Origin of the sequence: Nocardiopsis sp. FR4 (genome assembly GCF_009830945.1) — a bacterium.
Classification (GTDB): domain Bacteria; phylum Actinomycetota; class Actinomycetes; order Streptosporangiales; family Streptosporangiaceae; genus Nocardiopsis.
Map to the genome: position 1 here is coordinate 1 of NZ_VWVV01000029.1, position 55697 is coordinate 55697.

61 protein-coding genes and 2 pseudogenes (1 of these 63 running past the window's edge) are annotated in these 55697 nt (G+C 70.8%); 33 read left to right on the forward strand and 30 right to left on the reverse strand.

Going from position 1 to position 55697, the window contains the following annotated elements:
• Positions 1-271: 271 nt before the first annotated feature.
• Positions 272-748: a nucleoside deaminase gene (locus tag FYW95_RS22275; protein ID WP_159942475.1), complete on the forward strand. Its 477-nt coding sequence runs from the start codon at positions 272-274 to the stop codon at positions 746-748.
• A 16-nt stretch (positions 749-764) separates the two neighbouring features.
• Here the strand turns inward: FYW95_RS22275 and FYW95_RS22280 are convergent, their stop codons facing one another.
• Positions 765-1298: an FxsA family protein gene (locus tag FYW95_RS22280; protein ID WP_159942474.1), complete on the reverse strand. Its 534-nt coding sequence runs from the start codon at positions 1296-1298 to the stop codon at positions 765-767.
• A gap of 93 nt (positions 1299-1391) precedes the next feature.
• The gene (gene lnt / locus FYW95_RS22285) at positions 1392-3089 is read right to left on the reverse strand and encodes an apolipoprotein N-acyltransferase (protein WP_236567764.1); all 1698 of its coding nucleotides are present in this window, start codon (positions 3087-3089) and stop codon (positions 1392-1394) included.
• A 608-nt stretch (positions 3090-3697) separates the two neighbouring features.
• On the opposite strand from lnt, the gene FYW95_RS22290 reads away from it, so the two are divergent.
• The 3 genes from FYW95_RS22290 (at position 3698) to FYW95_RS22300 (ending at position 8724) form a co-directional block, all read left to right on the forward strand.
• Positions 3698-4915, forward strand: a complete 1218-nt coding sequence (locus tag FYW95_RS22290) for an ABC transporter ATP-binding protein (protein ID WP_159942472.1) — start codon at positions 3698-3700, stop codon at positions 4913-4915.
• 261 nt (positions 4916-5176) lie between these two features.
• Positions 5177-7279: a prolyl oligopeptidase family serine peptidase gene (locus tag FYW95_RS22295; protein WP_159942471.1), complete on the forward strand. Its 2103-nt coding sequence runs from the start codon at positions 5177-5179 to the stop codon at positions 7277-7279.
• Positions 7280-7521: 242 nt separating this feature from the next.
• Complete coding sequence (locus tag FYW95_RS22300) at positions 7522-8724, forward strand: JmjC domain-containing protein (protein WP_159942470.1); 1203 nt, start codon at positions 7522-7524, stop codon at positions 8722-8724.
• Between the two features lie 18 nt (positions 8725-8742).
• Here FYW95_RS22300 and FYW95_RS22305 read toward each other — a convergent pair whose 3' ends face one another.
• On the reverse strand, positions 8743-9534 hold the full coding sequence (locus FYW95_RS22305; protein ID WP_159942497.1) for a TetR/AcrR family transcriptional regulator: 792 nt from the start codon (positions 9532-9534) through the stop codon (positions 8743-8745).
• Positions 9535-9696: 162 nt separating this feature from the next.
• Between FYW95_RS22305 and FYW95_RS22310 the strand changes: the two genes are divergently transcribed.
• Both FYW95_RS22310 and FYW95_RS22315 read left to right on the forward strand, forming a co-directional pair.
• Entirely contained in the window at positions 9697-10413 is a 717-nt protein-coding gene (locus tag FYW95_RS22310; protein WP_159942469.1) for a DUF2306 domain-containing protein, read from the forward strand.
• Between the two features lie 402 nt (positions 10414-10815).
• The gene (locus FYW95_RS22315) at positions 10816-11676 is read left to right on the forward strand and encodes a (2Fe-2S)-binding protein (protein WP_159942468.1); all 861 of its coding nucleotides are present in this window, start codon (positions 10816-10818) and stop codon (positions 11674-11676) included.
• Positions 11677-11698: 22 nt separating this feature from the next.
• On the opposite strand, the gene FYW95_RS22320 is transcribed toward FYW95_RS22315, so the two are convergent.
• The 11 genes from FYW95_RS22320 to FYW95_RS22370 all read right to left on the reverse strand — a co-directional run bounded on the left by FYW95_RS22320 (position 11699) and on the right by FYW95_RS22370 (position 23908).
• Entirely contained in the window at positions 11699-12748 is a 1050-nt protein-coding gene (locus tag FYW95_RS22320; protein WP_236567763.1) for a DUF4352 domain-containing protein, read from the reverse strand.
• A gap of 132 nt (positions 12749-12880) precedes the next feature.
• Entirely contained in the window at positions 12881-14161 is a 1281-nt protein-coding gene (locus FYW95_RS22325; RefSeq protein ID WP_236567762.1) for an MFS transporter, read from the reverse strand.
• A gap of 96 nt (positions 14162-14257) precedes the next feature.
• Positions 14258-14515, reverse strand: a complete 258-nt coding sequence (locus FYW95_RS22330) for a hypothetical protein (protein WP_159942466.1) — start codon at positions 14513-14515, stop codon at positions 14258-14260.
• A 156-nt stretch (positions 14516-14671) separates the two neighbouring features.
• Positions 14672-15076, reverse strand: coding sequence for an aspartate 1-decarboxylase (panD, locus tag FYW95_RS22335; RefSeq protein WP_159942465.1), 405 nt, complete (start codon positions 15074-15076; stop codon positions 14672-14674).
• A gap of 227 nt (positions 15077-15303) precedes the next feature.
• Positions 15304-18135: a DEAD/DEAH box helicase gene (locus FYW95_RS22340; protein ID WP_159942464.1), complete on the reverse strand. Its 2832-nt coding sequence runs from the start codon at positions 18133-18135 to the stop codon at positions 15304-15306.
• Between the two features lie 12 nt (positions 18136-18147).
• A complete protein-coding gene (locus FYW95_RS22345; protein WP_159942463.1) occupies positions 18148-19053 on the reverse strand; it encodes a diacylglycerol/lipid kinase family protein in 906 nt (301 codons plus the stop codon).
• 378 nt (positions 19054-19431) lie between these two features.
• The gene (locus tag FYW95_RS22350; protein WP_159942462.1) at positions 19432-19851 is read right to left on the reverse strand and encodes a DUF397 domain-containing protein; all 420 of its coding nucleotides are present in this window, start codon (positions 19849-19851) and stop codon (positions 19432-19434) included.
• Positions 19852-20073: 222 nt separating this feature from the next.
• Entirely contained in the window at positions 20074-20925 is an 852-nt protein-coding gene (gene tatC, locus FYW95_RS22355) for a twin-arginine translocase subunit TatC (protein ID WP_159942495.1), read from the reverse strand.
• Between the two features lie 295 nt (positions 20926-21220).
• Positions 21221-21547, reverse strand: a complete 327-nt coding sequence (tatA, locus tag FYW95_RS22360) for a Sec-independent protein translocase subunit TatA (RefSeq protein WP_159942461.1) — start codon at positions 21545-21547, stop codon at positions 21221-21223.
• 66 nt (positions 21548-21613) lie between these two features.
• Positions 21614-21799: a hypothetical protein gene (locus FYW95_RS22365; RefSeq protein ID WP_160050716.1), complete on the reverse strand. Its 186-nt coding sequence runs from the start codon at positions 21797-21799 to the stop codon at positions 21614-21616.
• 60 nt (positions 21800-21859) lie between these two features.
• Positions 21860-23908, reverse strand: coding sequence for a helix-turn-helix transcriptional regulator (locus tag FYW95_RS22370; protein WP_159942459.1), 2049 nt, complete (start codon positions 23906-23908; stop codon positions 21860-21862).
• A 91-nt stretch (positions 23909-23999) separates the two neighbouring features.
• Between FYW95_RS22370 and FYW95_RS22375 the strand changes: the two genes are divergently transcribed.
• Positions 24000-25073, forward strand: a complete 1074-nt coding sequence (locus FYW95_RS22375; protein WP_160050717.1) for a DUF3866 family protein — start codon at positions 24000-24002, stop codon at positions 25071-25073.
• A 40-nt stretch (positions 25074-25113) separates the two neighbouring features.
• Here the strand turns inward: FYW95_RS22375 and FYW95_RS22380 are convergent, their stop codons facing one another.
• From FYW95_RS22380 to FYW95_RS22405, 6 genes are all read right to left on the reverse strand, one after another.
• Positions 25114-26232: a methionyl-tRNA formyltransferase gene (locus FYW95_RS22380; RefSeq protein ID WP_159942458.1), complete on the reverse strand. Its 1119-nt coding sequence runs from the start codon at positions 26230-26232 to the stop codon at positions 25114-25116.
• Between the two features lie 174 nt (positions 26233-26406).
• A complete protein-coding gene (locus FYW95_RS22385; RefSeq protein ID WP_159942457.1) occupies positions 26407-27507 on the reverse strand; it encodes an FKBP-type peptidyl-prolyl cis-trans isomerase in 1101 nt (366 codons plus the stop codon).
• A 143-nt stretch (positions 27508-27650) separates the two neighbouring features.
• Positions 27651-29009 (reverse strand): Pup--protein ligase, encoded by a 1359-nt coding sequence (gene pafA / locus FYW95_RS22390; protein ID WP_159942456.1) that lies wholly within the window; start codon positions 29007-29009, stop codon positions 27651-27653.
• 112 nt (positions 29010-29121) lie between these two features.
• Positions 29122-29883 carry a proteasome subunit alpha gene (gene prcA / locus FYW95_RS22395; protein WP_159942455.1) on the reverse strand — a complete coding sequence of 254 codons (762 nt, stop codon included), beginning with the start codon at positions 29881-29883 and terminating at the stop codon, positions 29122-29124.
• Positions 29884-29938: 55 nt separating this feature from the next.
• A complete protein-coding gene (prcB, locus tag FYW95_RS22400) occupies positions 29939-30781 on the reverse strand; it encodes a proteasome subunit beta (protein ID WP_159942454.1) in 843 nt (280 codons plus the stop codon).
• A 164-nt stretch (positions 30782-30945) separates the two neighbouring features.
• The gene (locus FYW95_RS22405; protein ID WP_159942453.1) at positions 30946-31149 is read right to left on the reverse strand and encodes a ubiquitin-like protein Pup; all 204 of its coding nucleotides are present in this window, start codon (positions 31147-31149) and stop codon (positions 30946-30948) included.
• Between the two features lie 696 nt (positions 31150-31845).
• Here FYW95_RS22405 and FYW95_RS22410 point away from each other — a divergent pair.
• Together FYW95_RS22410 and FYW95_RS22415 are read left to right on the forward strand one after the other, a co-directional pair.
• Positions 31846-32392 (forward strand): annotated as a pseudogene (locus FYW95_RS22410) (S1 family peptidase); the annotation flags it as partial.
• A gap of 532 nt (positions 32393-32924) precedes the next feature.
• Positions 32925-34073: a S1 family peptidase gene (locus FYW95_RS22415; protein WP_159942452.1), complete on the forward strand. Its 1149-nt coding sequence runs from the start codon at positions 32925-32927 to the stop codon at positions 34071-34073.
• Positions 34074-34127: 54 nt separating this feature from the next.
• On the opposite strand, the gene dop is transcribed toward FYW95_RS22415, so the two are convergent.
• From dop to FYW95_RS22440, 5 genes are all read right to left on the reverse strand, one after another.
• Positions 34128-35645 carry a depupylase/deamidase Dop gene (gene dop, locus FYW95_RS22420; RefSeq protein ID WP_159942451.1) on the reverse strand — a complete coding sequence of 506 codons (1518 nt, stop codon included), beginning with the start codon at positions 35643-35645 and terminating at the stop codon, positions 34128-34130.
• A 211-nt stretch (positions 35646-35856) separates the two neighbouring features.
• Entirely contained in the window at positions 35857-36201 is a 345-nt protein-coding gene (locus tag FYW95_RS22425) for a hypothetical protein (RefSeq protein ID WP_159942450.1), read from the reverse strand.
• A 263-nt stretch (positions 36202-36464) separates the two neighbouring features.
• Entirely contained in the window at positions 36465-37655 is a 1191-nt protein-coding gene (locus FYW95_RS22430) for a tyrosine-type recombinase/integrase (RefSeq protein WP_160050718.1), read from the reverse strand.
• Positions 37655-37837, reverse strand: a complete 183-nt coding sequence (locus FYW95_RS22435; protein ID WP_160050719.1) for a helix-turn-helix domain-containing protein — start codon at positions 37835-37837, stop codon at positions 37655-37657. The genes FYW95_RS22430 and FYW95_RS22435 overlap by 1 nt, the downstream gene beginning before the upstream one ends.
• A 17-nt stretch (positions 37838-37854) precedes the next feature.
• Positions 37855-38409, reverse strand: coding sequence for a helix-turn-helix domain-containing protein (locus tag FYW95_RS22440; protein WP_160050720.1), 555 nt, complete (start codon positions 38407-38409; stop codon positions 37855-37857).
• Positions 38410-38697: 288 nt separating this feature from the next.
• On the opposite strand from FYW95_RS22440, the gene FYW95_RS22445 reads away from it, so the two are divergent.
• Positions 38698-39699: a DUF2637 domain-containing protein gene (locus FYW95_RS22445; protein WP_160050721.1), complete on the forward strand. Its 1002-nt coding sequence runs from the start codon at positions 38698-38700 to the stop codon at positions 39697-39699.
• A gap of 320 nt (positions 39700-40019) precedes the next feature.
• On the opposite strand, the gene FYW95_RS22450 is transcribed toward FYW95_RS22445, so the two are convergent.
• From FYW95_RS22450 to FYW95_RS22465, 4 genes are all read right to left on the reverse strand, one after another.
• Entirely contained in the window at positions 40020-40628 is a 609-nt protein-coding gene (locus FYW95_RS22450) for a phosphatase PAP2 family protein (RefSeq protein ID WP_160050722.1), read from the reverse strand.
• On the reverse strand, positions 40625-41839 hold the full coding sequence (locus FYW95_RS22455; RefSeq protein ID WP_370463247.1) for an MAB_1171c family putative transporter: 1215 nt from the start codon (positions 41837-41839) through the stop codon (positions 40625-40627). The genes FYW95_RS22450 and FYW95_RS22455 overlap by 4 nt, the downstream gene beginning before the upstream one ends.
• Positions 41836-42108, reverse strand: a complete 273-nt coding sequence (locus FYW95_RS22460; RefSeq protein WP_160050724.1) for a hypothetical protein — start codon at positions 42106-42108, stop codon at positions 41836-41838. Before FYW95_RS22460 ends, FYW95_RS22455 begins: the two co-directional genes overlap by 4 nt.
• Before the next feature lie 553 nt (positions 42109-42661).
• Positions 42662-43351 (reverse strand): helix-turn-helix domain-containing protein, encoded by a 690-nt coding sequence (locus FYW95_RS22465; protein WP_160050725.1) that lies wholly within the window; start codon positions 43349-43351, stop codon positions 42662-42664.
• Positions 43352-43495: 144 nt separating this feature from the next.
• Here FYW95_RS22465 and FYW95_RS22470 point away from each other — a divergent pair, with 144 nt between their 5' ends.
• The 14 genes and pseudogenes from FYW95_RS22470 (at position 43496) to FYW95_RS22530 (ending at position 50069) form a co-directional block, all read left to right on the forward strand.
• A complete protein-coding gene (locus FYW95_RS22470; protein ID WP_160050726.1) occupies positions 43496-43777 on the forward strand; it encodes a helix-turn-helix domain-containing protein in 282 nt (93 codons plus the stop codon).
• A 171-nt stretch (positions 43778-43948) separates the two neighbouring features.
• The gene (locus tag FYW95_RS22475; protein WP_160050727.1) at positions 43949-44275 is read left to right on the forward strand and encodes a hypothetical protein; all 327 of its coding nucleotides are present in this window, start codon (positions 43949-43951) and stop codon (positions 44273-44275) included.
• Positions 44275-44592 carry a hypothetical protein gene (locus tag FYW95_RS22480; RefSeq protein ID WP_160050728.1) on the forward strand — a complete coding sequence of 106 codons (318 nt, stop codon included), beginning with the start codon at positions 44275-44277 and terminating at the stop codon, positions 44590-44592. Before FYW95_RS22475 ends, FYW95_RS22480 begins: the two co-directional genes overlap by 1 nt.
• A 166-nt stretch (positions 44593-44758) precedes the next feature.
• Positions 44759-45073, forward strand: a complete 315-nt coding sequence (locus FYW95_RS22485; protein WP_160050729.1) for a hypothetical protein — start codon at positions 44759-44761, stop codon at positions 45071-45073.
• Between the two features lie 53 nt (positions 45074-45126).
• Positions 45127-45738 (forward strand): hypothetical protein, encoded by a 612-nt coding sequence (locus FYW95_RS22490; RefSeq protein ID WP_160050730.1) that lies wholly within the window; start codon positions 45127-45129, stop codon positions 45736-45738.
• 75 nt (positions 45739-45813) lie between these two features.
• Positions 45814-45984 (forward strand): annotated as a pseudogene (locus tag FYW95_RS28980) (helix-turn-helix domain-containing protein); the annotation flags it as partial.
• Between the two features lie 333 nt (positions 45985-46317).
• Entirely contained in the window at positions 46318-46623 is a 306-nt protein-coding gene (locus FYW95_RS28460; RefSeq protein ID WP_236572275.1) for a hypothetical protein, read from the forward strand.
• Positions 46624-46642: 19 nt separating this feature from the next.
• Complete coding sequence (locus FYW95_RS22500; RefSeq protein WP_160050732.1) at positions 46643-47341, forward strand: ATP-binding protein; 699 nt, start codon at positions 46643-46645, stop codon at positions 47339-47341.
• Between the two features lie 56 nt (positions 47342-47397).
• Positions 47398-47637, forward strand: a complete 240-nt coding sequence (locus tag FYW95_RS22505; protein WP_201294994.1) for a WhiB family transcriptional regulator — start codon at positions 47398-47400, stop codon at positions 47635-47637.
• The gene (locus FYW95_RS22510) at positions 47634-48023 is read left to right on the forward strand and encodes an HNH endonuclease (protein ID WP_160050733.1); all 390 of its coding nucleotides are present in this window, start codon (positions 47634-47636) and stop codon (positions 48021-48023) included. The genes FYW95_RS22505 and FYW95_RS22510 overlap by 4 nt, the downstream gene beginning before the upstream one ends.
• Before the next feature lie 123 nt (positions 48024-48146).
• On the forward strand, positions 48147-48629 hold the full coding sequence (locus FYW95_RS22515; protein ID WP_160050734.1) for a single-stranded DNA-binding protein: 483 nt from the start codon (positions 48147-48149) through the stop codon (positions 48627-48629).
• A 27-nt stretch (positions 48630-48656) separates the two neighbouring features.
• Positions 48657-48971 (forward strand): hypothetical protein, encoded by a 315-nt coding sequence (locus tag FYW95_RS22520; RefSeq protein WP_160050735.1) that lies wholly within the window; start codon positions 48657-48659, stop codon positions 48969-48971.
• Complete coding sequence (locus tag FYW95_RS22525; protein ID WP_160050736.1) at positions 48968-49132, forward strand: hypothetical protein; 165 nt, start codon at positions 48968-48970, stop codon at positions 49130-49132. Before FYW95_RS22520 ends, FYW95_RS22525 begins: the two co-directional genes overlap by 4 nt.
• 241 nt (positions 49133-49373) lie before the next feature.
• Positions 49374-50069, forward strand: a complete 696-nt coding sequence (locus tag FYW95_RS22530; protein ID WP_160050737.1) for a PP2C family protein-serine/threonine phosphatase — start codon at positions 49374-49376, stop codon at positions 50067-50069.
• 18 nt (positions 50070-50087) lie between these two features.
• Here FYW95_RS22530 and FYW95_RS22535 read toward each other — a convergent pair whose 3' ends face one another.
• The gene (locus FYW95_RS22535; protein ID WP_160050738.1) at positions 50088-50312 is read right to left on the reverse strand and encodes a hypothetical protein; all 225 of its coding nucleotides are present in this window, start codon (positions 50310-50312) and stop codon (positions 50088-50090) included.
• A gap of 130 nt (positions 50313-50442) precedes the next feature.
• Between FYW95_RS22535 and FYW95_RS22540 the strand changes: the two genes are divergently transcribed.
• The 9 genes from FYW95_RS22540 to FYW95_RS22580 all read left to right on the forward strand — a co-directional run.
• The gene (locus FYW95_RS22540; RefSeq protein ID WP_160050739.1) at positions 50443-50703 is read left to right on the forward strand and encodes a hypothetical protein; all 261 of its coding nucleotides are present in this window, start codon (positions 50443-50445) and stop codon (positions 50701-50703) included.
• 65 nt (positions 50704-50768) lie between these two features.
• Entirely contained in the window at positions 50769-51662 is an 894-nt protein-coding gene (locus tag FYW95_RS22545) for an AAA family ATPase (RefSeq protein ID WP_160050740.1), read from the forward strand.
• Positions 51652-52221 (forward strand): hypothetical protein, encoded by a 570-nt coding sequence (locus FYW95_RS22550; protein ID WP_160050741.1) that lies wholly within the window; start codon positions 51652-51654, stop codon positions 52219-52221. Before FYW95_RS22545 ends, FYW95_RS22550 begins: the two co-directional genes overlap by 11 nt.
• A 58-nt stretch (positions 52222-52279) precedes the next feature.
• A complete protein-coding gene (locus tag FYW95_RS22555; RefSeq protein ID WP_160050742.1) occupies positions 52280-52723 on the forward strand; it encodes a hypothetical protein in 444 nt (147 codons plus the stop codon).
• A 64-nt stretch (positions 52724-52787) separates the two neighbouring features.
• A complete protein-coding gene (locus tag FYW95_RS22560) occupies positions 52788-53513 on the forward strand; it encodes a DUF2786 domain-containing protein (protein ID WP_160050743.1) in 726 nt (241 codons plus the stop codon).
• Positions 53514-53515: 2 nt separating this feature from the next.
• Positions 53516-54088, forward strand: coding sequence for a hypothetical protein (locus FYW95_RS22565; protein WP_160050744.1), 573 nt, complete (start codon positions 53516-53518; stop codon positions 54086-54088).
• Positions 54085-54450, forward strand: coding sequence for a hypothetical protein (locus FYW95_RS22570; protein WP_160050745.1), 366 nt, complete (start codon positions 54085-54087; stop codon positions 54448-54450). Before FYW95_RS22565 ends, FYW95_RS22570 begins: the two co-directional genes overlap by 4 nt.
• Positions 54451-54501: 51 nt before the next feature.
• Positions 54502-54948 (forward strand): hypothetical protein, encoded by a 447-nt coding sequence (locus FYW95_RS22575; protein WP_160050746.1) that lies wholly within the window; start codon positions 54502-54504, stop codon positions 54946-54948.
• A gap of 292 nt (positions 54949-55240) precedes the next feature.
• Positions 55241-55697 carry the 5' portion of a hypothetical protein gene (locus FYW95_RS22580; protein WP_160050747.1) on the forward strand. It continues 320 nt past the right edge of the window, so 457 of the gene's 777 nt are visible here — the first part of the coding sequence; it begins with the start codon at positions 55241-55243; its stop codon lies off the right edge, out of view.

Sequence of the window (55697 nt, forward strand, 5' to 3'; positions counted from 1 at the left end):
GCCTTTGACACCCCGCTCGGCCGGACGGGTCTCCCCGCACGGCTGGGGCCTGCTACCGGGCGCTCCGGCGCTTACCCGGACGGGACTTCCACCCGCTGGCCTGACACAGCTTCCAGGACACACCATGGGCCCACGGTAGGGTCCCGCACGGACACGGGAGCTCCAGGTGGCGCGGGATGTCTCCTCCGCACGGTAGAACCGAGGCAGCCGTGCCCCGCGCCCCCGGAGCCTCCGGGACGGCGGCCGGGCACCCGCGGAGAGGACGGACACGGTGGACGAGAGCGACCTGCGGTACCTGCGGCGCGCGGTGGACCTGGCCGCACGCGCCCTGGCGGCGGGGGACGAACCGTTCGGCTCGGTGCTGGTGGGGTCGGACGGGACGGTCCTCCTGGAGGACCACAACCACGTCGCCGGGGGCGACCGCACCCGGCACCCCGAGTTCGCGATCGCCCGGTGGTCGACCACGCACATGAGCCCGCGGGAGCGGGCGGCGGCGACCGTCTACACCTCCGGCGAGCACTGCCCCATGTGCGCGGCCGCGCACGGGTGGGCGGGGCTGGGCCGGATCGTCTACGCCAGCTCCTCGGCGCAGCTGGTCTCCTGGCTGGACGCGTGGGGCGTGCCTCCGGCGCCGGTGCGGGCGCTGCCCGTCCGCGAGGTCGTGCCCGGAGCCGTCGTCGACGGTCCGGTGGACGCCCTGGCCGAGGAGGTGCGGGCGCTGCACGCCCGCTTCCACGGGAGGTCCTGAGGGGCGGGGACGCGGGTCAGTCCCGGTCCCGGCGGGGCACCTCTGGTTCGAAGCTGCCCTGGATGACCCGCCCGCCCCCGGGGGCGGGGTTTCCGGGACCGGGTCGGCCGTCCCAGCCCGGGGCGCCCTGGCCGGGGACGGTGGCGCCCCGGACGGTGAACTCCCCGTCCGCCCTCTCCCGCATCCGCCGCACGCGCCGCTGCGCCCACCCGGCGAAGGCCCAGCGCAGGACGGGACGGGTGAAGGGCAGGACCATCAGCAGCCCCAGCGCGGCGGTGACGAACCCGGGGACGATGAGCAGGACACCGCCCGCCATGAGCATGAGCGGGTCGAGCAGGCCCCCGCGCGGCGGCTCCCCCGAGCGCATGGCCGCGTCCGCGTCGCGGAAGGCCCGGGTTCCGGCCCGGCGCAGCACGGCCACTCCCAGGACCAGCATCGAGACCAGCACGGCCAGCGTCCAGGGGACGCCGATCCAGCCGCCGACCTCGATCATCAGCCACACTTCCAGGAACGGCAGCGCCATCAGCGCCAGCACGATCAGCAGCGGCATGCCCAAACCATCCTCAGGGTCGTCGGCCTACGGGGGTCCTCTCCCTACAGGGGGCAACGCACGGACGCGCCCCGGGGTTCCCCGGGGCGCGCCTCACGCGGCGCGGCGGCGGCCCAGGACCACGGAGGCGGCCACCGCGGCCAGGCCCAGTGCGCTGAGCAGGGCCTCGGGGGCGGCGCCCAGCCGGGTGGCCACGGTCGTGCCCTCGCGCGCCTGGAGTTCGGCGACGTGGATGTCGGCCACCGCCTCGCCGGAGGTGTAGGCCAGGGTGCCGTCGGGGTTGACCACCGCGCTGACGCCGCTGGTGGAGACGACCACCGCCGGGCGGCCGTGCTCGACGGCGCGCAGCTGGGTGATGGCCAGCTGCTGGTTGGTCTGGCCGGTGAAGTTGTAGTTGGCGTTGTTGGTGGGGATCACGATGATCTGCCCACCCGCGGCCACCGCCTCGCGCACCGGCGGGTCGAAGGCCACGTCGAAGCAGATGCCGACGGCCAGGGTCGTCCCGCCCACGCGGAGCGCGCCGGGTTCGCCGCCGGGCACCGCGTCGGAGCTGACCTGCCGCAGGCGCGCCACGAAGCGGGTGAAGAAGTCGCGGTAGGGGATGTACTCGCCGAACGGCACGAGGTAGCGCTTGTCGTAGAGCTCGCCAGGCCCGGTCTCGGGGTCCCAGACCACGCTGCTGACGTGGCGGGTGCCGTCGTCGTTGAAGCGGCTCATGCCCCACAGCAGCGGCACGCCCGCGTCGGCGGCGGCCTCGTCGATGGTCTGGCGGGCGACGGGATCGCGGAAGGGGTCGATGTCGCTGGCGTTCTCGGGCAGCAGCACCATGTCGGGCGCGGGGTACTCCCCCGCGCGGACGGCGTCGGCGAGCTCGTGGACCCCGTTCGCGTGGTTGTTCAGGACCTGCATGCGCTCGCCGAGGATGGACATCTGGCCGACGTTGGGCACGTTGCCCTGGACCATGCCGACGGTGACGGTGTCGGTGACGGCGGGACGGCCGACCGCCGGGGCCAGGACGCCCCCCGCGACGACGGCGGCGCCGGCGGCCAGGCCCACGGCGGCCAGCAGCAAGGGTGCGCGCACTCCGGGGTTTCGGTCGTCCTGATCGCCGCGCCCGCTCCGCCGGGAGTTCAGGGCCCCGAGGGCGCGCAGCGCGCTCCACAGCAGCAGGCCGCCGGTCAGGGCGACGGCGAAGGACACCAGTGCCGAGGACCCCAGGGCCGCGTATCCGACGAAGGGCGTGTCGGGCTGGGCGAAGGCGAGCTTGCCCCAGGGGAAGCCACCCAGCGGCCAGCGGGCCCGCACGGCCTCCTGCGCCACCCACAGCGCGGCGGTCCACACGGGCCAGCCGGGCAGGCGCATGGCCAGCGCCAGGCCGATCGCCATGGGCAGGAAGTAGGCGGCCTCGGCGGCGGCGATGAGCAGCCACACGTCGACGCCGAAGATGTCCTGCCAGCGCACCAGCGGCACCATGAGCGCGGCACCGGCGAGCAGACCCAGCCAGGCGGCGCGGCGCGGGCGCGTTCCGGCCACGGCGAAGGCGAGCAGGGCGGCGCTGAGGGGGCCCAGCCACCACAGGCCGTACGGCGGCAGGGCCAGGAGCTGGGCCAGGCCGGATCCGGCCGCGGCCAGGACCCGCCACAGCGGATCGCGGCGGCCCCACCGGTGTCCCCGTGCCAGCACGGAGCCGGGGGAGCGCGCCGGGGTCGCCGGCCGCTCCCTCCCCACCGGATCCGGCGAGGGTCTGTCGGAGCCGGGGGCGTCGCCCCGCTCGATGTGCTCGGCAACCACGTGGGGTGCTCGCTTTCCGCTGGCTGGTGGAGTCCTCGCGGTCAGCATATGGGGGGACGCGGAAAAGGCCCGAGCCACCCTTCGGACCGGCTCCGTCCCGTCGGCGGCGAGCTCGGAAGACCGTTGTCTACTGGATGTTCGGGCCTTTTCCGGGTCCAACCCCCCGCCCGGTCGCGGTACTCCACCCCTCACCCGATCCCAACTGCACCTGGCGCGTGATGCAGCGTCCAATCGGACGAGTGGGGGCCGCACAACCGGTCCGTCCAGTGCTGGACTGGTCGTTAGGTTACCCAGACTCCCCGACCCGATGCCTCAACCCGGTGGCCGTGTCGTGGCCGCCGACCGAGCGCGCGGAGGGGAGAAAGGAAAGAACCGTCGGACAGGCTAACGCACCTGGGGCCGCCACGCCAGCTGAGCGAACCGGGTTTGTGTCCGACCGCAATCGGATCGACATCGACTGAAGTATGGACTTTTCGATCAGGATCGTGTGTCATGTGATCAGCAGAACAGCCTGGTTCGATCAAATCCGAAAGTTCCAGGCGCGGTGACGTGGCCTCACGAGACGCACGTCACCTTCACCACGACCCCCGGTCCGGGAGCTGACAACCATGGCGGAGATCGTCCTCGAGGGCGTTGACAAGATCTACGGCGGCGACGTCAAGGCCGTCGACAACCTGAACCTGAAGATCGAGGACGGCGAGTTCATGGTGCTCGTCGGCCCCTCCGGCTGCGGCAAGTCCACCGCGCTGCGCATGATCGCGGGCCTGGAGGAGATCTCGGCGGGCACGCTGGTCATCGGCGACGAGATCGTCAACGACCGCCCGCCCAAGGACCGCGACATCGCGATGGTCTTCCAGAACTACGCGCTCTACCCGCACATGACCGTCGAGCAGAACCTGGCCTTCGGTCTGAAGCTGCGCAAGGTCGCCAAGCCCGAGATCGCCCGCCGGGTCAAGGAGGCGGCCGAGATGCTGGGGCTGGAGCCCTACCTCAAGCGCAAGCCGGGCGCCCTGTCCGGCGGCCAGCGCCAGCGCGTGGCCATGGGCCGCGCGATCGTGCGCGAGCCCCGCGCCTTCCTCATGGACGAGCCGCTGTCCAACCTGGACGCCAAGCTGCGCGTGCAGATGCGCGCCTCCCTCAACCAGCTCCACGAGCGCCTGGGCGTCACCACCATCTACGTCACCCACGACCAGATCGAGGCCATGACCCTCGGCGACCGGGTGGCGGTCCTGCGCGACGGCCGCCTGCAGCAGGTGGACACCCCCAAGCGCCTGTTCGACTCCCCGGTCAACCTCTTCGTGGCCGGTTTCATCGGCTCCCCGGCGATGAACTTCGTCGACGCCGAACTGGTCAGCGAGGGCGACGGCGGAGTGCTCACCTTCGCCGAGCACAAGCTCCCGGTCCCGGCGAGCGTCCTGGACGCGCGTCCGGGCCTGCGCGACTACCTGGGCCGCAGCCTCATCCTGGGCATCCGCCCCTCGGACTTCAGCGACGCCGAGCTGGACGGCAACGATGACCCGCGGATCCAGGTGACGGCGGGCGTGACCGAGGAGCTGGGCACCGAGATCAACGTGATCTTCGGCGTGGACGCCCCGCCGGTGCGCCACGAGGACGCGGCCGCGCTGGCCAAGGACGCCGCGGGTGAGGAGGGCGAGGACGAGGCCCTGCCCCTGGGCGGCAGCAGCACGCTGTTCACGGCCCGCGTGAGCCCGCGCAGCAGCGTGCGCCCGGGCCACCCGATCAGCCTGTCGGTGGACGTGAGCCAGCTGCACTTCTTCGACCAGGAGAGCGGTCTGGCCATCGGCCACCCGGACAACGTCAAGTAGCGCACGGAAGCCCTTTCCCGCCGCCGAGCGCGGCACCGAACGCCCCGACGGGCCCCTCCCTCCTTCCGGGACCCGGCGGGGCGTTCGGGTGTGCGCCCACCGCCGCCGCGGCCGGGGACGGCGCGGGTGGCGCCCGGAGCCTCGACGGCCACGCCTGCCCCGGTTCCTCCCGCGACAAACCTTGCCCCCTCGGCACACCCGCGTTTCCCGAGGCAAGGAAGCTCTTCCTTGACCGGCGGCTGAGCGCGCCTGAACGATGTGATGGTGCGCAACCGAGCCCCCGGAGCCGCCCTCACCGCCGCCGACCCCGTGTCCGCGGCGGAAGCCCCGCACGGTCGTCCCGTCCCCGACCCCTTCCGGTGGTTGGAGGACGCCGACTCCCCCGCGACCCTGCGCTGGCTGGAGGAGCGGGGCCGCGAGTACGAACGCGAGGCCGCCGCCTGGCCGCTGCGCGGCCGCCTGGCCGCGCTCATCCGCTCCCTGGTGCACACCGACCTGTGGAGCCCGCCCGTCCACCGGGGCGGCACCGCCTTCGCCACCGTGCGCCCCGCCGGCACCGAGCACCCGCGCCTGGTCGCCCTCAGCGGCCGGGAACCGCCGCGCACCGTCTACGACCCCGCCGCCGAGGACCCCTCCGGGGGCACCACGCTGGACGCCTGGGAGCCCGGACCCGACGGGACCCTGGTCGCGGTACAGACCTCCTCCGGCGGGGTGGAGCGCGGCGCGCTGCGGGTGCTGCGCGCCGACACCGGCGCCCCGGCCGGACCGCCGGTGCGGGGCGTGCGCTACTCCCACGTCGCCTGGGTCCCCCAGGGCCCGCCCGCCTTCTACTACGTGCGCCGCGACGGCGACCGGGGCGTACGCGGCGTGTGGCTGCGCCGGGCCGGCGACGGCGCCGAGACCCTCGTCCACGCCTGCACGGCGGCCGGGACCGTGCCCGGGGTGCGGATTCTGGGCAGACGGTGGCTGCTCGTGACCGAGAGCCACGGCACCGGGCACCGCAACGACCTGTGGCTGGCCGACCTGGCCGCCACCGAACCCGGGCACCCCCTTCTGCGGCCGGTACAGGTCGGCGTCGAGGCCGAGACCGAGGCCCGCATGGGCGCCGACGGCCTGCTGTACCTGCGCACCACGCTGGACTCCCCCCGGCGGCGGATCTGCGCGGTGCGCCCGGAGGACCCCGCCCCCGAGCACTGGCGCGAGGTGGTGCCCGAGGAGGACGGGGCCACCCTGGACGCGTTCGCCCCCTGCCGCGGCCCCGGCGGCGACCCGGCCCTGTTCGTCTCGCGCACCCGCTGGGGGATCAGCGGGGCCGCCGTCCACGACGCCCGCACCGGACGGCTCCTGTACCCCGTGGACCTGCCCGGTGAGGGCATGGTCCGCGACCCGGCGACCGGCCCCGACGGGTCGGTGTACCTGGGCTACGCGGACGTGGCCACCCAGCAGCGCGTCCTGCGCCTGGCGCCGGGCGAACGCGCGCCGCTGCCCTGGCGGCCCCGCGAGGAGGCCCCGCCCTCCCCCGACGTGGAACGCACCGTGCTCTGGTGCCGTTCGGCGGACGGCACGCGCGTCCCCGTGACCGTGTTCGAGGCCGCCCCCGCCGCGCCGGGAACGGACGGTGCGCCCGGACCCCTCCCGCGGCCCGGCCCGACCCTCCTGCACGCCTACGGGGGCTTCGGACGGCCCCGCCAGTTCGGGTTCAGTGCGACCGTGCTGGCCTGGCTGCTGTGCGGCGGCCGGTACGCGGTCGCCCACGTGCGCGGCGGCGGCGACGCGGGGCGCGCCTGGCACCTGGCCGGTTCCCGGCGCGGCAAGCCGCGCGCCGTCCAGGACCTGGTGGCCGCGGCCGACGCCCTGGTGGGGGCCGGCCTGTGCGACCGCGACCAGCTGTGCCTGTCCGGCGGCTCGGCGGGCGGGCTGCTCGTGCTGGCCGCCGCCACCGCGCGGCCGGACCTGTGCGGCGCCGTGATCGCCTCCGCCCCGCTGGCCGACATGGCCCGCTTCGAGCGCATGGGTCTGGGCCGCATGTGGACCCGCGAGTTCGGCACCGCCGCCGACCCCGGCGACTTCGCCGCCCTGATGTCCTACTCCCCCTACCACCGGGTGGTGGAGGGCGAGCCCGGGCGGCGCTACCCCGACGTCCTGCTCACCGGTTTCCACGGTGACACCCGCACCGACGCGGCCCACCCGCGCAAGATGTGCGCGGCGCTGCTGGCGGCGGCGCGGGAACGGGACCGCCCGCCCGCCCTGCTCCGGTACGAGCGCGACGTGGGCCACGGCCCGCGCGCGGTCAGCCGGGCGGTGGGGCTGGCCGCCGACGCGCACGCGTTCGCGGCCCACCGGACGGGGCTGTCGGCGCGCTGAGCGCGGGCCGCGGTCCTGACTCAAGAGAAACGGCACACAGAAAGCGAGGTGTGGTGCTCATGGACCCGATCGAGGTCGAGGTCGAGGACCTGGCGGAGGTGACCTCCCGCGACATCACCGCGGGCGGCGACAGCGACGGCACCGACTCCAGCTCCGACTTCATCTGATCCACCCGACCGACGTCCCGCCCGGCCCGGTCCCCCCTGGCCGGGCGGGGCCCTCCCCCGACGGAAGGAACCGCCGTGAGCGAGCCCGGCCACCTGTTCACCCGGACCCTGAGCGACGTCGTGGGCCGTGAGGCCCTGACCACGCGCTTGTCGGAGGAGTTCGTCTTCGCCGACCTGGGCGCGGAGGCGGTGCGCTCGCTGCTGACCTTCGACGACCTCAACCGGCTGCTGGCCACCTGCTCCCCCGAACCGCCGCGGCTGCGCCTGCACCGGAACGGGTCGCCGGTCCCGGTCGAGCGCTACACCGAGTCGGCCACCTCCTCGCGCACGGCGCGGCGGGTGGTGCGCCCAGAGGCGCTGTACCGGGAGCTGCGTGCCGGGGCGAGCCTGGTGCTGGACGGCCTGGACCGGATGCATCCGCCGGTGGGCGAGGCGGCCGACGACCTGATGCGCCTGGTCCGCGAGCGCGCACAGGCCAACCTGTACCTGATCTGGGGCGAGTCGCGCGGGTTCGACACCCACTGGGACGACCACGACACGGTGATCGTGCAGGTGGAGGGCACCAAGCACTGGCAGGTCCACGGTCCCGGGTCGCGCCCGTACCCGATGAAGAACGACGTGGACCACGCCCACACCCCGCCGCGCGACGCCGACGGCGAGCTGCACACGGTGTGGGAGGGCGTGCTGCGCCCGGGCCAGGTCATCCACGTGCCGCGCGGCTGGTGGCACACGGTGACCGGTACCGGTGAGGTGAGCATGCACCTGACCTTCGGCTTCACCCGGGCCACCGGGGTGGAGTGGGCCGACGCCCTGGTGCGGCGGCTCTTCGGGGAGGAGGTCTTCCGCCGGGACCTGCCCCGCTTCGCCGAGCCCGAGGTGCGGCGCAAGCACCAGGGCGAACTGGTGGCCCGGCTGGTGGAGTTGGCCGAGGAGACGGACCTGGACGGCTTCCTGGCCGAACGCGACGCGCGCTTCCCCCGCCGAACCTCCTTCTCCCTGCCCTGGCCGGTGGAGGAGCGGGTCCCCGGCGCACAGGCGCGGGTGGAGTTCGTACCGATCCTGCCGCCCCCGCTGACCTGGGAGGGCGAACGGGTGGTGGTGACCGTGGGCGGACGCCGGTACCGGTTCCCGGCCGTGGTCGCACCGGTCCTGGAGGCCGTCGCCCTGCACCGGGAGCTGACCGTGGCCGCCCTGGCCGAGCACGCGGGCGTGGAGGCGGACCAGGCGGCACAGGTGGTGTCCGTGCTGGCCCGGCACCACCTGGTACTGGTCCGCTGAGCCCGGGCCGGGGACCGGCTATCCGCCGCCGGCCGCCGTGCGCTGGCCGCGCACGTACACCTCGACGCCGTCCAGCAGGCGGCGCACGGAGAAGTCCAGGTCATCCGAGGCACCGGAGGTGCCGTCGGGCACCGAGTCCTCCAGTCCCCCCTCGCGCAGCAGCCGGGCGACCGTGGGGAAGCGCTCCTCGGTGACGAACCGGCGCAGGCCCGCGGCGTAGCCGCGCATGGTGTCGGCAACCGTGGCCCCCGTCGCCCGGGCCGCGCGCTCCATGTCCACGTCGATGCGGAAGGTCTCGCGCAGGGTGGTGGACAGCAGCGTCAGGATCGGGAGCGCCTCCCCCGGGTCCAGGCCGGAGCGGACGAGCTCGCGCAGCCCGGCCTCCATCCAGCGCAGCCCGTTCGGACCGCTGGGCGGTCCGGTCATGGCCAGGTACACGGCCCAGGGATGGTTCCGGTAGAGGGCCAGCACGCCGCGGACCCAGGCCTCGACACCGGCGCGCCAGTCGCGGTCACGGCTCGGCTCGGGCGGCTCGGCGTCCAGGACCGCGTCGCCCATGAGGGCGAGCAGGTCCTCCTTGCTGTCCACGTGCCGGTACAGCGACATCGTGGTGAAGCCGAGCTCCTTGGCCACCCGCTGCATGGAGACGGCCTCCAGGCCCTCGGCGTCGGCCAGGGCGACCGCCGCTGCCACGACGGCCTCCCTGCTGAGCTTGGGTTTGGGGCCGCGCCTGGGCGCGGGCCGCCGGACCCCCCACAGAAGCTCCGTCTCCCGTTCCATCCGGTTGGTCGGCTGTCGCTCGGCCGTCATGCCCCACCCGTCGTCGGCTGCGTCGTTGACTCCCATCCTAGAACTGTGTACTACTTACACTAGTAAGTGTATGACATATACAATTTACGTCGCACACGGTTACCTCGCCGAGCCGCGCCCCCGCTCGCGCACCAGCCCGCCCACGCGGAGGAACGACCCGCCATGACCGCACCCACCACCGCAGCGACGCCGCCCCGCGGCGCCGGTCGCCAGGGGCCCCGCTGGTGGCAGCGCCCCTGGATCCTGCCCCTGGCCCTGTTCAGCCTGGCCTTCCTGCTCTACTCCCTCCCGCCCTACCTGAGCCTGGACCCCGCCGACGCTCGCCTGCCCTCCCCCGAGGGGCTGGCCTGGCACTACCCGGTGCTGGTCACCCACATCTTCGGCGGCAGCCTGCTCACGCTGCTGGTGATCCTCCAGGTGTGGCCGTGGCTGCGCGCCCGCCACCCGGCCGTGCACCGCTGGAGCGGACGCCTCTACGTGTTCGCCGGGATCCCGCTCGTGGGGGTTCCCGCGCTGCTCATCTCCCCGGTCAGCAGCACCGGCTTCAGCACGCAGATCAGCAACGCCCTGTGGGCCGTGCTGTGGCTGTCCTTCACCGCCCTCGGCTACGCCATGGCGCGCCGGCGCCGCTTCGCCCGCCACCGCGAGTGGATGCTGCGCAGCTTCGCCCTGCTCTTCGGCATCGCCTTCGACCGGGTGATCATCATCCTGCTCATCCTGCTCGCGATGCCGGGGCTGGAGAGCGCCTACGGCGGCGACGAGGCCGTGCTGGCCGCGACGATCGCCCCGGCCGCCAGCTTCCTGTCGTGGGTCCTGCCCCTGCTGTGCGTGGAGTGGTGGCTGCAGTACCGGCGCCCGCGCCGCCGCTCCCGGACGTAGCGACCGGCGGGGTCGGCGCCGCCGACCCCGCCCCACCGCGCCACGGTCGGGTCGGCCACCGCACCCACGACCGGAGCGGAGAGGGCCGGTCGTCCCGCCACTCACCGAACCCGCCCGCACCACCCGGACACGAGGAAGGAATAGGAAGCAATCCATAAAGAATCCGCAAAACCGACACGGGTGACAGAGAACACACGCGCCACCCCGCAGGCGAACCCGCCCCGGCCTGCGCCTTTCCCCTTCCGGCCCGCCCTGCCCCGCCCGAACCGATCATTGCGGCACACGCGAACATTAGGGTAGCCTCACTTAAGAGGCGCAGGTGTATTCGCCCCCCGGAGGCCACTGCAGCCCCACAGCCCCCGGTACATGACGGCATCGTGCGACGAAGGGCAGGTTTCCGCAGTGATGGCAGATCCGCTCGACGCGCTCCGTGACGCCTGTGCCCCGCTGAAGTTCGCCCCGCTGCCCGACCTGCTCTCCGCCGAGGACCCGCGGGCCGGCGCGGCGCCGGGGACGCACTGGTACCGGGCCGACACCCTGGCCTCGGACGGCTCGCTGCCCGTCCTCTTCGAGCGGCTGCGCTCCGAGCACGGGCCCGGTCACCGGCTGCCCGCCGCCACCAACTTCCTGCGCGTGACCCTGCGCGAACCCATCTTCCTGGTCTCGGCCTCGCTGTACCTGACCGGACGCGCCCCGCTGCTGGGCCCCGACCGGCTGTACCTGCCCTGGGACGCCGTGCACGCCCGGTTCGGCACCCCCGCCGTGGCGGGGGTCCGCGTGGCGGTCCTGCCCGACGACCCCGCGGCCGGCCGCCCCGGCACCGTGGTCGCCGAGGACGAGGCGCACCAGCTGCGCCTGGCCGCCCGGGCCCTGTTCGCCACCTTCGAGCCGCTCCTGGACGCCCTGCACGCGCACACCCGCTCGGGCAAGCGCACCCTGTGGGGCTGGGTGCTCGACACCCTGCACTTCTACATGCTCAACCCCGCCCGCTACCTGGGCCGCGACGCCGAACAGGCCTGGGACCTGGCCACCCGGCTGGGGGACGCGGTGGTCGAGGCGGGCGCGGTCACCCGCAGACGGCCCCGGCTGTTCCCCTTCGCCCCCGGCGACCCGCGCGGGACCTGGGCGGTACGCGGCACCTGCTGCTTTGACTACAAGGGCGACCCCGAGCACGGGTTCTGCACCACGTGCCCGCTCAAGTGCGACGGCGAACGCAGGCAGGACCTCTCGGAGTGGCTGCGCGACCCCGCGCTGGCGCCCTGAGCGGGGAACCGCCCGTCCCGGTTCAGGTGATGACCCGGGCCTCCACCGGACCGCTGTAGGCGGGCTCGAAGACCACCGTCCGGGCCCGCACCTCCCCCTCCACCGTCACCACCCCCGACAGGCTCTGCCCCGGGGCCAGGCTGCGCGCTCCGATCTCGTTGGCGTCCATGCCGATCGCCTCGGACGTGCTGTGCTCGACGCCCTCGGTGTCCACGACACGGAAGTAGAGCGGGTTGACGTCCACGTCCTCACGACCGGTGTTGGTCACCGAGACGGCCACACTGGTGAAGTCGCCCTCCTCGTAGAGCGGGCCGGGCTCGAACTCGGTGGCCGCGGCGGTGACCTCGGCCTGGGTCTCGGGCAGCGGCGCCGACCCCTCCTCGCGCGCCGCGGACCCCCCGCTCCCGGCCGTGAACAGCGCGAGGGTGGTGCAGCCGCCCGCCAACAGCAGCAGGACCAGCAGCACACCGCAGCCGATGCCCAGGATCTTGCCCCAGGGGGTGGGACGCACCTCCGGCGGCCCGTAGCCGCCCTGGGGCGGATAGGCCTGACCGCCTCCCGGCTGCTGGCCGTAGGGCTGCCCGTAGCCCCCGGGCGGAGCGAAGCCGGGCCCCTGACCGGAGGGGCGCCCGCCCGCCTCCGCGTAGCTGGGCCCCTGACCGGAGCTGAAGTTCGCCGGCGGGCCGCCGGGAGGGTAGCCCCCCGGACCCGTGTCGGAGGCGTCCGACTCCCCGTACCCGGGCGGGTAGCCGGCGTGCTCGTACCCCGCCTGGGCCGGACCGCTGGGCCCCTCCGAGACCTGGCCGGTCACCGGTTCGGGCGGAGCGCCCGTGGGGTGTTCGCCGGACGGCCCCGCGCCCCCGGAGTCCCCCCGGTAGGGGTGCGCCCCCGCGGCGTGCCGCCCCGGCGGCTGCTCGTGGGGATGGCGGTGCGGCGGCTCGCCCGGGGGCTGGACACCCCCCGCCATGGGGTCCGGAGGGTCGCCGGGACGCCACTCCTCCGGCGGCTGGTGGTTCACCGGGTCCCGCCCCGCCTGCTCCCCCGCCGCGTCCCCGGGTTCGCGTTCGGACACTGAGAACACCCCCCTGTCAGCGCGCCGCGCCCACCGGGGCCGGTAGACGCCTCACGCCTGCACCGTAACCGCGTGCGGGCGGATCCGCTCGGACATCGCGGGGCGTTTCGGGAAAGGACCGTACGCACCCGGTCAGCGCTCGCCCGTCCCCCGGGCCCGCAGCGCGCGCACGGCCAGTACGAAGACCGGTACCGTGAACAGGGCGGCGAACACGTTCAGGCCGCCGAACCCCGCCTGGGCGAGCACCAGGCCCGACAGCGCCCCGGCCGCGGCCCCGCCCAGGTTCATCACCAGGTCGCTGACCCCCTGCGCCCGCGGACGCACCCCGGCCGGAAGCGACTCGGCCAGCAGCGCGGTCCCCGACACCAGGCCGAACGACCAGCCCAGCCCCAACAGGACCAGCCCGACCGTCACCTGCGTCCCGTCGTGCCCGGCCGTACCGGCCACTCCAGCGGCGCACAGCAGGATCACCTGCCCTCCCAACAGCACGGGAACCCTGCCGAGGCGGTCGGTGAGCCACCCCACCACCGGGGAGAGCGCGTACATGCCGGCGATGTGCAGGGAGATGGTCAGCCCGATGACGGTCAGCGCCGCACCGTGGTGGGACATGTGCACGGGCGTCATGGTCATGACCGCGACCATCACCGTGTGGCTGGCCACGATGCCGACCACCGCGAGCAGTGCCCCCGGGCTGGCCGCGACCACCCGCAGCGTCGCGGGCGCGGAGAGCCGGGCGGCGTCGGGAACCCCCCGGCCCCGCTGCTCCGCGGCCGCCACCAGCAGGGGGTCCGGACGCAGCAGCGCGAAGGTCACCAGCGCGCCCAGGACGAACCCGGCGGTGGTGAGCAGCACCGGGCCCAGCAGCGCGGGCAGACCCAGCAGCGCGGCCACACCGCCGGTGGGACCGATGAGGTTGGGCCCCAGCACCGCGCCGACCGTGGTGGACCACACCACCAGGGACAGGTCCCGGCCGCGGTTGCGGTCGGAGGCCAGGTCGGCGGCGGCGTGGCGGGCCTGCAGGTTGGTGGCGGTGCCTGCGCCGATCAGCACCATGCCCGCCAGGAACAGCGTGAACACGCCCAGCAGCGTGGCCGCGATGACGGTTCCGCCGCCGAGCGCGCCCAGGAGCCAGCCCGCGGCCAGACCGGGGCGGCGGCCGTGCCGGGCCGCCAGTGTGGCCAGGGGCAGGGCGAACACCGCGGCGCCCAGGGTGATCATGGTGGTGGCCGCGCCCGTCCAGGCGTCGGAACCGGTCAGCTCCAGGGCGATGAGCGCGCCCACGGCGAGCATGGCGCCCATGCCGACACCGCCGACCACCTGGGAGAGCATCAGGGCCGCGACCATGCGGCGCTGGAGCCGGACACGGGCTGTTTCGGACAGGTCCGGCCAGGTTCGAGCGGTGTGTGCAGACACGCGTACGTCCTTACGATTCATCCCACTAGTGGAGGAAATCCTAGACGCGGGCGGAGGGTCCCGGCCATGTCGGGATGCCCACGGGAACGGACACCCTCAGCCCCGTCCGTAGCGCCACCGCAGATAGTCGTGCTCGCGCTCGACGTAGCGCATCTCCGAGTACAGGGTGTGCGGATCGCCCGCGCTGATGACCACGCCGCTCTCGGGCACCACCGGCCAGCACGCGAAGGCCCAGAAACAGCGGGTGTAGGGGCCCCACAGGACCACCCACGCACCCTGCTTCTGCCATTCGATGTGTTCGGCGATCCGGCGCTGTTCCTCTTCCCCTGCCTCGTCCATGCCGACAGTGGACATACCCGCCACCGGGGCCGCCGATCAGGCCGGAACCGGCCATGCCGACGGGGTTGTGTGGCGCGCGCGGACACCTCCGGCTCGGGGCGGCCGGCGGCGCGGGAGGGGGAGCCGCACACGCGCGGTGCCCGGGACCGCGCGGTCCCGGGCACCCGGGGCTCAGCGGCCCGGGACCAGCTCGCTGCCCGGAACCGGCTCGGAGGGGTCGTTGCCCAGGGCGACGATCCGGTTGTCCCGGTCCACGTGCACGATGTGCTGGACGTGCTCGGCCCGCTCGGCCTCGGTCAGCTGGGCGTAGGAGATGATGATGACCAGGTCGCCGGGGCTGACCAGCCGGGCGGCGGCGCCGTTGATGCCGATCACCCCCGTGCCCCGCTCCCCGGTGATCGCGTAGGTCACCAGGCGGGCGCCGTTGTCGATGTCGACGATGTGGACCTGCTCGCCGTCGACGATGTCGGCGGCGTCCATCAGGTCGGCGTCGATCGTGACCGACCCGACGTAGTGCAGGTCGGCCTGCGTGACCGTGGCGCGGTGGATCTTGCCGTTGATGAGGGTGCGCAGCACTGCTCAAGCCTCGTTTCAGGTCTCTTGCGAACTACAGGCCCAGGGGTCCCGTGTTCCTCCATGATGGCCCCTGGCGCGTGCCGCCCGAGCCACCGGGGTCCCGCATCGCCACCAACGCACGCGCGCGCCCCCGTGTTCCGCGCACCGGAGGGAGCGGGTGCCCGCCCGGCTCGTCGTGCGCGGATCCGGCGGCGGGGCCGCCGGGGAGCGGCCCCGCCGCCGGTCGCTCAGGTGAGCGAGGAGAAGGCCACCACCCCGCGGCGCACCAGGTCGCCGGCCTTGCGCGCGGTGCTGCGGACCTCGGGGTCGCCGGTGGCCCCGGCGATCTGGCCGAGCATGTCCACCAGCATCTTGGCGGTGCGCACGAAGTCACCGGCGGGCATGTCGGCCTGGCGCAGGATGGCGTCCAGCCGGTCGCCGCTGGCCCACCGGTGCGCCGTCCACACGAACCCCAGGTCGGGCTGGCGCAGGAACGAGACCCGGTGGCGGGCCTCCACCTCGTTGAGCTCGCCCCACAGCCGCACCATCTCCAGGAGGGTGTCCTCGACGCGGCCCCCCGGCAGACGCGGGTAGGCGTCGTCGCCGCGGCGCGCCTCGTAGACCAGCGCCGCCGCGCAGGCGGCCAGCTCCGGCGGGGTCAGCTCCTTCCACAGCCCCCGGCGCAGGCACTCGGCCACCAACAGGTCCAGCTCGGAGTAGACCTTGGCCAGCCGCGTCCCGTCCTCGGAGACGCTGTCCCCGGACAGGTACTCCAGGTCCTCCAGGACCCCGCACACCCGGTCGAAGGTGCGGGAGATGACGTGCGAGCGCCCCTCCACCCGGCGGCGCAGGCTCTCGGTCTCCTTGCGCAGCCGGAAGTAGCGCTCGGCCCAGCGGGCGTGGTCCTCACGGTCGGCGCACCCGTGGCAGGGGTGCTCGCGCAGCTGCGAGCGCAGCCGCAGCACCTCGGCGTCCTCCCCCGCCTCGCGCCGCCCCCGCTCGTAGACGGGCTCGGAGCCCTGCTCCCTGAGCCTGTTGCGCAGGGTCGAGGCCAGGTCCTGGCGCGAGCGCGGCGACTTGGCCGAGAAGGACTTGGGCACGCGCATGCGCCCCGACGGGTGCACGGGCACGGTGAAGTCGCTGGCGTTGACCCTCTTGACCTGTTTGTCCACGGTGAGCACCAGCGGCGCGGGCAGGTCGTGGCGCAGCCCCGGGTCCAGTACGACCGCGTGCCCGGAGTAGCGGCCCGAGGGGATGCGGATGATGTCGCCGGGGCGCAGCTTCTCCAGGCTCTCCAGCGCCTCGTCGCGGCGACGCACGGAGCGGTTCTTGGCCAGCGCGGACTCGCGGTCGCTCAGGGCGCGGCGCAGCGCGGCGTACTCCATGAAGTCGCCCAGGTGGCACTCGGCGGCCTGGGCGTATCCCTCCAGGGCCTCCTCGTGCTTGCGCAGCTGCTTGACCAGGCCCACGACGGCGCGGTCGGCCTGGAACTGGGCGAAGGACTCCTCCAGCATGTTGCGGCTGCGCTGGCGGCCGACCTGCCCGACCAGGTTCACCGCCATGTTGTAGGAGGGCTGGAAGCTGGAGTTGAGCGGGTAGGTGCGGGTGCCCGCGAGGCTGGCGACGGCCTCGGGGTCGGTCCCGGCCTGCCACACGACCACCGCGTGGCCCTCCACGTCGATGCCGCGCCGCCCGGCGCGCCCGGTGAGCTGCGTGTACTCGCCGGGGGTGAGCTGGGCGTGTGTCTCGCCGTTCCACTTGTCGAGCTTCTCGATGACCACCGTGCGCGCGGGCATGTTGATGCCCAGCGCCAGGGTCTCGGTGGCGAACACCGCGCGGATGAGCCCGCGCGAGAACAGGTGCTCGACGATCTCCTTGAACGTGGGCAGCATCCCGGCGTGGTGGGCGGAGATGCCCGCCTCCAGCGCGCGCAGCCAGTGGTCGAAGCCCAGCACGGCCAGGTCGGCCGGAGGGATGTCGGCGCACCGGGTCTCGGCGTACTCCCGGATCCGGTCGGCCTCCTCGGGGGTGGTGAGCACCAGCCCGGCCGACACGCACTGGCGGACGGCCTCGTCGCAGCCCGCCCGGCTGAAGACGAAGGTGATCGCGGGCAGCAGGCCGTCGGCGTCCAGCTCCTGGATGATGGTGGGCCGCGAGGGCGGCGCGAACCGGGAGCGGGGCCGCACACCGCCGCGGGCCCGCGACTGCGGGTGGCGGCGCCGGTTGGCCAGCTGGGTCATCCGCGAGTCCTCCTCGGCGAACCGGATCAGCCGCGGGTTGATCCGCAGCCGCTGCCCGCCCACCTCGATCTCCCGGGGCTGCCAGCCCCTGCGGCGCTCGCGTTTGCGCTTGCCCCGGCGCTCACGGGGCTCCTCCCCGCCCTCGGAGGACTCCTCCTCGGTGTCCACGAACAGGTCGTGCACGCGGTTGCCGACCATGACGTGCTGCCACAGCGGCACGGGCCGCTTCTCGTCGACGATGACGGTGGTGTCCCCGCGCACCTGCTGCAGCCACTCGCCGAACTCCTCGGCGTTGCTGACGGTGGCCGACAGGGCGACCATGCGCACCGACTCGGGCAGGTGGATGATCACCTCCTCCCAGACCGCGCCGCGGAACCGGTCGGCGAGGTAGTGCACCTCGTCCATCACCACGTAGGCCAGCCCGCCGAGGGTGGCCGACCCCTCGTAGAGCATGTTGCGCAGCACCTCGGTGGTCATCACGACCACGGGCGCCTCACCGTTGACGCTGTTGTCCCCGGTCAGAAGCCCGACATGTTCGGCGCCGTACCGGCTGACCAGGTCGTTGTACTTCTGGTTGGACAGCGCCTTGATGGGCGTGGTGTAGAAGCACTTGGTGCCCTCGGCCAGGGCGAGGTGAACGGCGAACTCGCCGACCACCGTCTTGCCGGAACCGGTCGGCGCGGCCACCAGCACCCCGTGGCCGCTCTCCAGCGCCTTGCAGGCCCGGATCTGGAACGGGTCGAACTCGAACCCGTAGAGGCCCTGGAAGGCCTCGATGGCGGCGCTGGAGGCTCCCTGGCGCCGGCGGAAGGCGGCGTACCGCTCAGCGTGACTACTCATATGGCCTCCAGCCTATGAGGTCAGCTCCAACATCTCGACCGCTTTGGGAGCCACTTCGCACACCAGCGGCGGCGGGCCCGTGCGCTCTCCGTCGGCGTAGGCCGCGCCCGCCTCGGCCCGGACGGTGACCACGCGCCCGCGCTCGGCCACCACCTCCTCCAGACCGGTGTGGCCGCCGGTGAACACGCGCGGGAACATCCGCAGGAAGCGGCCGACCGACACCTGGCGGACGAAGACCACGTCGAGGAGGCCGTCGTCGGGCTCGGCGTCGGGGCACACCCGCATCCCCCCGCCGTAGGCGCACGTGTTACCGACCGCCACCAGCATGCCCGGACCGGCGAGGCGGCGCCCGTCCACCTCGATCTCGTAGTCGATCGGACGGAAGGAGCGCAACTCGGCCAGGACCGCCGCCAGGTAGGCGGCCCGTCCCGCGCGGAGGCGGAACCCGTTGGCGCGCTCGTTGACCCGGGCGTCGAAGCCGCAGGCCAGCACGCTGAGGAAGTAGCGCTGGGTGCCGTTGGCCAGGCGCAGGCGCACCGCGTCGGCCGAGCGGGTGCGCCCGCGCAGGACGGCCGCGGCCACGTCGCGGGCCGAGCCGCGCGGGCGGCCGAAGGCACGGGCGATGTCGTTGCCGCTTCCGGTGGGCACCACGGCCAGCGGCACCCCGGTGCCCACCACCCCCTGCAGCGCCTGGTGGACGAGGCCGTCACCGCCCACGGCCACCAGGGCGTCGGGGCGGTCGGCCGCGGCCAGGCGGGCCATCCGGCGGCTGTCGGCGGCCGAGCGGCCCGTGTACACGTACACACGGGCCCCGGCCTCGCGCAGCGCCTCCTTGAGCCGCACCGCGGTGACGGCGGCGCGCCGCCGACCCGAGTGCGGGTTGACCAGGAGGGCGATGTGGCTTCGGCTCCCGGTCACAGCGGGAGGTTCTTTTCACGCAGGTTGGGTTTCCTGCTTCGTCGCCGATCGCCGACCCGAATCAACGGCAGGGGGCGGAAGGCCGCCCATCGGTCTCGCATCAGCTCCACAGACATCACTTTCCACCAGCCCGGCGGTAGGTCGGCCCAAGCATGGACTTCGCCCGCGCCGACGGACGCCAGGCTAGCACCGACCCCGGTGTGCTGTGCGGGTTTCGCGGTTCTGACGGCGGCTCCCCGACGTGCCCTCCCTGGCGCCGGCCGAGCGGATGGGGCCCGGCCCCGCCGAGGCGGTACCGCGACGGCTGTCGGACCGGCCCCTGATCCTCCGGAGCCGGTGAGGTCCGACCGCGCGGGGGCCGGCCCCGTCGGCGTGGGGCTACTGCGAGACCCGACCGCCCTCGGCCTCCTCGCGCTGGCGGCGGCGGTACTCCTCCATCGCCTTGGGGGTGTTCAGCGGGGAGGGGACCCAGGCCACCTCGACGTCGACCTCACCGCGCTGGATACGGCGCTCCTCCTCGGTGAGGTACTCCTCCGGGATGTCGAACTCACCGTCGCGGGCGCCCAGGACGAAGGCCTCCCACTCGGCGGGGGTGAAGAACAGGGTGCCCTTCTCGGGGGACTTGCCGTCGCGCACGGCCCGGAAGCCGTCGTCGAAGGTGGCGACCTCGACCACGGCCTCGGACTCCTCCTTGGACAGGGAGGACCGCATCCAGACCGCGTCCGTGGTGTCGTGCCACTTCTCGTTGCCCATGGCCTCGGGCGGGAGCTCCCGCTTGGCCTCGGCCTGCTCGCTCATCGCACTTCCTCTTCCCAACAACCGTCCTCGGCCGGGGGCCCCGGCCCGACGGGGCCGCGCCGCCGACCGGCCCCGTCGGGCCGCGCGCACGAGGCCGGAGGCGGGCCGCCGAGCGGTCGCCGCGGGGGCGGTGCGGGTTCCACCGGGGGGCGGGGCACGCTGGACGCGCGGGCCCCGCGACGGGCGGCACCCACCGAACACACTAGCGTCTGCCGGCGCGGTTCAGATGCGTTTGCCGGACTCCTCGCCCACGTCGGGACCGTCCAGCGGAGAGGGCGTCTCGCCCAGATCGGAGGGGGTCTCGTCGAGGTCGGAGATCTGGTCGTCGTCCAGTTCCGCGTAGGGGTCGCGGCGCCGCCTGCGCCGGTCGTTGAGGAAGGCGAACAGCTCGGCCAGCTCGAACAGCACCACCAGCGGCACGGCCAGGGCCAGCATGGAGATCGGCTCGGCCGGGGTGATCACGGCCGCCACCAGGAAGGCGGAGAAGATGATGACCCGGCGCCACTTGACGATGGCCTCGTGCGGCAGGACCCCGGCGATGTTGAGCAGCACCACCAGCAGCGGCAGCACGAACCCCACACCGAACATGACCATCATGATGACCATGTAGTCCAGGTACTGGCCGATGGTGAGGAAGGTCAGCGCGTCCTCGGGCAGGAACCCGAAGAGCATGGTCAGCGCGTAGGAGGTGACGTAGTAGGCCAGGGCCGCGCCGACGGCGAACAGCAGGGCCGCCAGCGGTGCGAACACGTAGGCGTAGCGCTTCTCGCGGGTGTGCAGGGCCGGGGCGACGAAGGCCCACAGCTGGTACAGCCAGAACGGCGCCGAGACGAGCGCGCCCACGAACAGCCACACCTTGAAGGCCACGAAGAAGGCGTCGAAGGGCCCGGTCACGATGAGCGAGCAGCCGTCGGCGTCGACCGCCTCGGACTCGGGCAGGGAGCAGTAGGGCGCCTTGAGGAACTCCCACACCTGGTCGTAGACCAGGTACCCGACCACGCAGCCCAGGGTGAGGGCGATCAGCGCCTTGGCCAGGCGGTTGCGCAGCTCGCGCATGTGGTCCATGAGCGGCATCCGGGCCTCGGGGTTGGCGGCCCGGCGTCGTGCCCTCATCGTGCGGTCACTCTTTCGTCTCCTTCACCCGCGCGGCTGGCTCGCACGGGTCCCGGCGTTCGGAGCGCGGCGGGGCGGCGCGCTGCCGGGCCCCCGCGCCGCACCGCGCCGGATTGCCGATGTGGTGGTGGGTCGCTCCCGGCCGGGCGGCCGCGCACGCCGCTGACGGAGTGCGCCGGTGCCGTGCGGGGTGGACGCCGCCCCGGCAGGGGCGACCGTCCGCGGGCCGCCGCCGTCGGTCGGCGGTCGCCGGGAACTAGTTCCCGTAGGTGCGGTGCGTGGTCTCGCCGGACTCGTTGACGATGCGCTGGCCCGGGGGCAGCTGCGGGTAGCCCTGCTGCTGGGGCTGCTGCGGCTGCTGGGGCTCCGGAGCCGCGTTCTGCTGCGCGGAGGCCTGCTGGTTCTGCGCCCCGCCCGACTCCTGGCCGTCGTTGTCGTCGTCGATCAGGCCCTTGCTCTCGGCCTTGAGGATGCGCGCGCTGCGCCCCAGGGAGCGGGCCAGGTCCGGAAGCTTCTTGGCTCCGAACAGCAGCAGGGCCAGGATCACCAGGATGGCGATGGTAGGTCCGTTGAACGGTCCCATGGTTCTACCTCTCTGTGGGGCGCGACCAAGCGCCTTCGATGGTACGCGCATTCGGACGCGGGGCCATCATGTCCCCGCACCGCCGCGGCCGACGCGCTCACGAAGGTCGGCGCCGCTCGTGCGGAACTCCTCCGACGTCCGCGCCACGGCCGCCGACAGGGCGCCCGCCGCACGGCGCGCGCGCAGCGCGAGAACACCGAGAACGACGAGCCCGGCCACAACCGCACCGAACAGGACAACGAGGACGATCACCCTTCAACCCTATCCCTTGTGACATGACCTCCACCTCGACCCCGGGTGAACGTCTGGGCCTCACTCGGGCGACGAAGCGGTCTCGACCAGTGTGGCGGAGGTTTGCTCGGCGCGGTAGTGCTCCAGGGTACGCCGGGCCTCGGCCCGCGCCTCCTCCGCGAGCGCCTCGGGAGCCGCCAGGCGCCCCTGCGGGCCCAACTGCAACGCCAGGCGCACCGCCCAGGCCGGAGCCGGGGTGCGCAGCGTGGCCCGCACCCCTCCCCCCGGCAGCTCGGCCACCGACTCGCACACGTAGTCCTCGGTCACCCAGCGGGCGGTGGGCTCCAGGTCCAGGACCACTTCGGCGTCGCGCTCCGAACGCTGGAGCACCCCGCCGGACAGGTCGCGGCGGCCCACCCCCTCGGGAACCTCGGCGGCGTAGGGCAGCACGGTCAGCTCCAGCACCCGGTCCAGGCGGAACAGCCGCACGTCGCGGCGCAGGTGGCAGTAACCCTCCAGGAACGGGTAGCCGTCCTGGACCACCAGCCCCATGGGGTCCACGTCGCGCTCGGTGACCTGGTCCAGGTAGCCGGACAGGTAGCGCAGGTGCAGCCGCTGGCCCGCCGCCAGGGCTTCGGCGCAGCGGCGCTGGGTCTGGGCGACCTGCTCGTCACCCTCCAGGCGCACCTGCACCGAGTCGGCCAGGGAGCCCAGGGCCTCCCCCGCCGCGGAACGCAGCTTCTCCGCGACCCGCTTGAGCGCCCCGCCCTCCAGGCCCCCGGTCTCGGGCAGGGCCTCCAACAGGGACAGGCCCACGACCAGGCTGGCCGCCTCGTCCGCGGTCAGACGCAGCGGCTGCGCCAGGGTGTCGGCGTTGCCGATGATGATCTCGCCGGTCTCCCGGGCCGCGTCCAGGTCCACGTCGATCAGGTCCCCGGGGGTGTAGCCGGGCAGCCCGCACATCCACAGCAGGCTGAGGTCGGCCACCACCTGCTTCTCCGTGAGCCCGAAGTGGCGGGCCACCTCCGGGACCCGCACGTCCTGGCCCAGGGCGTAGGGGACCAGCATGAGCAGGCGGCGCAGCTGGTCGGCCGAGCGCGGGCCGCGCGCCGGGGCCTCCGCGCCCCGGGGCGCGCCGGAGGCGGGCACCGCACCGGCCGCGGGGGCCTCGGCTGTGGCGCGCAGGTGGGCGACCATGGCCCGGCGAGCCTCGGCGGGCTCGACGATGACCGCGCGCGAACCGAAGGAGGCCACCCGCCGCACGAGGTCGGAGGTGTCGGCGTAGGGGTAGCTCAGGGTGTCCCAGCCGCCCCCGGCGCTGTCGCGCTCACCGGGCACCACCCGCAGGGCGCCCCGGCGCAGGGCGTGCGCGGAGTCGGTGCGCACCCGCAGTACGGCGGTGCGCTCGGGTTCGGCCCGGTGCCCCGCCACCACGGAGCGCAGGTCCACCCCCTCGGGGACGACCACGTCGGGGCCGCCGCGCAGAACGCTCACCTCACCCCGGATCCGGCCCAGGCGGAAGACCCGGCGGGCCCGGCGGTGGCGGTCGTGGCCGACCACGTACCAGTGGCCGCGCAGGTTGACGATGCCCCACGGCTCGATCTCCCGCCGCTGCGCGGTGGTCTCCCCGGGCTTGAGGTAGTCGAAGGAGATGGGGCGACGGTCGCGCACGGCCTGCCAGACCGGACCGAAGGCGGGCTCGTCGGTGCGCATCGCGGGGGTCAGGCCGGGAGCGGCCTCGCTGTCCACGGGGACCCCGGCGGAGCGGAGCTTGAACAGGGCGTTGGCCGCCGCCTCCCCCAGGGAGGCGTGCCGCCAGGCGCGGGCGGCCAGGCCCAGGACCAGGGCCTCGTCCGGCAGCAGGTGGATCTCGGGCAGCTCGTAGTCCGAGCGGGAGATGCGGTAGCCCTCCTCGCCGCTGAAGGCGTCGCCGGCGCCGACCTCGATCGGGATGCCGCTGTCCCGAAGTTCGCGCTTGTCGCGCTCGAACATGCGCTTGAAGGCGGACTCGGTCTCGGCCTCGGCGTAGCCGTACACCGTCTGCCTGATCTCCTGCGCGGTCAGGTGGCGGCGCGTGGACAACAGGCAGATGACGAGGTTGAGCTGTCGTTCCGTCTTCCTGCGCGACATCGTGCGCACCCTTCTCGCCCGTGGTGGATGTACCGGCGCGCTGGGCGCGTCGTCCCGCGGCCGGTTCAGCAACGACGGTACCGTGCCCCTCATGATCCGGTGGCGTCGCGGCGAAGTCCGTCAGATCCTCCCCTCCTGGCCGGGAGTCGTCCAGTGCGTGGTGGACGTGGAGTCCCCCGGCGGCGCGGTCTGCCGGGCGCTGGCCTACACCCGCCTGGTGGGCTCACCCCGGGTCGGCGACACCGTACTGCTCAACACCGGCGCCTTGGACCTGGGGTTGGGCACGGGCGGCTACGCGCTGGTCGTGGCCCTCCCCGACCGCCTGCCCGAGGACCCCGAGGGCCCCGGGCACCTGGTCAAGGCCCGCTACACGCCGTTGCAGGCGGCCGTGCTGGGCGCCGACGAACAGGGCTCCCCCCACCACGAGGTGCTGCGCTCCGCCGAGGGCGTGGAGGGCATGCCCGTGGTGGTGGCCGACCTGCACTCGGCGCTGCCCGCCGTACTGGCCGGAGTGCGCGAGCGACACCCCGGGGCGCGGATCGTGTACGTCATGCTGGACGGCGGAGCGCTGCCCGCGGCCTTCTCCCGCCTGGTGGGGACACTACGCGAGGAAGGGCTGCTGGCGGGCTGCGTGACCACCGGCCAGTCCTTCGGCGGCGACCTGGAGGCGGTGACCGTGCACTCCGGGCTGCTGGCCGCTCGGCACGTGCTGGACGCGGACGCGGCCGTGGTGTGCCAGGGCCCGGGCAACCTGGGAACCGGCACCCCGTGGGGGTTCTCGGGGGTCTCCTGCGGCGAGGCGGTGAACGCGGTGTGCGCGCTGGGCGGGCTCCCGGTGGCCTCGCTGAGGGTGAGCGAGGCCGACCCGCGCGAGCGGCACCGGGGGGTGTCCCACCACAGCCTGACCGCCTACGGGCGGGTGGCCCTGGCCCGCGCACAGGTGGTCGTGCCGCTGCTGCCGGGCGTGTTCGGCGAACGCGTGCGCATCCAGGCCCGGGCCCTCCGAGCCCGGCACGACCTGGTGGAGGTGGCGGTGGACGGGCTGGAGGAGGCGGTGCGGGCGCTGCCCGTGAAGGTGTCCACCATGGGCCGGGGTCTGGAGGAGGACCGGGCGGCGTTCCTGAGCGCCGCCGCGGCGGGCCGCCACGCGGCCGCGTGCCTCTGACGGCGTCCCCCGCTCCGGTCAGCGCACCCCCGGAGCCGGATCAGCGCTGGTCCGCCGGACTGGGGTCGCCCGTCACGGCACCGGGGTCCGGGGCGGGCTCGACGGCGGGCTCCCCCTCCGCGGCCGGGGCCGGTTCGGTCTCCTGCGGGGACTCCGCGGCGCCCCTGGCCGCGGGCACGGCACCGGGGGCCGGAGAGCGCCGGGTGCCCTCCAGCATGTACGGCGAGGGCTCGTCGAAGAAGGCCCCCGGCCGGAACATGGGCAGCGAAGCCGGATCGGCGCGCACCCCCTCGTCCACCCGCAGCGCCTCGGGCACGAACACCGTCCCGTCACCGCAGGCGACTCCCCACCGGCGCCCCTGCCCCACCGCCACCACCTGGCCGGGCGCCCCGCCGGGGATCCGGTCGGTCAGGCGCCCCGCGCACAGGGTGATCCGCGCCCCGCCGAACATCGCGAACGCCCCCGGGTAGGGGTCGGCGAGCGCGCGCACCATCCGGTCCACGTCGCCGCCCGCGGCGGTGAGGTCGAGCTGGCCGTCGCTGGGGCGCCGGCGCGGCCACACCGAGCCGTGGCCGCTCTGCGGGCGGCGGGGCGCGGTGCCCGCCAGGAGTCCGTCCAGGTGGCGCACGAGCAGCTCCGACTGCAGCTGGCCGACCCGTTCGTAGAGCGCGGTGGCGGTGGCGTCGGGGGCCACGTCGAACCACGCCTGGTCCACGATGTCCCCGGTTCCCGGCTCCCCGCCCAGGTGGTACAGGGTCACGGCGCTGGAGCGCATACCGCGCAGGATGGTCCAGGGGATGGGCGCCCAACCGCGCCCGACCGGCAGCGGCGCGGGATGCAGGGCCACCCCGCCCAGCGTCAGCGAGGAGACCAGGGGGACGGGAACCGGCTGCGACCAGCCCGCCACGACCAGCAGGTCGACGCCGTGCTCGGCCAGGGCCCGGCGCACCTCCTCGGTGTCCAGGTCGGCGGCGCGCAGGTGCGGCACGTCGTACTGGCGGGCGAGGGCCTCGAAGTCGAGGTAGCCCGAGCGGTGCGCGAACTCGGCCGGGTAGGACACCACCAGGCCCGGCGGACGCCCCTGTGCGCACAGGTCCTCCAGCGCCGGAGCGCCCAGGCCCAGTCCGGACACGTAGCAGTAGCGTCGCCGATCCGCCATCAGCTCCCCCTCACCGGCTACCGATGCCTCGACTCTACGCAGCGGCCGGTGACCGACAGCGGAAGGCGCGAAGGTGTGTCTGGACACGGAGAGCGACGAACCGGAAAAGGGCCGGGCCCCGTGGAGGGGACTCCTCCACGGGGGCTCCGGTGCTCTTCGGGCAACGCGCAGGCGCTACTCCTGGCTGTCGCCGCCCTCCTCCGCGGTCTCCTCCGCGGCCGGGTCGGCCTCCTCCTCGGAGGGCTCCTCCTCGGCTGGCGGCGGGTTGTCGTAGGCGCCCAGCACGTCGACGACGAAGACCAGGGTTCCGGCCGGGGCGCCCCCGGTCTCCTCCTCCGTCTCGCCGTAGGCCATGTCACCGGGCACGACCAGCAGCAGGCGGCTGCCGACCTTCTGGCCGACGATGCCCTCGTCCCAGCCCTGGATCACCGCGCCCGCGCCGATCGTGGTGTCGAAGGGGTCGCCGCCGCGGCTCCACGTGGAGTCGAACACCTCGTGGTCGCCGTTCTCGTCGGCCTCCCAGCGCACACCGGTGTACTGGACGACGACCTGCTGGCCCTCCTCCACCTCGGCGCCGTTGCCCTCGATGAGCGGAACGACCTCCAGCTCCTCGGGCGGGTCGGTGTCGGGGATCTCGATGACGGGCTCGCTGTGCCCCTCCTGGGTCACCTCCGGCAGGCCGTCGCCGCCGTTGGAGGTCTGCTCCCCGGGCACGACCGCACCCTTGTTGAAGCGGTCCATGAGGTCGATGACCAGGACGCTGGCGCCCTCGGGGGCCTCCTGCCCCGTCGCCTCGGCCTGCTGGCGCTCCTCCTCCGTCATCGGCGGGAAGACGTACACCGCCCGACTGCCGACGGGCTGGTTGACCAGCACGTCACCGATCTGCTCGGGCAGCTGCTCCATGCGGATCAGGTCCGGGGCACCGGTCTCGTAGCTGGACTGGCCCTCCACGGCCTCGCCCTCGCCGGGCCCGGTCCACTGGTACTGGACGACGTTGGCGATGAGCAGGTCGTCGGCGCGCACCAGCTCGTCCTCGCCGGAACCCGTGTTGACGACACCCGAGATCTCCTCCTCCGGCGGCTCGATGTCGGGGAAGGAGATCTCCGGCTCCTCGCCGACCTCCCCGGTGACGGTGGGAAGGCGCGGGTCCAACTGCTCCTCACCCATACGCAGGAAGGCGGGGGTACGCCACTCCTCGGGGATGTTCGAGCAGCTGGAGACCGCCAGGGCGATGGCGGTCAGCGGCACCGCGAGGGCGGCAGCACGTCGGTGCATGGGTCACAACCTCTGATTTCCGGCTTAGGACAGGGTCACACTACCGAAAAGTAAGGCCGTAACCACCCCCCGGAACCCCGCGAACACCACCGCCCCACCGCGGGCCCCGCGCCGCCGGGCGGGGGGCCGCACGGAGCGACGGGTCACATTCCGGCGATGAGCTTCTCCACCCGCTCGTCCACCGACTTGAAGGGGTCCTTGCACAGCACGGTGCGCTGCGCCTGGTCGTTGAGCTTGAGGTGCACCCAGTCCACCGTGAAGTCGCGGCGCTGCTCCTGGGCGCGGCGGATGAACTCCCCGCGCAGGCGGGCCCGCGTGGTCTGCGGCGGCACGGACTTGGCCTGGAAGATCTTCAGGTCGCCGACCACCCGGTCCATCTGCCCGCGCTTCTGCATCAGGTAGAACAGCCCGCGGTCGCGGTGGATGTCGTGGTAGGTCAGGTCGAGCTGGGCGATGCGGGGTGAGGACAGGGACAGGTCGTACTTGTCCCTGTAGCGCTCCAGCAGCAGGTACTTGGCCACCCAGTCGATCTCCCGGGAGACGATCTCCAGGTTCTGGGACTCCACCGCCTCCAGGGTGCGCTGCCACAGCTCCAGGACGCGCTTGCCCACGGCGTCGGTGCCGTGCCGGTCCACGTAGCTCTGCACCTTGTCCAGGTACTCGCGCTGGATCTCCAGCGCGCTGGCCTCGCGCCCGTTGGCCAGGCGCACCTTGCGGCGCCCGGACATGTCGTGGCTGACCTCGCGGATGGCCCGGATCGGGTTCTCCAGGGTGTAGTCGCGCATGACCACCCCGGCCTCGATCATCCGCAGCACCAGGTCGGTGGAGCCCAGCTTGAGCAGGGTGGTGGTCTCGCTCATGTTGGAGTCGCCCACGATGACGTGCAGGCGGCGGAAGCGCTCGGCGTCGGCGTGGGGTTCGTCGCGGGTGTTGATGATGGGGCGCGAGCGCGTAGTGGCCGAGGAGACGCCCTCCCAGATGTGCTCGGCGCGCTGGCTGACGCAGAACAGCGCCCCGCGGGGGGTCTGCAGGACCTTCCCGGCCCCGGAGATGATCTGCCGGGTGACCAGGAAGGGGATCAGCACGTCGGCCAGGCGGCCGAACTCGCCGTGCCGGCCGACCAGGTAGTTCTCGTGGCAGCCGTAGGAGTTGCCCGCGGAGTCGGTGTTGTTCTTGAACAGGTAGATGTCCCCGGCGATGCCCTCCTCGTGAAGGCGCTGCTCGGCGTCGACCTGCAGCCCCTCCAGGATGCGCTCGCCAGCCTTGTCGTGGGCCACCAGGTCCACGAGGCTGTCGCACTCGGGGGTGGCGTACTCGGGGTGGCTGCCCACGTCCAGGTACAGGCGGGCACCGTTACGCAGGAACACGTTGCTGCTGCGCCCCCAGGAGACCACCCTGCGGAAGAGGTAGCGGGCGACCTCGTCGGGGGACAGGCGGCGCTGTCCCCGGAAGGTGCACGTGACCCCGTACTCGTTCTCCAGCCCGAAGATCCGTCGTTCCACGCGGCCTCACCAACTTCCCGTCCCTGGGCGCGGACGACGGGGCCTCGCCGTCCGCACCCGCCCGTGCGGTGCGGCGCCTCGGGTGCGCCGCACCGGGATCATCGTGTACAGGTCATTCGTCGTCCCCGTCCGCGGCGGCGCTCCCGCCCGCCGGGGCGGTGCCGCCCGCGGCGTTGCCCGCCTTGCCCTCCTCGATGAGGCGGTTCAGGCGCGCGCCGTGGATGCGGCGGAACTTGCGGTGCTCCCTGGCCCGCTCCAGCACGGCGACCTCCAGGTTGGCGGCCTCCAGTTCGCGCTCCTCGCCGTTCTCCCGAGCCAGGGCGTGGGTGGCGGTGTTCAGGGCCGCGCTGAGCGGGGCGTCGGCGGCGAAGCGGTCCTTGAGCACGCCCGACACGTGCTCGGAGGAGCCGCCCACGGCCACGAAGCCCTGCTCGTCGACGATGGAGCCGTCGAAGGTGATGCGGTAGATCTCGTCCTCGTCGGGGGTGTCCCCGACCTCGGCGACGACGATCTCCACCTCCCACGGCTTGAGGCTCTCGCTGAAGACGGTGCCCAGCGTCTGGGCGTAGATGTTGGCCAGCTGGCGCCCGCTGACGTCGCGTCGGTCGTACTGGTACCCGCGCACGTCCGCGAACCGCACGCCCATCAGGCGCAGGTTCTCGAACTCGGGGTAGCGTCCGACCGCGGCGAAACCGATGCGGTCGTAGAGCTCGCTGATCTTGTGCAGAGTGCGGGACACGTTGTCCGCCACCATGAGGATGCCGCCCTCGTACTGCAGGACGACGGCGCTGCGGCCGCGCGCGATACCCTTGCGCGCGTAGTCCGCCTTGTCCTTCATCTGCTGTTCGGGGGCGACGTAGAACGGCATCGACACCGCGGATCGTTTCCTTACCTCGTCGGAAGATGTCTGGTGTGGGGGCGGGGCCCGCTCAGCCCAGGCGGACAGTGGGGCCGTCGGGGTCGGCCGCGCGCCCCTGGACCACCTCGGTCGCCAGGCGCTCGACCTCCTCGGCGGGCAGGCGGCGGTGGCCGTCCTCGGTGATGACGTCGACCAGGGGGAAGATCTTGCGGTGCAGGTCGGGGCCTCCGGTGGCGGAGTCCTCGTCGGCGGCGTCGTAGAGGGCCTCCAGGGCCACCTTGGCGGCGCCGGTGGTGTCCAAATCCTCGCGGTAGAGCTTCTTGACCGATCCCTTGGCGAAGACCGACCCCGAGCCGATGGAGTGGTAGCGGTGCTCCTCGTAGCGGCCGCCGACGGCGTCGTAGCTGAACACGCGGCCGCGGTCCTCGATCTCGTCGTAGCCCACCAGCAGCGGGATGACCACGAAGCCCTGCATGGCCATGCCCAGGTTGCCGCGCACCATCTGGGCGAGCTTGTTGGCCTTACCCTCGAGGGAGAGGGACCGGCCCTCCATCTTCTCGTAGTGTTCCAGCTCCACCTGGTAGAGGCGGGCCAGCTCGATGCCGATCCCGGCGGATCCGGCGATGGCGACCGCGGAGAACTCGTCGGTGCGGAAGACCTTCTCCATGTCGCGGTTGGCGATGACGTTGCCCTGCGTGGCGCGACGGTCACCGGCCACCAGGACGCCCCCGGGGAAGGTCAGCGCGACGATGGTGGTGGCGTCGGGGGTGAGGTGCTCGGTCCCGCCGCCCGCGGGCAGCTTGTGCCCGGGCAGAAGCTCGGGCCGGACCGAACTGAGAAACTCCGTGAAGGACGAGGTCCCCGCACTCATGAAAGCGGCAGGCAACCGTCCGCCCTCGAACCCTTCGAACACGCGACTCCCTCCACGTGCGCCCCACCCTGCATGGGGGCGGGTGGGGCGCCTGTTGTCCTTGTTGTCTGCGGTCGGGCTCCGCCGACCGTTGTGACTGACCCTAGCCGTGCGCGCGGCGGTGCCGACGACGCCGGAGTGCGCTGTCAGCGAACCGCCGCCGGCGGCTACTGGCCGCCCTTCTGCACGAACTGCCGGACGAAGTCCTCGGCGTTGCTCTCCAGCACGTCGTCGATCTCGTCGAGGATGTCGTCGACGTCCTCGTCCAGCTGTTCCTTGCGTTCCTGGACGTCTGCCGCGGCCTCGGTCTCCTCGACCTCCTCGTCGCGGCGCGAGGCGTGCTTCTGACCGCCGGTGTCCTTCGTCGCCATAGCTCGTTACCTCCCGTTCGGGATCCCCGTTCGGGGCTCTCGCCCTTATCTTGGCCCAACACCGCGCGGCTCAACCCCCTTCCCGGGGCCCGATACCCGCTAGTTACCTCGGATCGTCCCATGTGCACGCGGGGGCAATCGCACAGGTGTGCGCGGTGCGCCGGGCGTGTCCGCCGCCCCGCCGCGCCCGTGCGGGCCGGCCACCGGACACCGGAATGTTCGGAGATCGAACAAAGCTACCGGCGGGTCACCGGCCTGACCTTCAACGGTGCGCCTCCGTGTCCGCTCGACCACGGACGGCGCCGTTCGCACGTGTCCGCATCCGGCCAACGAACCCCTCTTGCGCGGCCCGGGCGCTCCGCATCGGACATCAGCACCCACTCCAAACCCGGAGATCACACGAATCATCACGGAGTGCGATGAGAGCCTTTTGGTGCTTTCACCGGATGGTCCAGTCAACCCCTGAGCGGATTATCAGCTAATCCCCTTTTCCTCACCACAGTGTTCACCTATGGTGCGATTTCTTTTACTGAACGTCCCGATACGGGACGGTGCGGTGAACGGCCGGGGTCCCCCACGGCCCCCGGGCCCCGCCCCCCATCCACAACCCCCGAGGAGGTAGGGATCTACGCGACCCTCCCCCGCCATCTCCGCGATCGGCACCGGCGCCCTCGCCTTCGGCCTGGCGTTCTCCGCGGCGCCGGGCGCTGCTCGGTCGGGTTCGCCGTGACCGACGGCTCCGGCGCGGGCGGCTTCGTGACGGCGGGCCACTGCGGCACCGTCGGCACCTCCGCCCAGAGCTCCGACCGCTCCGGCTCGGGCACCTTCCGCCAGTCCGTCCTCCCCGGCAACGACGGGGCCTTCCTGGCGGCCACCTCCGACTGGAGCGTGACCAACCTGGCCAGCCGCCACAACGCGGGCGGCCCGCAGGCGGTGTCCGGCTCCGCCCGGGCGCCGAAGGGCTCGGCGGTGCGCCGCTCCGGCCCCACCGCCGGCTGGCACTGCGGCACCATCCAGGCCCGCAACCAGTCCGCCACCCACCCCGAGGGCACGGTGCGGGGTCCTGACCCGCACCAACGTGTGCGCCGAGCCCGGTGACTCCGGCGGCTCCTTCATCTCCGGCTCGCAGGCCCAGGGCGTCACCTCCGGCGGCTCGGGCAACTGCTCCTCCGACGGCACGACCTACTACCAGGAGGTCAACCCGATGCTGGACTCCTGGGGCCTGTCCCTGGTGACCGGCTGACCGTCTCCCCGTTCCCGGGCGTCCCCGTCCACGGCAGCGGGCGGGGACGCCCGTCTGTGCGCCCCGTCCGGAAGTGGCCACCCCCGCGTCCCGCCGTGCGGATCGCGAACCGGCCGCCGTCCCCACGGGAGGGGGCTGTGACCTTCGGAGTTACGCCTGTGTATCCGAATGATGACGGGTGGCACCTGGTACCGGTGTCCGCATCCGGCCATCGAACACCCCTTGCGACCCACCAGATGTTTCGCTCGGTAACAGTACGACTCCGAAGATCACAAGGTCGCACGGTCGGCGACTACGCGTAGCCATCACCAAACGATGGGTCATGGGACGATCCCGCGTCCGACTACATGGATCCACACAAAGAGGGTCTTTCCAGCGTCAAAGTGTGCACTTATGGTTGGGGATCGTTTACCGGATGTCTCGGTGAACTTCGGGAACCGGACCAACTCCGATTCCCGAAAGGGGCCTTCCACGCCCACCGGAAGGAAAGCCCCGAATCCCCCGTCAATCCCCCTGGAGAGTAGGGACCCCCATGCGACCCTCCCCCGTTATCTCCGCCGTCGGCACAGGAGCCCTGGCCTTCGGCCTGGCCCTGTCCATGGCCCCCGGAGCCCTCGCGGCCACCGGACCCGTCCCCCAGGCCCCCGTGGCCGACACCAACGCCTCCAGCATGTTGGAGGCCCTCACCCGCGACCTCGACCTGACCCCGCTCGAGGCCGAGTCACTGCTGGAGGCCCAGGAGGCCGCCATCGAGACCGACGCCGAGGCCGCTGAGGCCGCCGGCGCCGCCTACGCGGGCTCGCTGTTCGACACCGACACCCAGGAGCTCACCGTCCTGGTCACCGACGCCGCGCTCGTCGACGAGGTCGAGGCCACCGGAGCCGAGGCCACCGTCGTCGCCCACGGCAGCGAGGGCCTGGCCGAGGTCGTGGAGGACCTCAACGAGGCCGACGCCCAGGAGGGCGTCCTGGGCTGGTACCCCGACACCGCCAGCGACACGGTCGTGGTCGAGGTGCTCAAGGGCGCCGACGTCGACGCCCTGCTGGCCGACGCCGGCGTGGACGCCTCCGCCGTCCAGGTGGAGGAGGTCAGCGAGGTTCCCCAGACCTACGCCGACATCATCGGCGGCCTGGCCTACTACATGGGCGGACGCTGCTCGGTCGGCTTCCCGGCCACCAACAGCGCCGGCCAGGCCGGCTTCGTGACCGCGGGCCACTGCGGCACCGTCGGCACCAGCGTCACCATCGGCGACGGCCGCGGCGTCTTCGAGCGCTCGGTCTTCCCCGGCAACGACGCCGCCTTCGTCCGCGGCACCTCCAACTTCACCCTGACCAACCTCGTCTACCGCTACAACTCCGGCGGCTACCAGTCGGTCACCGGCACCAGCCAGGCCCCCATCGGCTCGGCGGTGTGCCGCTCCGGCTCCACCACCGGCTGGCACTGCGGCACCATCCAGGCCCGCAACCAGACCGTCCGCTACCCGCAGGGCACCGTCTACTCGCTCACCCGCACCAACGTGTGCGCCGAGCCCGGTGACTCCGGCGGCTCCTTCATCTCCGGCTCGCAGGCCCAGGGCGTCACCTCCGGCGGCTCGGGCAACTGCCGTACCGGCGGCACGACCTACTACCAGGAGGTCATGCCGATGGTGAACTCCTGGGGCGTGCGCATCCGCACCAGCTGACACCCCCACACGTCCCCCGTCCGCGCCCGGCGCGGGCGGGGGACGCCCGTGTGCTCAGCGCCCGCCGGTGAGCACCGCGACCAGGTCGACCGCGGTCTCGGAGGCGTCCAGGAGCTCACCCACGTGCTCCTTGGTCCCCCGGCGCGGCTCCAGCGTGGGCACCCGCTGCAGCGAGTCGTAGCCCGGCAGGTCGAAGATCACCGAGTCCCAGGAGGCGGCGGCCACCTCGTCGGCGTACTTGGCCAGGCAGCGCCCGCGGAAGTAGGCGCGGGTGTCCTCCGGCGGCTCGGTGACCGCGCGCTCCACCTCCGGCTCCTCCAGAAGGCGGCGCATCCGCCCGCGCGCCACCAGGCGGTTGTAGATGCCCTTGTCCGCACGCACGTCGGAGTACTGCAGGTCCACCAGCTGCAGGCGCGGGTGCGACCAGTCCAGGCCGTCCCGGGACCGGTAGCCCTCCAGCACCTTGAGCTTGGCCACCCAGTCCAGCTCGTCGGCCAGGCTCATCGGGTCGGTGCCCAGCCGGTGCAGCACCGACTCCCAGCGGTCCAGGATGTCGGCGGTGTCGGGGTCCACGTCGGTGCCGAACCGGTCCTCCACGTACTTGCGGGCCTGGTCCAGGTACTCCGCCTGCAGCTCCAGGGCGGTCATCCGGCGACCGTCGCGCAGCCGCACCCGGTGCGTGAGCCCGGGATCGTGCGAGATCGCCCGCAGGTCGGCCACCGGGGTCTCCAGGGACAGGTCCACGCTCAGGAACCCGTCCTCGATCATGGACAGCACCAGCGCGGTCATGCCCAGCTTCAGGTAGGTGGAGACCTCGCTCATGTTGGCGTCGCCGATGATCACGTGCAGGCGCCGGTAGCGGTCGGGATCGGCGTGCGGTTCGTCACGCGTGTTGATGATGGGCCGCTTCAGGGTGGTCTCCAACCCCACCTCGACCTCGAAGAAATCGGCGCGCTGGGAGATCTGGTACCCGCTGCCCTGCCCGTCGGAGCCGATGCCGACCTTTCCCGCGCCCGTCACCACCTGCCGCGAGACGAAGAACGGGATCAGGTGCCGCACGATGTCCCCGAACGGCGTCGACCGGTTCATCAGGTAGTTCTCGTGGCAGCCGTAGGAGGCGCCCTTGTTGTCGGTGTTGTTCTTGTACAGCTGGATGGGCTCGATCCCCGGCGTGGCTCCCGCCCGCGCGGCGGCATCGGCCATCACCCGCTCCCCCGCCTTGTCCCACAGCACCGCGTCGCGCGGGTTGGTCACCTCCGGGGCCGAGTACTCGGGGTGGGCGTGGTCCACGTACAGCCGGGCACCGTTGGTGAGGATGACGTTGGCCAGCCCCAGGTCCTCGTCGGTGAGCTGGGTGGGGTCGGCGACCTCGCGGGCCAGGTCGAAGCCGCGCGCGTCGCGCAGCGGGTTCTCCTCCTCGAAGTCCCAACGGGCACGCCGCGCCCGGGCCGCCGAGGCCGCCAGGTAGGCGTTGACCACCTGGGTGGAGGTGACCATCGCGTTGGCCCCGGGATTGCCTGGCACGGAGATCCCGTACTCGGTCTCGATACCCATAATCCGCCGCACACTCATGGTGAGAGGTTATCCACCGTGGCCCGGTCTTGAACGCTTCCGCGCCAATTGTGGCCCAAGTGCCGCGTTCCCGGGCGTTGCGCGCAGACCTCGGGCACCGGTGCCACCGCAGGTCACACCGTCCTCCGCACTATCCGGACCCGTGGCCGCCCGCTCACGGAAAGACAGCGGCGCCGGCCCCGCGCGCGGCCGTGCCGTGCGGGCACGCGCCTCACCCCACCGCCCTCCCACGCCGAGAACCCGCGGTGAACACGCACGCGCCCCAGAGCACGAGCACGGCCAGCGTCCCGAGGCGGGCCGCGGGGGCCTCCTCGGTGAGGGTGTGGGTCTCGCCGCCGACGGTGACCTCCCACGAGCACACCCGCCCCGGAGGCCACCAGGACCAGTGCGCCGTGCCGTGGAGGGAAGCGTCCGGGGTCAGGGGACAGGCCAGGGCGTCGGTGGTGTACCACTCCAGCCCCAGGAGGGCGCACCACACCAGGGCGGCGAGCGCCCACAGGGCCGCCCAGCCGAGGAACACGCGGGAGAACGGCTTCTTACCGGCCATGGTCGTCACGGGGGTTCGGTACCACGGTCAGCGCCGCGGCAAACCGCCCCTGGCGCGGAGAGGGGCCGACCGGAAGGTCCGGTCGGCCCCAGGGCGCTCTCAGAACGCGTTGCTACAGGTACTGGCCGGTGTTGGGCACCGTGTCGATGCTGCGGCCGGAGTCCGCGCCCTTCTTGCCGGTGACCAGGGTCCGGATGTAGACGATCCACACGGTACGGGCAGTTTGACCAGCTCAGGGACATGCCGGACGCACCCTTGTTAACACGCTGCTATCACGCTGCCAGGTGCATCTTTTCGTACTGCTGGTTGAGCATCTGGCGTGCTGACGCCACCGACCCCTGGAGCAGGTGCCAGTAGACACGCTCCGTGATCATCGAGTTCTTGTGCCCCATGATCCGCGCTAGCTGAGGGAGGGGCATCTTGTCCCGGATGCACCGTGCCGCGAAGTCGTGCCGCAGCCAGTGGAAGACGAACTCCTCCGGCAGCTCCGCCGCTCCCACCCCGTCCCGGAAGTCCTCATAGTAGGTGGGCCGGTGGGGGTGTGGCGCCGACTTCCCCGGGCAGAGGAACCCGTCCTCGCCGATCGAGTACGCCTCGGCGTGGTTGATGATCTTCTCGTACAGGAAGTCGGCCACGGGAACCTCTCGGAACTCCTCGGGCTTCCGGTGCTTGAGGGGCGCCAGCGTGTTCGCCTTGAGCACCTGGCGGTTGATGCGCAGGACGTATCCCTCGTTCCCCTCGACCAGCTGATTCATGCGGACGGCGAGCGCTTCTCCGATGCGCATTCCTGCCGCGTGGCCGAAGTACACCGAGAGCTGCCACGGCCCGTGCAGGCGGCTTGCCAGGATGTCCAACTGTTCCAGTGTCGGGGAGACGAACACGCGCGATTCCACGTGGGCGGGCAGGGCCACGTTGACGCAGGGGCTGGTCTCGATCACCTTGCTCTCGCGCAGGTCAGCGAAGACCGCGGATACCGCGATGTAGATGGTCGCGACGGTGTTGGGGGCGAATCTACCCTCGCAGTGCTTCACCAACGCCTTCACGTGCTCGCGGCTGACCTCGGTCTCTCCCAGATCTCCGAAGCGGATCCCGTCCACATGGAAGTCGTACACGTGGTTGCGCAGGCTGTACCCGTAGTGGGCGGTCGTGCTCTCCGAGCCGATCCGGGTGGCGAGGAAGGCTTCGGCTGCTTCCTTGAAGGGGCGCTGCTTACGCTTCGGGGCCTTGACGACCTCTTCAAGGGCACGCGCTCCCTCGACCTTCTTGGCCCACCGGTTGGCTGCGCCCCAGTGGTCTCCGTCGTACTCCTTCTTCTTGAAGGTCGCGGTCTGGAGACGCGATCCGCGGCCACCGTTACGCCAGTAGACGGTGACCGTGTGGGGGCACTTCGACCAGATCCGGTCACGCTTCCTCTTGTCGGTCACTCCGTTGGCGCACTCGCAGCGCTTAGCAACCGTTGCCATCAGAGCACGTTCCTGTTCAGGAAGTCCTCGACGTTGCGCTCACGGAAACGCAGGTGGCGGCCGACCTTGATACCCCTCAACCCCCACTCACGCCACCTGTCGTAGATGGTCTTCTTGGGAACGCTGAGGTAGGCGGCTACATCGTCCGGCGTGAGGAGACGGTTGGAACCTCCAAGTGACACGGGGGCTCGCTTTCTAGCTAGTCAGGTTCTGGGCTCTCGCCCATCTGATCGGGTCGTGTGGTGCTCTTCGCCCTCTCCTGAGGGGTCTCTCCGAAGTCGGTCAGCCACCGGACCGCCCCATCCACGTCGTGGTACGGAGGGATGCCCTCCGGACGCGAGTACAGGTGGAAGTCCAACAGGTGACGGCGCAACGTCTCCGGGTCACGGGTGGTACTCAGGGGCCACTGGCCGTCGAGCCACCGCCAAGCATCGTGGGCCGGGACTGTCCCGACCCCAGTCACCTCTACCTCGCCCTGGGCGGTCGGTGGAAGCAGGAGGGTCGAGGGCGTCACGTGGAACGCTGCGGCCAGGGCCAGGAGATCGTCCACGTCAACGCGGCGCTTCCCGTGCTCGATCCGGGTGATCGCTCCGGGGATGGTCGGACGTCCGTGATCCTCTGTGAGGCGCCGGGCGAGTTCGGTCGTGCTGAGGTTGCGCAGTGCTCGGAGGCGGCGCACGTTGGCGGCGACCTGATGCCCGGTGGGGCCGAGATCGTTGGATCGTCGCGCCTGCTGGGGTTGGTTTTCGCTCATCTTGAGAGTGTCCCATCGCAACATGGCCGGGGCCGCTTCCTCCTCTCTCATGTAGCGTTCTCATTCATCACGCTTGAATCTTATACCATCTTGGTAGAAGCTTGGGTCATAAAGGTGGGGGTGCGAAGCACCCCCACCAGAAGAACGCCCCGGTGCGGCGATTGCGACGCCGCTCCGGGGCTCTACCCGAACCCCTGAGACCGCAGGAGTCGAGTCGTGTCCGATCGTATCCCCGCCGCCCTTACAGCGGCAGCCTCCATCCCCTGGTGGGATCTCACACCCGCCCTCGTGGGCCTCGCCCTCATCCTCCTAACCGCAACCAAGCTCGCCGCGGCCGGGGTCAAAGCGATACGCGACCTCCCCGAAGACCAACGCGACGACCTCGTCCAACTCCTCCTTACTGTCGCCTTCCTCATCGTCGTCGGCATGCTGGTGGCCGAAGGCATCATCGGATTCGCCCGTGACGAGATGGGCCTCGGCCCTGTGCTTTCCGTCGCGGTGTTCCTCGGTATCGACGGCGTGGCCGGGTTCTTCGCCCACACCGCCTACCGATGGGCGAAGGTCGGCGGTAAAGCCCTGTTCCCCCGGGCCATGGTCATCCTCATCATCACCGGGTCCGCCTGGTTCCAGTGGATCCACGCCGCCGACCTCGCCTTGGCCGCGCAGGTCGCCCGCGCGGGGATGCCCCTCATCGCCGCCCTCCTCCTCGAAACCCTCCTCGTCTCCCGCAGGACGGCATGGAAGCAGGCCCAGACCAACAGCGGCTCCTCGGTCCCCCGAGCACGGTGGATGTGGGACCCCATCGGGTCAGCCGGAATTACCCGACGCATGCAACTGTGGGCCGTGCCCGGCTGGGAGGACGCCCTCGAACTCCACATGATCCGGCTCGAAGCGATCCGGCGACTTCGTAGAGAGTTCGGCCCGTTCTGGTCCCGGAAGGTGCCCGCTCACATCGCGGTCCGTCTCCAGAAGGGATTCCGGGTTCAGGAGGCCGCCGACATGGTGGACACGATCATCACCGAGCACCAGGCTCACAAAGGCGGCACCGAACTTCCGCCCGAGCTTCCTCCCGCGCGTGACCCTCGCGTCTTCAACAAAGCGGTCGAGTACTACGCCCAGGCGGTCATCGGTGGCCGGGAACTTCCCTCCGAGCGTGGGTTGTGTGAGGCCTTCGACGTTCCCACGACAAACCGCCGCTGGGCCAAGCAGGTCATGAAGGCCGCCGAGGCGCGCGCGGACGAGCACAGCACGCCAGCTTCTCCCCATGCCCACCGCCCCCTTCTCACCTGAGAGCGAGTGCGTGGATCGGGGTTTGTGGATTGGAACCCTCCCTGATCTGCGCATAGCAGCCTGAGCAGGGCCCGCCGGTGTTCCGGCGGGCCCCTGTTGCTTCCGGTCATCTCACGACCCCGTGATGGCAGCATCTACGGACCTTAAGCGGCGGACCCCATCCCAACGGGACGCTACGGAAAGCGACAGCCGCCGAAGCCTATGAGCTGTCTGTGGCGCTGCGAGGTATTGGCTGCACCGCGCCGGTCACGGTGGAGGGCTGCTCTCTGTAGAGAGCAGCCCTCCGGATTGCCGCAGAGCGGCAATGGTCCTCATCTGGTTCAGTTCAGCATCTGGAAGACGAACCCGGCGACCGTTGCGCCTAGCACCGCACCGGCCAGAGTCTGGGCGGCGGTGTGGTCACGGAGACGTACTCGGGACCACGCCACCAGCGCGACCGCCGGAACGGTGACCGCCATGTAGGGACCGTAGGTCAGCATCAGGATGACCGCCACGCCACCAGCGACCGCGGTGTGCACGGAGATCTTCCATCGGGCGGTGACCGTGACCCCGAGGGTGATGAACAGTGTGGCTAGCATCGCGACGACGAGGGCCACCAGCGGCTGGGGACCGTCCAGCACGGCGAGCGTGGTGATACCGCCGATGACGCACACGATGATGATGAGCAGCGGGACGAGCCGCTGTTTGCGCTCCCCGACGTGGTGGTCGGTCCACCAACCGACGCGGGCACCGGCGATGAGGATCGCGTAGGGGATGATGCCGCAGAACAAGGCGGCGAGGATTCCCCAGCCGAGGCCGGCGAGGCCGGGGGCGGCGTGCCATCCCACGGCCAGCAGGATGACGACCACCAGGATTCCTGGGGCGCAGACCTCGGTGATGATGCGGGCAGCTCGGCCGCTGGCGCTGCGGGCCGGTGTCGTCGTCTTCATAGTTGGGTTGACTCCTGGAGTCCGGGTGTGGGCAAGGGAAAGGCTTCGGCAAGGTCGCGGACGGCGCGTGAGCGGTAGGCGCGCGCGATGCGGCGCAACCGCTTCACCTCATCGCTGAGCCATTCCTCGCTGGTGCTCTCCGCGTCTGCGCGCGAGGTCGCGCAGTCGGCCTCGTCGACAGTTCCGGGCACCCCGGTCGCCTTGGCGCGCAGTGCGACGCGCCACCGGCATGCCTCGATGAAGGCTTCGGCCTCTGTCACAGGCATGTCGCTCTGGCTCGCTGCCTTCGTGGCGAGGTCGTCGACGTCGGCCTGCATACTGCCGTGCAGAGCGAGAACCCCGTCTTCGATCTCGACTGCGCAGCGGTACAGGCGAAGCTGGGTGTCCCAGCGGGGGGTGTATTCCCTGTTCAAGACTACGTCGGGGCTCTGAGTGCTGATCTCTTTCCAGAGCGGACGCAGGTCGGCCAGGGCGCGCAGGTCCTGTACCTTGCCGATCGCAGCGCCGACAGCAGGAGCGGGGAGCGTGGTCCCGACGACGACCAGCAGCAAGGAGAGGTCGAGCAGCACGGTGTTGGCCACTGCTGTGGCATCGGGGCTCAGCGGTGTTCCTGGTCCGTCTGGGAGGCTGCCCACCATGAAGCCGAGCTTGTTGGCGGCGTAAAGGAGGCCCACGGTGGTGCCGATCCCGCTCAAGGTGAGGCCGACCCGCAGTCGCCCGCCTGGTGCCTGCCGGGCCTGTCGGAGGAAGAGCCGGGTGGCCAGGGCGAGCATGGTGCCGAGATGGGTGAGCCAGGCGCCCCAGTAGACCAAGGATGCGACGGTGCCACCCACGCCAAGGAGAAAGTCGCCGTCTGGGGTTCGGGGGATGGTGGGGAGCGCGGCCATCATGATCGTGACCATCAGCACGGTGAACGCGTAGCGGATGTGACGGTCACGACGCGGGTTGCTGCTGCCTCCGAGCATCCGCGCGACGAACTCCAGCACGGCCGCGGTCATGACGGCACCCGCGAGGTGTTTGGGCACGGTCAGCAGGACCGCCAGGTCGAATTGTCGAAGGAGGTCTTCGGCCTGAGGAGTGCGCACTGTCGTGACGATCGCCAAACAAAAGAACGCGATCACCAGCGGACGCTGGTTGGGGTGTTTCACGGCTTTGGGTGCACGCCAAGCGACCACAATCCACAAAAGCAGTGGAACCACTAGGTTACTCATTTTTCCTGTTCTTCTTCCGCACCCAGGGTTCCTTGCAGGCGCCGCAGAGGCCCGTGCAGCGATTCCGGAGCCGGACTGTCGATTGCTTGCCCGAGAATGGTTGCTGTCATTTCAGCCTGCTGCTCTTCTACACTGTCGTATCTCGCGCGTTTGCGTAGTAGCATCCGACGGACGGTTTCCAGTGGGAGGTTGGGGAACAGTTCGGCAAGCGCACTATCGCCCACGAGGAGTTGGTGCTCCCAGAGCATGTGTGCGATTTCGTGGAGCACGATATGGCGCTGATGGGTCTTTGAAGTTCCCGCCGCATAGAATATGTGATCGGCCTCGCCGCTTCCGATCCAAGCACCGCACACCTGTTCAGACGCCCTCCAGGGGTGGAGGTGAATCCTACGGCCGCGCCGATCCTCAAGGGCTCCCAGGAAATCAGAGAGCGAGCGTGAATCTGGAAGCTCTAGATGCAGGGAGGTCAACTTATCCCTACACTGATCGTAGAGTTCCCCATTTGCTGCCCCTTGGGACGACGAAGATCGACGCCCACCCGGACAGAACATAAAAATACCCCCGCCCCATGACCCCAACCAAAAATAAGATCAGTGACGCAAGAAAAGCACTAGTTCACATACTTAATACGAATGCGGTAGAACTATTTATACAGCCTTAGCTCACGCCAAAGGCAGCCCAAATGGCTCCACATCGACACGCGAAGCATGCCAATGGGAGTCGTGAAAGAACTTACCCCTCCTGGATCATCATGCCAGGCCAGAGCAGCGCACAAAACCAGATAAAGGGTGAGCTTTCGCTCTTTTGTAAAGGTTTTATATATTACTTGTCTCGTTTATGTTCCGCGCTCGACAGACCTTCGATCTCTCGTGCCGACTCGACCATGCGCGCGAGGGAATCAAGGCTTCGAGGAGAGAGGCCAGCCGCACGCAGAGCAAGGTTCTTGACTCCGGTGTCGCGCAGGGCTGCGAGCAGGGCAAGCTCCCTCTCCACCTCTACTGCGACCGTGTCGTCGGTGAAGTAGGACGTGGGCACCCCGAAGATCGACGCGAGGCCGGCCTCGATGCCCTCCGGTGCGCCCTGCCATGTCTCGGTCAGCGCCTCTACTTGGCCCACCGTGATGTCGATGCCGCCTTGGCGCAGTTCCTTGGCGAGGTCCCGAAAGGTGTAGGGGTGCCCGCTCTTGGTGTGAACGACGCGGAGCAGGAAGGCGAGCCGCGTTGGTTGCGACTGAACGATGGCGCGGACCGCAGGAGTCGGAGTCTTGCCTTCACGCGCTTGCTCGTACCCGCCGATGTCCCATCCTGCGGCCTCTTCGATCCGGGCGATCGTGTCTGGACGGGGACTGCTGGTCCCGTAGCGGATGTTGCGCAGGGCCTGGTCAGACTTGCCGATCGCTTCGGCGAACTCGGCGAGGGTGAGGCTTTGGTCTTCGCAGGCTCGTGACAGGGCTCTGTCGAATCGGTAGGCCCCCCAGTTCGCATAGGGGGGCGGCGGGGCTTCGTTGGTCATGGCCCCATGGTAGCGCGCCATGCCCAAGTTTGGCCGTAACTTGGGGGCAAGTTCCACTACTCTCCGTGCAACTTGGGTTTCCGACTGGCTTTACTTGGGGCAAGTTACTTTGAACTTGGCCCAAGTTGGGCATACGCTGGCTTCATGCTTGACACCATCCCTCCTGGCGTGGACGGCGACCAGCTACACCTGGCTCGCCGCCAGCGGAAGCTCTCCATGCGCCGACTGGCAGAGGCTGCGGGCCGCGACCCGTGGCATCTCTACAAGGTGGAGCAGAAGCAGCGCTCCCTCAGCCTCCCCGTCTACATCGACGTGTGCAGGGCCTTCGATATCCCCGTGGGTGCACCGCTGACCTACAGCGGGCCCCGAAGGTTCAACGAGGTGATTCCCACCCCTCTCAGTCAGGACTCCCACACAGGGACGTGACGGGAACCGTCACCGTTTACCTGCAAGAACGTCGCACAGATCACGCTTGGTCCACATGGTCCACCTCCTGGACCGTCCGGACCGCCGAACGAGAAACGAGAACCAGTGAACGGTTCGGGCCGTCCCAGCCCTACCTGGCACCCGCCGACTCCTTCTGACGTCATCCGTTCCATGCAGCAGCGCTCCCAGGACCTGGACGCGGCCAGCCGGGACACGCGGAAACTCGCGACCCGATACGCGGAGGCGCGTCAGGAGTTTCGCGTCGCCCAGGCGCGGGCCGTGCTGCGCAGCGTGGGCCAGGGCAGTGTGAAGGACCGCGAGGCGCGCGTCACCCTGGCCGTGGTGGACGAGCAGTTCGAGATGGACCTGGCCGAGCAGGAACTCAAGGCCGCCCGAGATCACATCGGGACCCTGCGAGCGCAGCTCAGCGCTGACCAGTCCATCGGCGCGTGGCTGCGCGCCGAGGCTTCCCTCCCTGGTTCCACCTGGGGGGCGTGATGCAGCTTTCTCTCATCGATGAGGCGGGTGTGGAGGAGGGACGTCGCCTGCGTGAGGAGGCGCTCGCTGGCGCGTCCGCGGATGGGTGGGACAACGCGGTAATCGACCAGGCGATCAGGTTCTTCGCGGCCAGTGGGCGACGCTTCTCCGCGAACGACGTCCGGCCTCTGCTTCCCCTGGTCCGCAGGGCCGCGATCGGTGCTCGGTTCATGGCGGCGTCCCGTCGCGGCGTGATCCGGCGCGTGGACTCGACCCCGAGCACCGACCCGGGCACGCACGCTCACCGGATCACGGTGTGGGAGGGGACCGGCATGTAGTGGTCCGATTGGACCGGCAGGGGCCATCCCCTCGGCCCAACCGGTTCAGGAGAACCAACCCCACCATAGGAACAATGTTCCGGAACCCTGTTGCGCTTCTGCGGGGGTTGCCTTAGCTTCTGACCTGCCCCGGGGACCAGCCCCGACAGAAGCAAAGGCAACCGCCATGTCCGAGTACTGCTCTGCCCTCATCGACTCACGTCTCGGCGGCATCGATCGCACCACCCTCACCCCGGCTGACCAGACCCTGCTGGACCTTGTCCATTCCCAGAGCTGGACCGTGGACGGCCGCGAAAAGGTCCTCACCCAGGAGCTGGATCGGCTCAGCGTCGAGATCAACCGCCTCCGAGAGAACCCCGACCACAACCCGAGCGCCCTCGGGCACGTAGCAGCCCAGGCCGCAGCAGCCCAGAACCAGCTCCACCAGGCCCGCCAGGCCTTCCGCATCATCCTCGGCACCGCCGCCACCATCCTGCGCTAACCCCGATCGACAGGCCGCCCCGCACACGGGGCGGCCCCACACCAAGGAGCCCCATGAGCGCCACACCAAGCGTTGCCGTCCTCGCTGCCCTGACCACCGCCGACCCCGAAACCGGGACTCTGACCCTCGGTACCTGGCCAACTCTGCGGTCCGCAGAAGCCAACGGGTGGATCGCCCGGACCGACCCCACGGATCAGACGGACCGACCGGACCGGTTCACCATCACCCCCGAAGGTGAGGCGTTGAAGATTCCCCGTGGCCTGCACGCAGAAGTGGACCAGTACCTGGTCGCCTCCCGGTTCCCTCGTCTGTCGTTTGTCGCAGGGCACCGCCTGATCGACGGCCGCGTGGCCACCTTCACCGGGAAGGTCTCCAGCTACGCAGACATGCGGACGGACAAGGGGCACCGGCGTCATCTCCGTATCCGGGTGGATACCGGACCAGGCCGAGGGGCGGAGGTCATCGTCTCCCCCGAGGACTGCGTGCGCCTGCCCAAGCTCACGCACGGCCAAGCTCATGCCCTGGTTTCCACCAGGTGCGGCGAACCGACGACCCGGGATCCGCGGACCTACCGTTCCCTCGTCCGTAAGGGCTTGCTGACCGGCACGGTCGATTCTGCGCGGCTCACGCGCACGGGAGCACTCATCGCCGCCGCCTTGAGCTGAACACCACCACGTCGGGGCGTCTCCGGAGGGAGGCGCCCCCGTCCGATCAGGAGGACCCTTTTGGCCGTCGAGGTCATGGCGTGGGTGTGGAACCACTCACGCACGAAAAACTCAGCCCGCCTGGTACTGCTCGCCATCGCGGACTGCGCCTCCGGTGACGGCACCAACGCCTGGCCGTCCAACAAGGAGTTGTGCCGCAAGACGAACCTCACGGACAGGTCGGTGCAGTCGGCCATCCAGCAGTGCGTCGAACTGGGCGAGCTGGAGGTCGAGCTCAACGGCGGACGCCGAGGCACGAACATGTACACGGTCCTGATGCGGACCCCCGAAAATTCTTCGCCCCCGAAGAAAGCTCGGGGGGAAGATCCTGCGCCCCCGAAGAATGTTCGGGGGTCACGGAAGTCGCAGGTCAGCCCGAGGAACCCCGAAGGATTTGCGGACCCCGAAGGATTTTCCGGGGCGAAGATTTTGCGCCTTACCCCCGAAGAATCTTCGGACGGAACCATCCCTGAACCGTCAGGAGAAGAAGAGTCTCTCTTCCCCGGCCTCGCGCAGAACGCCGAGCCTGACCCCGGCTCCTTGTTCGAGGAGTTCTGGGACGCGTATCCGAAGAAGCGTGCGAAGGGAGACGCCCGCAAGGCGTGGGGGCAGGTGCTCAAGCGCGGAGCGGAGCCGCGCGCCATCGTCGCCGCCGCTCACCAGTACGCGCGGGAGCGCGACGGCGAGGACCCCCAGTACACCGCCTATCCGGCCACGTGGCTGCGCTCCGAGCGGTACGCCGACGAGCCCGACCCGACGTACCAGCCGCCCCGCCAGAGGGCCGGAGGCCACCAGCCCTACCGCAACCCCACCACCTACGGCTCCAACCCCGACCCGTGGGCCTGACCCGAAACGGAGATCCATCATGGCCACCGCTCTCGCCAGCGAATCCTTCCTCGGCCGACTCGCGCGTATCGCCCGCCAGCGCGGCCTCGACACCACCCCCGGCCCGATCAACGACGCCCCCTCCCCCGATGAGCCGGGGCATCCCGCGTACCACCACCGCCAGCGAGTGAACGCCGCACTCGCCAAGCTCGAACGTGCCGTCCCGCCTCGGTACGCGAACGCGACCGCCGACATGCCCGAGGTGGCGTGGTGGGCCAGCGAGGTGTCCATGAACCCGACGACGGCAGGCTCCCTCATGCTGTGGGGCACCACCGGCAGCGGGAAAACCCACCAGGCCTACGGAGCTCTGAGGCAGATCGCGGAATCCGGGCCGGCACGGTTCGGGGTGGTCGCGGTGTCGTTCCCGGACCTGTACGCCGCGCTCCGCCCCGGTACATCCGACCCCATGGAGCGCGAGCGCACCATGCGCCGCGTGATGCAGACCCCGCACCTACTCCTGGACGACCTCGGCACCACCAAGGACAGCGCATGGACTGAGGAGACGACGTACCGGATCATCAACCACCGCTACAACCGGTGCCTGCCGCTCATCCTCACGAGCAACGAGCCTCCGGGAGCGCTGCCGGATCTAGTGGGTGATCGGATCGCTTCCCGCTTGATCGAGATGACGACCCGTGTGGAGATCTCCGGAGCCGACCGCCGAAAGGTGTCCCGTTGACCCCCGTCGACCTGGACGACCTGGTACGGCTGCTCGCACCCCCACCCGGCCTGGACATGTCGTGGCAGGACCAGGCGCTATGCGCGGAGACCGACCCGGAGGCGTTCTACCCCGGCAAGGGACAGACGCCCGACCAGGCCCTAGCGGTGTGCGGTCGGTGCGAAGTGCGCACGGCCTGCCTGAAGTACGCGCTCGCTGCCCGGGAGCGCTACGGGGTCTGGGGCGGGACCACGCAGGACGAACGCCGCGCCATGTGGAACGAGACCGACGACGAAAACGAGGGGTGTGCGGCATGACGACGGGACCGAGCAGAGCCGTCCGCGAACTGGTGTGGGACCGCGACGGAGGCGCGTGCGTGTGGTGCGGACAGGCGGTCAGCCCTCGGTGGCACAGCATCCACCACCGCATCAACCGGGGATCGGGCGGGACTCGGCGGCGCGAGCTGAATCTGCCCGCGAACCTCCTGCTCCTGCACGGCACCGGTACGACCGGGTGCCACGGCCTGATCACCTGCCGTCCGGAAGCCATACGGGAGGCCAAGCGGCGGGGGGTTGTGCTGTCGAAGCTGGCGCTGGCCGCGCCCTGCGATGTGCCCGTGCTCTACGTGGGGCGGGTCTGGGCGCGTCTGGGCGATGACGGGTCGTGGACCGCGGTGTCCACACCTGTCAGTGATGGCGTATAGCTTTATCTCGAAACTTGGGGCAAGTTTTAGCGAACTTGCCCCAAGTGGGGTAAGGTCAAGCCACCCGAAAGGGCGTTGACCAGCCGAAATGCGGCATACGGCACCGAGACAGAAAGGAACCCCGTGGCGGGCGAAACCCCGATCACACTCGTCGGCAATCTCGTAGCCGACCCCGATCTGAGATTCACACCCAGCGGCACACCGGTCGCCAACTTCCGGGTCGCCTCAACTCCACGCACCTTCGACCGCCAGAGCGGCGAGTGGAAGGACGGCGAGGCCATGTTCCTCACCTGCACCGTTTGGCAGCAGCACGCGGAGAACGTGGCCGAAAGCCTCCAGCGCGGCACGCGGGTGATCGTGCAGGGCCGCCTGAAACAGCGCTCGTATGACACCCGCGAGGGCGGAAAGCGCACCGTCTTCGAGATCGACGTCGACGAGGTCGGCCCGGCCCTGCGCAACGCCACCGCGACCGTGACCAGACAGCAGCGGTCGGCCGAACACCACACGCAGAACAACCGATCCACCAGCGGATACGGGCACACGGGCGGATACCAGCCCCCGGCAGACGACCCCTGGGGCTCCCCCAGCCCGCAGACCCCGTTCTAACCCCATCCCCACCTAGGAGCACCAGCAGTGATCACCCGCCAGATCCCGTTCGACGTCGCCCACGCCCTGAACCACGTGGTTGACCTCGGCCAACCCCACGCGGGATACACCCCCATCGACCTCCAGCACGACGCCGACCTGCCCGACGGGCGCGAGGAATGGATCCTCATCGTGCAGCGCACCGACGACGGAACCCACTGGGCACTGCCCCTCATCGGGGACGAACTCAACCCCAAGTTCGTCAACCGCGCCAAGCAGACCGTGACCGCGCACCAGGTCACAGCCGTGCACAAGACCGAGTACGTCGCGGTCCAGCCGACGAAGGCGCCGAGCTACACGTGAACGCACACAACACCTGGCTCACCCGCGTGGCCAGAGCGATCCCGGAGGAACGGGTGCGCCTGTGGACCCTGTACCGAATCCACGTCACCCACGCTTCCGAGGACCACGACACCGCTCTGGCCAGCCTCAACGAACAACTCGACCAGGAGAAGAGCCCGTGACACCGCAACAAGTCCGCAGCCGGGTCGCTGATCGACCCGGCTGATGAAGACGCCGCGCACTCAGCGGAAGACCTGCTGTGGCAGGACACGCTCGCCGCCATCGCGGCGGGCGCTCCCCGGCCCCGCCAACTCGCCGAGGAAGCCCTCGCGACAGCGCGCCTGAATTTCCCCCGCTACTGCGCCTGAACCCAGCACGGGCCGCCCCGCCCCGGGGCGGCCCACCCCAGAAAGAGAGACCCCTGTGATCACCTTCGGCGCTCACTCCGACCAGGGCCTGCGAGATTCCCAGCAGGACGCACACCACGTCGTCTTCAACCGCGACACCGGACAATGGGCCGCCGCGCTCGCGGACGGGTTCGGTCCCGAGGACGATGTGGCCGAGGCCGCGCGGGAAGCCACAGTGACGGCAGCCACCAAGGCGGTCCCTTACGATCCCTACGTTGGTCTCGGCGAGGCCGCTGCCCGTCTCGGCCGTGACTACGACGGCGACTGTGTGATGGTCGTGGCCTCCCAGTACACCCCCAACGACGCGATCGACGTCGCATGGGTCGGTGACTGCCGCGCCTACACCTGGGCCGGAGGGGAGCTGACCCAGCTCACCCGCGACCACAACGAAGCCCAGGAACTCCTGGACGCGGGGATGCCCGAGGAGTTCGCGCGCAAGCGCCGCAACATCGTCACCACCAGCGTCGCCCGCAGCTTCGAATCGGAGTACGGCACCAGGTCAGCCGCCGCTCCGGAGTTGGTGTTGCTCACCACGGACGGGGTGCATGACGTGCTCGATGACGAGGAGATCAGCGAGATCGTGTGGCGCTTCGACACCGACCCAGAGGTGTGTGCCCAGGCCCTGGTGGAAGCCGCGCGGGAGGCAGATGCAGACCGTCCGAAGGCAGAGCAGAGCGGGGACAACGCGACGGCGGTCGTCATCCGCCTGTGAAGGGCGGGCGTGGGAGGACTACGCCTCCGCCTGGGCCTCCTGGGCGGCCTTCCTGCGGTCGCGCCGGTGTCGCCGGATGTAGGTGTCCCGGAAAGGGCCGTCTTCCGCGACCTGTGTGGGCGTGGCCTCCCCGGTGTCGAGGAGGCGGTCGATCTCGTCCCAGACCTCCTGGCGGGTCTTGTTGAGGGCCGCTTCCTGTCGGTTGTACTGCCTCGTCAACGCTTTGAGCTTGTCGGTTGCCATGTCCGATTTATAGCACAGGGTTCCGGAAGCTAGTTCCGGAAGAGTCTCGCTGACCTGGGCGGACCGAGCTAAGGTCAAGCCAACCCAAGACCGGAACAATGTTCCGGAATCTCATTCCGTTGGAGTTGTCATGCCCACCGCCCTCCTCCAGGTCACCACCTTCGAAGACCTCGCCGCCGAGCACGCCCCCACCGAATTCACCCTCGTGCCCGGATGCCCCCGGTGGCCCACCTACCTGGAGTGCCCCTGCTGCGGCGACGAACTCGGCGCAGCCGACGAGTTCCACACGGCCTGGATCAGCGAGGCGATCGGCGACGCCATGGAGGACCTCCTCGGCCGGCACGCCGACGAGCGGCGGAGCTGCGGGCGAGAACTCTACGCCGACGCATAAGCGCCCCTGGGCCGCCCCAGCCCGGGGCGGCCCCTCCCCCACCGACACAGGAACGGACCACCACCATGACCACCACCCAGTTCACGTTCGTACCCGCGACCAAGGAGCAGACGAAGGTGAGGGCCGCGTTCACCGGCCCTCCCGGCTCGGGCAAGACCTATACCGCCCTCAAGGTCGCCGCCCACCTCGGAGAGCCGATCGGTGTCATCGACACCGAGAACGGATCCGCGGCCGAGTATTCGACGGAGTTCGACTTCCAGCACCTGGTGATGCGTCACTACGCACCCCAGGACCTGCTGCATGCCATCGCCGCCGCCAACCAGGCTCAGATCGGCGTGCTCATCATTGACACCTGGTCGAAGTTTTGGAACGGCGTCGGTGGTGTCCTCGAACAGGTCGATCACCTGAGCAAGGGCGGCAACAAGTTTGCGACCGGCTGGCGAGACATTCGCCCCGTCGAGGCGGCGATGATCGAGGCGATCACCAGCTTCCCGGGGCACGTCATCGTCACGATGCGCAGCAAGGTCGCCTACGAGGTACAGACCAACAGCTCCGGGAAGGCCGTCCCGGTCAAGATCGGTTTGAAGCCCGAGCAGAGGGACGGCGTGGAGTACGAGTTCTCGCTGATCGGGGACCTCGACCGCGACCACACCATGACGATCACGAAGGCCCGCGCACACGCTCTCGACAGCCAGGTCATTCCCCGACCCGGGGAGGAACTCGCCCAGGAACTCCTGGCGTGGGTCAACGACGGCGTCCCCTCCCCCACGGCGAACAGCCTGCGAGACCAGGCGCTCACGGCCGACGTGACGGTGGAAGCGCTGCGCGGACTGCTCGCGGAAGGGCGACGACGCGGTCTGCTCGGGGCCCCGGTGATCGACCCCGCAACCGAGCAGCCCACGACCCTCGGTGACCTGATCACCCGGCGCGGCAAGGAGGCGGCCTCCCGTGCAGCATGAGGACCTGGTGCTCCTCGTCGCCGCCGCGCTGGTGAAAAGCGAGGTCGGCCAGGCCGATAAGGAACGCCGCAAGGCCCTGGTCTCCGACCTGGTCGAGGACCTGACCAGCACCATGGTTCCCGGCGACCGGACCACGGTCCGCGTCCGCGACGCGACCGGGAAGCCCGTGGCCATCGGCACGGTGCGCGTGGACGACGGGCCGGTCACCGTCACCGTCACGAACCCGCGCTCCTACCTCGACTGGGTGAAAGCCACCGCGGAGAGCGAGATCGAGGAAACCGTCCGCGAGGCGTACACGAAACGCGTGGCGGAGATGGTCCGCAAGCACGGCGGCGTGATCGACCCGGACACGGGCGAGATCGCCGAGGTGCCCGGCATGACACGCACCCAGGGACAGCCCAAGGTCGTCGTCACGCCCGCCTCCGGCGCGAAAGAGGTCCTCTCCGCTTGGTACAGCCACCAGAACTGGCTATCGCACCTCATCAAGGCTCCTACCAGCGAAAACGAGCTTGAGCAGGGGAACACTGTTCCGGTACAGTCTTCCTCAGTTGAGCGGTAAAACCGCACCTCAGGGCCGGTCGGCCACCCCGGCCGGCCCCACCCCGGAAAGGACCCGCATGCCCCACACAGACCCCTCCCCCGACGCCGCGATCCGCTCGGCCGAATGGACCCTCCAGCACTACGGAGCCAACGCCGCCGTCACCCGCCTCCACGACACCCCCACCAGCACCAACGCAGTAGACGAAACCGCCTGGACCCCCGACTGGCCCTACTCCGGAGACCTCGCCCTCTTCATCGAGGAAAACCTGGTGCACCTCTACCTCCGAGGACAGACCTACGCGCTTGCCGCCTTCGACTTCGAGGACCTCGAAGGCCTCGTCCCCCAGGCGATCCACCTCCTACGCACCAAGGAGCGCGCCGACAAGGAGGAGCGCGAGCGGACCATCCACGAGTACGCGGAGAAGCTCCATGCCTCCTACGCCTGCCACCTGGCCAGCCCGGAGCCCTGCATCACCTGCAAGGACTACGCCACCGCGTTCGTGAACAACCTCCCCGCCTAACCACCCCGCCCAGGGGGCGGCACCCCATGCCGCCCCTACCAGCCCCACCCCAGAAAGAGACGCCATGATCCCCGACAACATCCGCCGCAAGGTCCTCGCCCTGCTGGCAAAGGCCGAGGACCCCGCGACCACCGAAGCCGAGGCCGAGGCGTACACGGCGAAGGCCACCGAATGGATGGCCCGCTACGGCATCGACCGCGCCCTGGCCGCCGACCGCAACCCCACCAACGACACCCCGACGGACAAGATCGTCACCATCCCCAACCCCCGCGCCATGGTGAAGGCCCAGTTGTTCTTCCGGATCGCGGAGGCCATGCGGTGCAAGACCGTCCGCATTCCCCACCGGCGCGGTAAGTCCAACGGCACGCAGCGCGTCCACGTTTTCGGGTACACGTCCGACGTCGAGCGCGCGGAGGTCATGTACACCTCTCTCCTCCTTCAGATGATGAACGGTCTCGCGAAGATCACCACCGCCCCCGGAAACGTGCCGATCAAGACGTACAAGCGGTCCTGGGGCCACGGATTCGCGAACAGAGTGGGCGACCGTATCGAGGCCATCGAGCGCCAGGCCGCCCAGGAAGTCACCCCGCAGGCCGAAGGCCGTTCCACCGCCCTGGTACTCGCCAACCGATCCCAGGTGGTCGAAGCCCGCAAGAACACGGTGTACCAGCGCACCACCCGAGGCCGGACCACCTTCAACCTGTCCGGATACCAGGCGGGCGCCGAAGCCGGGAACCGCGCGGACATCGGGCAGACCCGCCTGAACGGCCGGGCCGCACTGGGCCGATAACCATGCCCACCATCTACTGCGCCACCGATGTCCAGACCACGCACGACCACTTTTCCCGACTGGCCGCAGCACGACGCAAACGCACGGCGATGCTCGGACAGTGGCGAATGCGCCTGGGTCTGGGCAGCACCGACCGGCCGGTGATGGACCACAGCAAGGTGGTGGGGTTCCGCTGCGAGGAGCCCCACCACCTGCTCCCCGGATGGCGGTACGAGACCCGCACCCGGACCCTCCGACCGGACCGGCGCACGAACGACGGCCTCCTGGCCTCCGCCGAGCTACGCGAGATCCCCAGCGGACGCATCGGAGGCAACCCCCAGGACCAGCCGTGGCCCGGAGGTATGCCCTCCACCGTCATGTACCGGCAACCCCCACCCGAAGGAGGGAGCCCGCGGTGGCGGATCGGCACCCCCAAAGCCTTCTTCTACGGCAACCGCCTGGCCATGGAGTGGGACCACATGCCCCCGGAACACGCCCAGCACATCCGGCTCGGCCTGTGGGAGGACGTCACCGCCGACTGGGAGTTCATGCTCCTCCTCCGATCCCTGACACCCCTACGAAAGGACGACCTGTGAGGATCCGGTTCCCCGGCACCCCGGTTCGCGTCGGTGAAACCTGGCGCCACTGCAACCCCCGAGACAAGATCGTCGTCCGCGTCACCAAGTTGTCCGACACCCGCATCGAGGTCGTAGACGCCGCGACGGGGAAACGCCCCCGTTCACTCCTGCGGCACTCCTTCCACGCCTCTCCGGTGACGCACACGGGAGCCCAGCGGAAGACTGGCTACGTCCAGGTCAGCGCCGCGCCGCTCCCCACCCCAGAGGAAAGAATCCGCGACGCGATCCAGCTCGTCCGCGAAGCGAAGACCGCCACCAGCGTCGACCTCGACAAGCTCCTAGCCGACCTGGACGAGGCGCTTCTCCCCCTCCCCTTCTGACCATCTCGGGGCCGCCCTGCGCGGGCGGCCCTTTCACCCAGGAAGCCCCACATGCTTTACACCCTGCACTTCACCGGCCAGGCGACACGCACCGTCGACGTGGACGCCCTCGACCTCGACGAGGCTCTCGGGCAATGCGACGACTTCCCCTTCCACGACGACACCGACGTCGACATCGAATGGCACTACCACCACGCCACCCTTGATGGGCACCTGGTCCAGGAGGAGCCGAGTCTCCACGAACAGCTCACGACGGAAGCCAACGGGCTCAACGAGGAGCTCATCAAGGCCCGTCGAGAGCTGGAGTTTTTGAAGGAGCAGGAACGGCTCCTCGACGCGGCGACCACGTTCGAGTTCACCGGGCCGCAGGGGACCGCGACCGTCACCCGACACCTCGACAGGTGGTTCGTGCACCACGCCGCAGCCGGACCTAAGGGGTGGGCCCAGTACACCACCCGCCCTGAGGCGATCGGCCGCGCCCAGGAGCTCGTCGGCTAATTCCCGTCGCTACCCGCCCCAGCCCGTTCCCGACCTCGGGGCGGGCCTTCCCGCTCTGGAGCTGACATGACCACCCGCCTCGCCCCCGAGTATCGGTCCCTGCACAAGGTCGCCAAGCGGCACGGTTGGACGGTGACCCGTCGCGCACGGCATCTGGAGTGGCGACCACCCCACGGAGCCGGATGGGTCATCACCTCACTCACTCCGTCCGATCACCGCTCCTGGAAGAACGACCGCGCAGCGCTCCGCCGCGCCGGACTCCCCATCCCTCACTAGACCTCGGAGAACCTCTATGCACCACGACACCCACCGCGAGTGCGCTCGCGGACGACACTGCCGCTCCGCCACGACCACCCTCGAGGGTCACCTCTCGCCCGCACTCACCTCGCGCACCTTCTGCGACCCGTGCGCGGCCGACATCACCCACGCCCTCCACCAGTTCCCCGAGCACTACGAGGAGCTGGGGCACCTGCTCCGGGAGAAGAACAGACACACCACCGCGGAGAAGGTCTCCACCAGCCGCCCCGAACCGCCCTCCCCGCTGGACTTGGAGGTGGACCGGCTCATGGTCAACATGGGTGATCTCCTGGTGTCTTGGGAGGAGCGGGTCCGCGCCGTCGCCGGCCTCGATCCCGCCCCGGCCAACGTGTCGTGGGGGCAGCGCACTGAGATGATCCGCAGGGCCTGCCTCGTTCTCGCCCGGTTCGTGCCTACGCTGATCGGACTGTCACCTGAGCCGATGCGTCGTG

Coding starts and splice junctions, on each gene's coding strand:
- FYW95_RS22545 (WP_160050740.1), top strand. CDS start 50,769: ATGACCACCACCCAGTTCACGTTCGTACCCGCGACCAAGGAGCAGACG.
- FYW95_RS22575 (WP_160050746.1), top strand. CDS start 54,502: ATGCTTTACACCCTGCACTTCACCGGCCAGGCGACACGCACCGTCGAC.
- FYW95_RS22465 (WP_160050725.1), bottom strand. CDS start 43,351: ATGACCAACGAAGCCCCGCCGCCCCCCTATGCGAACTGGGGGGCCTAC.
- FYW95_RS22500 (WP_160050732.1), top strand. CDS start 46,643: ATGGCCACCGCTCTCGCCAGCGAATCCTTCCTCGGCCGACTCGCGCGT.
- FYW95_RS22305 (WP_159942497.1), bottom strand. CDS start 9,534: ATGACGGCCGAGCGACAGCCGACCAACCGGATGGAACGGGAGACGGAG.
- FYW95_RS22430 (WP_160050718.1), bottom strand. CDS start 37,655: ATGGCAACGGTTGCTAAGCGCTGCGAGTGCGCCAACGGAGTGACCGAC.
- FYW95_RS22280 (WP_159942474.1), bottom strand. CDS start 1,298: ATGCCGCTGCTGATCGTGCTGGCGCTGATGGCGCTGCCGTTCCTGGAA.
- FYW95_RS22340 (WP_159942464.1), bottom strand. CDS start 18,135: ATGAGTAGTCACGCTGAGCGGTACGCCGCCTTCCGCCGGCGCCAGGGA.
- FYW95_RS22375 (WP_160050717.1), top strand. CDS start 24,000: ATGATCCGGTGGCGTCGCGGCGAAGTCCGTCAGATCCTCCCCTCCTGG.
- FYW95_RS22505 (WP_201294994.1), top strand. CDS start 47,398: ATGTCGTGGCAGGACCAGGCGCTATGCGCGGAGACCGACCCGGAGGCG.
- FYW95_RS22510 (WP_160050733.1), top strand. CDS start 47,634: ATGACGACGGGACCGAGCAGAGCCGTCCGCGAACTGGTGTGGGACCGC.
- FYW95_RS22540 (WP_160050739.1), top strand. CDS start 50,443: ATGCCCACCGCCCTCCTCCAGGTCACCACCTTCGAAGACCTCGCCGCC.
- FYW95_RS22565 (WP_160050744.1), top strand. CDS start 53,516: ATGCCCACCATCTACTGCGCCACCGATGTCCAGACCACGCACGACCAC.
- dop (WP_159942451.1), bottom strand. CDS start 35,645: ATGAGTGTGCGGCGGATTATGGGTATCGAGACCGAGTACGGGATCTCC.
- FYW95_RS22415 (WP_159942452.1), top strand. CDS start 32,925: ATGCGACCCTCCCCCGTTATCTCCGCCGTCGGCACAGGAGCCCTGGCC.
- FYW95_RS22455 (WP_370463247.1), bottom strand. CDS start 41,839: ATGAGTAACCTAGTGGTTCCACTGCTTTTGTGGATTGTGGTCGCTTGG.
- FYW95_RS22440 (WP_160050720.1), bottom strand. CDS start 38,409: ATGAGCGAAAACCAACCCCAGCAGGCGCGACGATCCAACGATCTCGGC.
- FYW95_RS22475 (WP_160050727.1), top strand. CDS start 43,949: ATGCAGCAGCGCTCCCAGGACCTGGACGCGGCCAGCCGGGACACGCGG.
- FYW95_RS22485 (WP_160050729.1), top strand. CDS start 44,759: ATGTCCGAGTACTGCTCTGCCCTCATCGACTCACGTCTCGGCGGCATC.
- FYW95_RS22370 (WP_159942459.1), bottom strand. CDS start 23,908: ATGTCGCGCAGGAAGACGGAACGACAGCTCAACCTCGTCATCTGCCTG.
- FYW95_RS22295 (WP_159942471.1), top strand. CDS start 5,177: ATGGTGCGCAACCGAGCCCCCGGAGCCGCCCTCACCGCCGCCGACCCC.
- FYW95_RS22310 (WP_159942469.1), top strand. CDS start 9,697: ATGACCGCACCCACCACCGCAGCGACGCCGCCCCGCGGCGCCGGTCGC.
- FYW95_RS22350 (WP_159942462.1), bottom strand. CDS start 19,851: ATGAGCGAGCAGGCCGAGGCCAAGCGGGAGCTCCCGCCCGAGGCCATG.
- FYW95_RS22290 (WP_159942472.1), top strand. CDS start 3,698: ATGGCGGAGATCGTCCTCGAGGGCGTTGACAAGATCTACGGCGGCGAC.
- FYW95_RS22490 (WP_160050730.1), top strand. CDS start 45,127: ATGAGCGCCACACCAAGCGTTGCCGTCCTCGCTGCCCTGACCACCGCC.
- FYW95_RS22555 (WP_160050742.1), top strand. CDS start 52,280: ATGCCCCACACAGACCCCTCCCCCGACGCCGCGATCCGCTCGGCCGAA.
- FYW95_RS22480 (WP_160050728.1), top strand. CDS start 44,275: ATGCAGCTTTCTCTCATCGATGAGGCGGGTGTGGAGGAGGGACGTCGC.
- tatA (WP_159942461.1), bottom strand. CDS start 21,547: ATGGGACCGTTCAACGGACCTACCATCGCCATCCTGGTGATCCTGGCC.
- FYW95_RS22450 (WP_160050722.1), bottom strand. CDS start 40,628: ATGAAGACGACGACACCGGCCCGCAGCGCCAGCGGCCGAGCTGCCCGC.
- FYW95_RS22535 (WP_160050738.1), bottom strand. CDS start 50,312: ATGGCAACCGACAAGCTCAAAGCGTTGACGAGGCAGTACAACCGACAG.
- tatC (WP_159942495.1), bottom strand. CDS start 20,925: ATGCCGCTCATGGACCACATGCGCGAGCTGCGCAACCGCCTGGCCAAG.
- FYW95_RS22330 (WP_159942466.1), bottom strand. CDS start 14,515: ATGTCCACTGTCGGCATGGACGAGGCAGGGGAAGAGGAACAGCGCCGG.
- FYW95_RS22405 (WP_159942453.1), bottom strand. CDS start 31,149: ATGGCGACGAAGGACACCGGCGGTCAGAAGCACGCCTCGCGCCGCGAC.
- FYW95_RS22560 (WP_160050743.1), top strand. CDS start 52,788: ATGATCCCCGACAACATCCGCCGCAAGGTCCTCGCCCTGCTGGCAAAG.
- FYW95_RS22380 (WP_159942458.1), bottom strand. CDS start 26,232: ATGGCGGATCGGCGACGCTACTGCTACGTGTCCGGACTGGGCCTGGGC.
- FYW95_RS22470 (WP_160050726.1), top strand. CDS start 43,496: ATGCTTGACACCATCCCTCCTGGCGTGGACGGCGACCAGCTACACCTG.
- FYW95_RS22385 (WP_159942457.1), bottom strand. CDS start 27,507: ATGCACCGACGTGCTGCCGCCCTCGCGGTGCCGCTGACCGCCATCGCC.